The sequence below is a fragment of the Allokutzneria multivorans genome (assembly GCF_039537405.1).
GTDB classification, from domain to species: Bacteria; Actinomycetota; Actinomycetes; order Mycobacteriales; family Pseudonocardiaceae; genus Allokutzneria; species Allokutzneria multivorans.
This window is the reverse complement of record NZ_BAABAL010000005.1, coordinates 57,672-113,688: the sequence shown is the minus strand read 5'-3', so window position 1 is coordinate 113,688 and position 56,017 is coordinate 57,672. Positions and strand designations below refer to the sequence as shown.

Sequence of the window (56,017 nt, the reverse complement as noted above, 5' to 3'; positions counted from 1 at the left end):
GCCTCCTCCGGGGCGCGCGCGGCCTTCCGCGCCGCCGACGAGCTGGGCATCCGCAGCGACGACTCGGAGGTCGGCGTCGAACTGCCGGTCGTCAACGGCCGGGTGCGGGGCCTGGCGCTGGCGCAGTCCGCGGACGTGCGGGCGCGGTTGCAGCGCGAGGGCGTGCGCATCCTCTCCGGCCGGGCCCGCTTCTGCGACGACGCTCCCGGGCTCGCGCAGCACCGGATCGCGGTGGAGATGCTCAACGGCAACTCCGAGGTGCTGCTCGCCGACGTGGTGCTGATCGCCACCGGTGCCAGCCCGCGCGTGCTGCCGGGGGCGAAGCCCGACGGTGAGCGGATCCTGACCTGGCGCCAGATCTACGACCTGCCGGAGCTGCCCGAGCACCTGATCGTGATCGGCTCGGGTGTCACCGGCGCGGAGTTCGCCTCGGCCTACACCGAGATGGGCGTGAAGGTCACCGTGGTCTCCAGCCGGGACCGGGTGCTGCCGCACGAGGATGCCGACGCGGCCGCCGTGCTGGAGGACGTGTTCACCGAGCGCGGCACCGCGATGATCAAGTACGCCCGCGCCGACCGGGTCGAGCGGACCAAGGACGGCGTGCAGGTCTACCTGGCCGACGGGCGGATGGTCGAGGGCAGCCATGCGCTGATGACGGTCGGCTCGGTGCCCAACACCGGCGACATCGGCCTGGAGAGCGTCGGCGTCGAGCTGGGCAAGGGCGGGTTCATCCCGGTCGACCGCGTCTCGCGGACCAACGTCTCCGGTGTCTACGCGGCCGGTGACTGCACCGGACTGATGATGCTCGCCTCGGTCGCGGCGATGCAGGGCCGCATCGCGATGTGGCACGCGCTGGGCGAGGGCGTGCAGCCGATCAAGCTGAAGACCGTGGCCGCCAACGTGTTCACCCACCCCGAGATCGCCACGGTGGGCATCAGCCAGGAGGCGATCGACTCCGGCAAGGTGCCCGCGCGCACGATCATGCTGCCGCTCGCCACCAACGCCAGGGCGAAGATGGAGGGGCTGCGCCGCGGTTTCGTGAAGCTGTTCTGCCGCCCGCAGACCGGTGTGGTGATCGGCGGCGTCGTGGTGGGACCGACGGCCAGCGAGCTGATCCTGCCGATCGCGCTCGCGGTGCAGAACCAGCTGACCGTGGAGCACCTGGCGTTCACGTTCTCGGTGTACCCGTCGCTGTCCGGGACGATCACCGAGGCCGGACGCCGCCTGATGCGGCACGACGACCTGGACTAGGCGCCCGGCCGGAGGCCGTCCTGCCAGTGGTCGAGCCCACGATCCCGGTCACGGTGCCGCCGAGGGTTGGGATGTCCTCACGACCGGCAAACCCTGCGGCCTTGCGGGGTTTGGGGTCGTTGGAGACCGGTGGGGTCGGGGTGTGCGGGTCTTGAAGACCGGTGAACCCTGAGGCTTGCCGGGCATTGCCGGGGATGACCACCTTGCACGTCGTGGCGGCCGATTCGGTTGCCGTGCTTGGTGATGGGTCACAGTCGGCAACGACCGGCGGAGTGTTCGCGTCTTGTGAGTGCACGGGTTCGGCAGGGGGCCGGATTCGTCATCACATTTCCGGGAGTACTTCGTGCGCGTTCGTACCGCGCTCGCGGGCCTTGTCGTGGCCGCGATCGCCGTCTTCCTCCTCGTCCCCTCGGCCTCGGTCGCGGGGGAGTTGATCACCGCCGTGCTGTTCGGCGTGCTCGCGCTCGGGCTCTGCGGTGGGGTCGTCGTGGTCACCTACCGCAGCCGCTCGCAGGGCGACAACTGAAGCAGGGCAAGGAAAAGGGGGCGCCCCGACTTCGGGACGCCCCCTTCGCTGTTTCGGCCGAGTCGGCTCAGTCGCCGTCGGAGGTCCAGTCGAAGGTCTTGGTGACGGCCTTCTTCCAGTTGCGGTACTCCCGGTCGCGGACCTTGTCGTCCATGGCGGGGTCCCACTGCTTGTCCTGGGCCCAGTTCGCCCGGATGTCGTCCTCGGACTCCCAGAACCCGACCGCGAGGCCCGCCGCGTAGGCAGCGCCGAGCGCGGTGGTCTCGTTGACCACCGGGCGGATCACGGGCACACCGAGGATGTCGGCCTGGAACTGCATGAGCGTCTCGTTGACCACCATGCCGCCGTCGACCTTGAGCGAGGTCAGCGGGACACCGGAGTCGGCGTTCATCGCCTCGATCACCTCGCGCGACTGGAAGGCCGTGGCCTCCAGGACCGCGCGGGCGATGTGGCCCTTGTTCACGTAGCGAGTCAGGCCGACGAGCGCACCGCGGGCGTCAGAGCGCCAGTACGGCGCGAACAGCCCGGAGAACGCGGGCACGATGTAGGCGCCGCCGTTGTCCTCGACGGTCTTGGCGAACTCCTCCACCTCGGCGGCGGTGCTGATCAGGCCGAGGTTGTCGCGCAGCCACTGCACCAGCGAACCGGTGACGGCGATCGAGCCCTCCAGCGCGTACACCGGCGCCTTGTCACCGATCTTGTAGCAGACGGTGGTGAGCAGGCCGTTCTCGCTGAGCACCTTCTCCGTGCCGGTGTTGAGCAGCACGAAGTTGCCGGTGCCGTAGGTGTTCTTGGCCTCGCCGGGGGACAGGCACGCCTGGCCGAAGGTGGCGGCCTGCTGGTCGCCGAGGATGCCGGAGATCGGGATGCCGGCCAGCGCGCCGCGCTCGCGGACCTTGCCGTACTCCTCGGAGGAGGAGCGGATCTCCGGGAGCATGGACAGCGGGATGTCCATGTCCTTGGCGATCTCGGCGTCCCAGGACAGCGTGTCCAGGTCCATCAGCAGGGTGCGTGAGGCGTTGGTCGGGTCGGTGGCGTGCACACCGCCGTCGACCCCGCCGGTCATGTTCCACAGCACCCAGGTGTCCATGTTGCCGAAGAGCAGATCGCCCGCCTCGGCCTTGGCCCGCGCGCCCTCGACGTTCTCCAGGATCCAGGCGATCTTCGGGCCGGAGAAGTAGGTGGCCAGCGGCAGGCCGGTCTTGTCGCGGTAGCGCTCCTGGCCGCCGCCGAGCCCGGCAAGGCGGTCGCAGATCTTGTCGGTCCTGGTGTCCTGCCAGACGATCGCGTTGTAGACCGGCTTGCCGGTGGTGCGGTCCCACACCACGGCGGTCTCGCGCTGGTTGGTGATGCCGACCGCGACGACGTCGGCCGTCGTCAGATCGGCCTTGGCGAGCGCGCCCGCGGCGACCCGGCGGGTGTTCTCCCAGATCTCCTCGGCGTTGTGCTCGACCCAGCCGGCCTTCGGGAAGATCTGCTCGTGCTCGACCTGGTCGGAGGACACGACCCGGCCGGAGTGGTTGAAGATCATGCAGCGGGTGGAGGTTGTGCCCTGGTCGATCGCTGCCACGTACTGCGTCATTGCGCTGTCGCCTCTCTGCGTTGACTCCGGGGGACGGTCGGTCGGGTCAGACCAGTGCCATGGCGAGCAGGCCGGCCAGCGCGCCGCCGATGAGCGGGCCGACGACCGGAACCCAGGAGTAGCCCCAGTTCGCCGCGCCCTTGCCCTTGATCGGCAGCACCGCGTACGCGAGGCGCGGGCCGAGGTCGCGGGCCGGGTTGATCGCGTAGCCGGTGGGCCCGCCGAGGGAGTTGCCGATACCGATCACCAGGAAGGCCACGGCGGCGTAGCCGAGCGCGGAGTTGCCGAACTGCGGGACGCCCGCCTCGGAGACCTTCGCGGTCGGGCTGGCCAGCACCCAGAACACCAGCACGAAGGTGCCGATGACCTCGGTGACCACGTTCCACGGCTTGTTGTCGATCGTCGGGCCGGTGGAGAAGATGCCGAGGGTGCTCTCCGGCGCGTCGTGGGCGTCGAACTGGAGCTTGTAGGCCAGCCAGCACAGCGTGGCGCCGAGGAACGCGCCGACCATCTGCGCCGCGAAGTAGATCGGGACCTGCGCCCACTCCACCTTGTCGGCGACGGCGAGGCCGAGCGTCACCGCCGGGTTGAGGTGCGCGCCGCTGGGGGCCGCGATGCTCGCGCCCGCGAAGACGGCGAAGCCCCAGCCGAAGTTGATCAGCAGCCAGCCGCCGTTGTTGCCGAGGGAGTCCTTCAGGGTGACGTTGGCCACCACCCCGGCACCCATGAGGATCAGGATCGCGGTCCCGATCAGTTCCCAGACGAAGATCTCTCCGCCAGTCATCGCAGCCCCTCCGCTGTCGTGCTTGGGTCCACATGCGACAGCGCGACCCACGTCAGGGTGCGGCGGCGCATCCTCGAACTCGGCGGACCGTACTTCCGGAGGAGAGTTCGTGTCCACGCCTTCTTCCTGAACCGAGTGATTCCGTTACCCCGATGACATGGGTGTTCGTCCGATCGGACTGCCGAGTAGCGTGATTGCTGGTCCAATACGCCAGCCGGGCTCAGGGAGGCGATGCCGCGTGGCGAAGCGGGAAGCACGAGGTTCGACCGGCAGGACGACACCTTCGGTGGGTGCGGCCGAGCTCGGCCCCGCCGACCGGGAGCGGAGCTGGCAGCAGCTCGGTTCCGAGCAGTTCGACGTCGTGGTGATCGGCGGCGGCGTGACCGGCGCCGGAGCGGCGCTGGACGCGGCGACCCGGGGTCTGCGGGTCGCCCTCGTCGAGGCGCGCGACCTCGCCTCGGGGACCTCCAGCCGCTCCAGCAAGCTTTTCCATGGCGGATTGCGCTATCTGGAGCAACTGGAGTTCGGCCTCGTCCGTGAGGCGCTGCGGGAGCGCGAGCTGATGCTCACCCGCTTGGCGCCGCACCTGGTGAAGCCGGTCAGTTTCCTCTACCCGTTGACGCACCGGATCTGGGAGCGGCCGTACACCGCCGCCGGTCTGATGCTCTACGACACGATGGGCGGCGCGCGTTCCGTGCCCGGCCAGAAGCACCTCACGCGGGCTGGTGCGCTGCGCATGGTGCCCGCGCTGAAGCGGGACGCGCTGATCGGCGGCATCCGCTACTTCGACGCGCAGGCCGACGACGCGCGCCACACCATGACGGTGGCCCGCACCGCAGCGCACTACGGCGCGGTCGTGCGGACTTCCACGCAGGTGATCGGGATGCTGCGCGAGTCCGACCGGGTCTGCGGCGTGCGCGTGCGCGACGTGGAGACCGGTGAGGAGACCGAGGTCCAGGCGCACGCGGTCATCAACTGCACCGGCGTGTGGACGGACGCGATCCAGAAGCTCTCCGGCAGCCGTGGGCGCTTCCGCGTGCGGGCGAGCAAGGGCGTGCACATCGTGGTCCCGCGCGACCGGATCGTCTCCGAGAGCGGGATGATCCTGCGCACCACCAAGTCCGTGCTGTTCGTGATCCCGTGGCGCAACCACTGGATCGTCGGCACCACCGACACCGACTGGAACCTTGACCTGGCGCACCCGTCGGCGACCAAGCAGGACATCGACTACATCCTGGACCAGGTCAACACGGTGCTCGCGACGCCGCTGACCAAGGACGACATCGAGGGCGTCTACGCGGGTCTGCGACCCCTGCTCTCCGGCGAGAGCGACGACACCTCCAAGCTCTCCCGTGAACACGCGGTCGCGCGCGTGTCCCCGGGTCTGGTGGCCATCGCGGGCGGCAAGTACACGACCTACCGCGTGATGGCCGCCGACGCGATCAACGCCGCGGCGGTGGACCTGCCCGGCCGGATCGCGCCGTCGATCACCGACAAGGTGCCGCTGGTCGGAGCGGACGGCTACCACGCGCTGGTGAACCAGGCCGACCAGCTCGCGACGAAGCACGGCCTGCACCCGTACCGCGTGCGGCACCTGCTGGACCGCTACGGCTCGCTGGTGCACGAGGTGCTGGCCGAGGCGGACGGCAAGCCGGAGCTGCTGCGGCCCGTGCCGGGCGCCCCGGACTACCTCCAGATCGAGGTGGTCTACGCGGCCAGCCACGAGGGCGCGCTGCACCTGGAGGACGTGCTCACCAGGCGCACCAGGATCTCCATCGAGTACCCGCACCGCGGTGTGGAGTGCGCGGAGAAGGTGGCCGAGCTGATGGCGGGCGTGCTCGGCTGGAACGACAAGACGATCAAGCGCGAGGTGGAGGTCTACACCGCGCGCGTCGAGGCTGAGCGGGATTCCCAGACGCAGCCAGACGATCAGGCCGCCGACGCCAAGCGCACGGCGGCACCGGAGGCGCGCCAGCAGATGCTGGAACCGACCTCGAAGTAGGCGAGAAGAAGGGGTGCCTCCGCTCGGAGGCACCCCTTTTCTTCGTTGCTACAGATCGGGATCTGTCAGTTCGGCGAGCAGTTCGTCCAGGTGCTGGGTGAGCCTGCGGACGTCGGCGGGCGAGATGGTGCTCCACGGAACACCGCTCGGCGAGGTGCTGCGCGTCTGGAGGTAGCGCCCGGCCGGGGTGTCGAAGAAGGCGATCACGCGGTCCGCGCGGAGCCGCTTGCCGCGCGACTCCCTTGCCGCTACACCGAACTGGCCGCGATGACCGACTTCACTGACCACAGTGGACAGTGCGTTGGCGTCCTCCGCGCGCACTCCGTACTGGCGCAGTGCGGCTTCGAGCGCCTCGACGGAATTGCCCGCCTGCGCCGCCGCCGCGTCCAGGTCGGAGCTGGGCAGCGTGATCGACCGCCCGGTCCCTGCGGGCAGCGTCGGCAGTACGGACAACGCCGTGCGGGGGAGCCCGAAATCCGCGGTCTGGCGCAGCCGCAACTGAGAACCTTCAAGCACCGCAAGCACTCCGTCGCCGTCCCGGGCCGCGGCGAGCACGCGAACGCTGTGCCCGAGCCAGACCCGGCCGTCGACCTCGCGGTCGGGCAGCGCGAGCACCTCCAGCATCCGCTCCAGTTCGGCGTCCAACCGGATCGGCCTGCCCAGGCCCCGCGCGCCGATGCCGTCCCACACGGCGTGCTCCAGCTCCGCGCGCTCCTGGTGCGTCTTGCCCGGCGAGGGAACCCTGATCACCAGCGGCATCTCCGGCAGGCCCAGGTGGTTCCAGAGGACGTCGAACTCCACCGGGGAGAGCACGACCTCCCTGGAAGGGGCCTCGCCGAAGAGGGTCACGACTCGCCGATCACCGGTGGGGCGACGAGGAAGGAGTCACCGAAGACGTCCTCGGTCTCGACCAGGTAGTCGGCGCGGCGGTGCTCGCGGTCCTCCTCGCGCCGAGCGGAGACCCCGGCCAGCGCGCTGCCGGACTGCACCTGCTCGACGCCGATCACGCTGTGGGTGCTGGGCGGCGGAGCCTGCGGTGTGGGCAGCGAGACCGCGGAGGCCTGCGTGACCACGCCCAACGGCGCCGAAGGCGGAGCGGCGGAAGGCGAAGGGACACCGGGCAGCACGGCGGCGGGCCGCACACCCGGCGGCGGACCGGTGTGCGTGACGGTCGGCGCCACCACGCGCGGGCCGGGCGTGATCTGCTTCGCGGCCTGCGAGCCGGTGACCGGGCGCGCGGGCTGGGCGGCGCCACCACGGCTGCCCGGAGTGCGCTGCGTGGGCAGCGAGCCGCCCTTCGGCTGCGTGACCGGTCGGCCGTGCCCGTGCACGGGGGCGCCTTCGACGCGCGGGTTCATCGGCTCGACGGTGAGCTGCGGCGGCTGGGTGAACTGCCCGAGCGTGCTGACGTTGCTGGTCGTCTTGGTCTGGTAGGCCGACATGACCTCGACGGCTTGGTGGTGCGCCTCCGAGCGCGCGGCCTCCTGGACCTCGTAGTCGGTCTGCCCGCCGAAGAGGTGCACCAGCCCGGTCACGATCGCGCCAGGCTCCTCGGCGCTCACCTTGACCGGCTGCGGCATGTCGGCGCGCGCCTTGCCGATGTGCTCGGCCTGCCGCTCGGCGGACAGGCGCATGACCTCGGCGCCCGCTTTGGCCTCGCGCGCCCACTGCACGAGCGGGTTGAGCTTGCCCTGCGCGGTGTCGGCGGCCCTGCCCTCCCAGGACGAGCCGCCCCTGGCGAGCGCGGTCTTGATGTCGGAGTCGATGTCGTCGAGCGCCTTGGACATCTCCGACCAGCGCCGGATCGAGGCCGCGGACGCGGCGGGGCCGGGCCCGCTGTGCAGCTGCCGGTACAGCTCCTCGTGCGAGTAGCCCAGCCAGCGGTGGTCGGCGTTCATCTCTTCGCCTCCTGCGAGCGCGGAAGTCGGCCTCAGCAGCCGGACTGCTTGCCGTCCATCAGGTCCCGGTTGCCGCTCTCCATGCGCCGGTAGCCGCGTTCGATCTGCTCCAGCGCGCTCACGGCGTTGTTCAGCTGCTGCTGGTAGCCCTCCAGGGCGCCCAGCGCGGCCTCGCCGCTGTCCACGGAGCGGTCGTTGAAGCGCTCGGCGGCCTCGGCGCTGACGGGGTCACCGGCCCACGGGCGGATGCGCAGGTCGGAGCGGGCCTGGCCGACCTCGGGGGTGAGCCGGTCCAGCGCGCGCTGGAAGGCCTTGCGCATGGTCGGGATCGCGGCCTTCTCGACCTTCATCCGCTGCCCGGAACCACCGGAGACCGCCTCGGAGTCGGCCAGCTGGCGGGACAGGTCGCCCTTCGGGGCGTTGGAGAACGGCACGGTGCACTCCCGGTCCCTGCGCGCGGACGTACTTGCCGGGGTCACTGTAGCGACTGTCCGTGATCACGTGGAACGGTTCCCGTGACGAACCCCGGACCGGGCTAGTCGCTCACCGCACCCGGTCACTCACTTTGCGCTGATCAGGGTGCGCACGGCGGCTTGGGCAACCTCCTGAGCGCGGGAGCACATTTGCTCCAGCGACGGTGGGTGAGCACTGCCCGCGTTGCCGAACTGGACGTCCAGGAACTGCCCGGCCGCGACGTCCACGTCGACGTTGCAGAAGCCGGTCTGCGCGGCGGTGCGCACCACGACCGCCGGGAACTCGCCGATCTGGGTCTGGGTCACGTCGGCCTGCGCGGTCTCGTCGAGCCACACCTCCACGCCCTGGATGAGCACAAGGCCGATGCGCACGGAGAGCGCGCGGGTGCTGTCGCGGAAGTCGCAGACCTTGGCCTCGCCCATGTTCGGGTTGGTGCCCGGCTGGGGCGGGCGGTCCATGCCGAGGTCCTTGCGCTGTGCGGCGGTCAGCAGCTTGCACGGGTCGGCGCGGTCGAGCTTGACCTCGCGCGGGCGCGGCGGCAGCGAGATCGGCGCCGTCGTCGGCAGCGGCTCGTCCACCCGGGTCCGCTTCGGCTTCGCGTTGTCCGCAGGAGCCGCCGTGCACCCCGCGACGAGCAGGATCGCGATGAGGACTCCGAGTGCGCGCATGCGGCGTACGGTAGCGACGCCCTACAGGCGCAGCCGCCAGACCACCAGCGGCGCGGGCCGGCCGTCGACCTCGGTCTGCCCGGGGAGCTGGCCGAGCAGGGTGAAGCCGCACTTGAGCGCGACCCGGGCGGAGGCCGTGTTGCCCTCGGCGTGGGCGTAGCGAACCTCCTTGAGGTCCAGCGCCCCGAAACCGAAGCGCAGCGCGGCGCCGATCGCCTCGGTCACGATGCCCCTGCCCCTGACCAGCGGGTGCGTCCAGCACGCCACCTCGGCGGTACCCGCGTCCAGGTCGAGGTTCTTCAGCCCGACCTCGCCGAGCAGTTCGCCCGTCGTGGGTTCCGCGACCGCCCACGAGCATCGCTCGTCATCGGCCCACTCTCGGGTGCGCAGTGCGACGTAGCGCCCGGCGGCCTCCAGGTCGGGCACGCTGTAGTGGTAGATCCAGCGGCGCATCGCCTCGTCGGCGAACGCGCTCACCAGCGCGGGCCGATCGTCCAGGCGGTCGTCGGCGCGCAGTGCTCGCAGGTAGTGGTTGCCCGCGTTGATCTCGATCGGCTCCACGCGCTCAGCCCTCGTCGTTGGAGCGCCGCCGCTCACGGTGCAGGTCGCGGACTTCACGGTGGTGGTTCTGGATCTCGCGCCGCATGTCCTCGTGCATCTCGCGGTGCTTGAGCTGCCTCTTGAGGTGCTTGCGCCGCTGCTTCGCGCGCTCCTCCGGGTTGTTCCAGTGCGGCCCCCAGACGGCGCCGAGGAACAGCGACAGCGCGAGCGGGGCCAGGAAGACCATCCACGTGCCGAGCAGGAAGAACAGCGGGACGACCGCGACCCACGACACCGCCATGACACCTGCGGTGATCCGCTGCGCCTTCGACTGGTTCGGCACTTCCAGTTCGTCACCGGAGTCCTCGACGACGGCGGGAACCGCGGCACGGGGAACGAGGCCGCTGAGGTCGGGGTGCGGCTCCGGCAGGTCGGCGAAGACGGCCAGCAGCTCGCCCTGGGTGCGGGCGGTGGTGACCTTCGCCGTGCGCTCGCCGTACTCGTCGACGTCCAGTCGCCCGGCGGTGAAGTGCTTTCCGAGGGCTTGGACGGCGGCTTCCCGTTCCGTGTCACCGACGCGGAGCAGGGAGGGATCGAGTTCGCTCACAAGAATGAATGGTAGGCGCGTCCACGGGCGCCGGTCAGCCTCCGCCGAACAACAACAGCAACACGACGCCGACCACGACGAGGCCGATCACGAACGAGCTGGAGCCGAAGGTGCCGAGGATGGTGACCACGACGCCGAGCACGATGATCGGCACCGTGACCGCGGCGATCATCCACGTGCTGGGGCCGCGTTTGGCCGGAGGTGGGTGCTCGATCCTCGGCGCGTAGGACACCGGCGGGGGCGGCGGGGTGTGCACGTCCACCGCCCTCGGCACCCCGAACGCGGGGTGCGGAGCGGGCAGATCGGTGAAGAGCCGGATCAGGTCGCCCTGGGTGCGGGCGCCCGCCGCCTGGGTCGCGCGGTCCCCGTACTCCTCCGGGGTCAGCCTGCCCGCGGTCAGGTGCTCGTTGAGCAACCGCTGCGCGTCCGCGCGCTCGACGTCGCCGATCCGGATGTCCGGGGAGGAAGAGTCACCCACCCTGCTGATCGTAAGGGCGGGAGGGACCCGGCCGCAGCATGCGCACCAGTCCGAGCGCGACGAAGAGCATCGAGGACAGCACCCCGACGAGCGCGACGAGCTGGAACAGCCCGCGCGCCGACAGCCCGGTGAGCACCGTCAGCCCGAACGCGCCGACGCAGCCCGTCATGAACACGGCGGCGGAGATCACCAGTGCCTGGATCGGCGGGCTCAGCTGAGCGCTCGCCATGCGCTGCGGCGGCTGCTGGGGGGCGAAGGAGATCGGTGCTGGGCTGCGGTGGTGCCCGGGGAGGTCGGCGAACAGCGGCAGCAGGTCGGCGGCGAACCTCGCGGTACCGGCGAGCGCGGCGCGCTCCCCGTACTCCTCCGAGCTCAGGCGGCCCGCCTCCAGGTGCTCGCCGAGCATCCGTTGCGCTTCCGCCCGCTCGGTGTCGCCGATGCGGGTCTGCGGGTCCAGCGGCTGCGTCATGCGCACGACGCTAGCCAGCGCCGGACCCGGCGCCCCTCGGCCGATCGGCCAGTACCCCTCGTCCGGGTGGTCAGCCCGCGTCGGTGACGAAGCCGTCGCGCAGCTCGGCCAGCTCGTCCAGCTCGTCCTTCGAGCAGACCGCGGGCAGGCCCTCCGGAGTGGTCTCGACCAGGATCACCCAATCCGCGTCCTCGGCGTCGTCCTCGCCGGCCAGCAGCTGCTTGTGCACGGTGCAGGGCGCCCAGCCCTCGCGGAGCAGCTGGTCGGCGACGTCCTCCGCGTCCTCCCTGTCGTTCAGCACGACGAGCAAAGGAGACTCTTCGTCCACAGTGGACTCCCCTGGGTGTGGTCCGGTGTCGAGCAGGCCGCGTGAGTTCAGCGCCTCCCGCAGCGAGGTCGTCGTCGGCACGTGCACGGCGTCGATGCCGAGCGCGGTGGCCGCCTTGACGTTCTCGGCCGCGTCGTCGCAGAACAGCGTCGCAGACGGGGAGTGCTGGAGCACGCGAAGCGCGCGGCGGTAGGACTCGGGGTCCGGCTTCGCCCTGCCGATGCGCGCCGACGAGACCACCGCGTCCACTTCGCGGTCCAGGCCGAGCGAGCGGAGATCGGCTTCCAGACGGCTCGTCGCGTTGGTCAGCAGCGCCACCCTGCACCCGCCCGCGCGGACCCGGCGGACCAGCTCCAGCGCCTCGGGGACGACCTCGCCGGGCCGCATGAACGCGCGCATCGCGGCTCCGGCCCGCGCACTGTCCACAGTGGAGTGATCGGCGGCGAGCCGGTCGCGTGCCGCCGCCCACCACTGCTCGGCGTCGATGCGGCCCACGATCGCGGGGCCCAGCACGTCGGCGGCGAAAGCCGCTGCGGCCAGGCTGTCCCTCGGCAGGCCGTGGGCGTCCTCGATGGGTGCTGTGGGACCGAAATCCCGCAGCACCCCGTCCAGGTCGAGCAGCAGCAGGCTGGGGCGCCCGCTCAGTCCTTCACCTCGCACAGCACGACACCCTGCCCGACGGCGTCGCCGGGAGCGGCGGTGAGTCCGGTGACGGTGCCCGCCTTGTGCGCGGTGACCGGGTTCTCCATCTTCATGGCCTCCAGCACCACGAGCAGTTCGCCCGCCTCCACGTGCTGACCGTCCTCGACGGCGACCTTCACGATGGTGCCCTGCATGGGCGCGGTGACCGCGTCGCCGGAAGCGGCTGCCGTCGCCTTGCCGCCAGAACGCTTGCGGGGCTTGGACTTCACGGCAGCGCCACCGCCGTTGCCGCCGCCGATCGCCAGGTCTCCCGGCAGGGTGACCTCCAGGCGCCGGCCACCGACCTCGACCACGACGCTCTGCCGGGGGATGTCGATGTCCTCGGCCGGAGCCGCGCCGCCGAACGGCTCGATCCTGTTGTCGAACTCCGTCTCGATCCACCGGGTGTGCACGGTGAAGTTCTCGGTGAACGCCGCGTCGCGCAGGATCGCGCGGTGGAACGGCAGCACGGTCGCCATGCCCTCCACGACCATCTCGTCCAACGCGCGGCGCGCCCGCTCGATGGCCTGCTCGCGGGTCTCGCCGGTGACGATCAGCTTGGCCAGCAACGAGTCGAACTGCCCGCCGATCACGCTGCCGGACTCCACGCCCGCGTCGACGCGGACGCCGGGGCCGGAGGGCGCGACGAAGGTGGTGACGGTGCCGGGCGCGGGCAGGAAGTTGCGGCCCGCGTCCTCGCCGTTGATCCGGAACTCGATGGAGTGCCCGCGCGGCGCCGGGTCCTCGGTGAAGCGCAGCTTCTCTCCGGCGGCGATGCGGAACTGCTCGCGCACGAGGTCGATGCCGGTGGTCTCCTCGCTGACCGGGTGCTCCACCTGGAGGCGGGTGTTGACCTCCAGGAAGGAGATCGTGCCGTCGAGGCCGACGAGGAACTCCACCGTGCCCGCGCCGTGGTAGCCCGCCTCAGCGCAGATCGCGCGGGCGGCCTCGTGGATGTCGCGGTGCTGCTCCTCGCTGAGGAACGGCGCAGGGGCCTCCTCGACCAGCTTCTGGTGCCTGCGCTGCAACGAGCAGTCGCGCGTGCCGACCACGATCACGGTGCCGTGCTGGTCGGCGAGCACCTGCGCCTCGACGTGGCGCGGCTTGTCCAGGTAGCGCTCGACGAAGCACTCGCCCCTGCCGAAGGCGGCGACGGCCTCGCGGACCGCGCTGTCGAACAGCTCCGGGATCTCCTCCATGGTGCGGGCGACCTTCAGGCCGCGTCCGCCGCCGCCGAACGCGGCCTTGATCGCGATCGGCAGGCCGTGCTCGGAGGCGAAGGCGGTGATCTCGTCGGGGCCGCTGACCGGCTCCTTGGTCCCGGGCACCAGCGGGGCGCCCGCGCGCATCGCGATGTGCCGCGCGGTGACCTTGTCGCCGAGGTCGCGGATCGCCTGCGGGGTCGGCCCGATCCAGGTCAGGTCCGCGTCGATCACGGCCTGGGCGAAGTCGGCGTTCTCGGAGAGGAAGCCGTAGCCGGGGTGCACGGCGTCGGCGCCCGCGCGCTTGGCGACGTCGAGCAGCTTGTCCACGCTGAGGTAGGACTCGGCGGCGGTGCTCCCGCCCAGCGCGAACGCCTCGTCGGCGAGCCGGGCGAAGGGCGCGTCGCGGTCGGGGTCGGCGTAGACGGCCACGCTGGCCAGTCCCGCGTCCCGGCAGGCCCTGATCACCCGTACCGCGATCTCACCGCGGTTGGCGACGAGCACCTTCGTGATGGCCCTGCCCTGCGTGTCGCTGCGCACTGGCACCGCACCTCCTCGTGACGACGCGTCGGTCAACAGACTCGCGCGTCGGCGAGTCTAGGGTCCAGGTGAGGGGGGCTACTGGAGAGCAACCTCACGTGTCGCGCAGACGTCGTTGCAGTTGCCGTTCCCGGGCGGTAACCATTCAGGCGAAGGGTGGTGTGCGAGAGGTGTCGTCCGCGCCGAAGTCGGTCGTCGTGACCATGTGGGCCAGCGCGGTGGTCACCGTCGCCGCCCTCATCGCCGTCGCCTCCCTCCGAGGAACCCCCGAAGGCGGCACTCCGCCGGGTGCCGGGCCCGCCACCTCCACCACCGCGCCCGCGCCCCAGGGCCAGCTCTACTGCAACACCGGCCCGTGCAAGGTGCTGGCCTCGCAGCGCGTCGAGGGCGACCAGGTGGAGCTGCTGACCGACAAGAACGGCGGCAACGGGCGCATCCGCGTCGGCAGGGACAACGCGCACAGCATCTTCGAGGTCACCATCGGCCAGTACTCGGCGCGGCTGACCCCTCAGTCGCTCAGCTGCGTGCAGGGCCGCCTCGCGGTCTGCCTGGTCTCCGGTGAGGCGGGGGACACCGTCACCGGCGAGCTGTTCGTGCGCGGTCCGGAGTCGTGGGAGCGGGCGCAGTCGGCCTACGTGGCCACGGCGGGCCTGATGAACCTGCACGACGTGGACGGCAACGGGGTCGCCGAGCTGGTCACCGCGCAGAGCTCCTGCGGCAGCGGGGCCACCTACTGCGAGTCGTACTTCCTCGAGGTCTGGTCGACCGAGACGGAGCAGATGGGCTGCACCGCCCCGGTCAGCAGGCTCGACCGGCTTCCCGGCTACCCCTCAGCACTCGCGCCCGCGAAGTCCGCGCTGCGCAAGTGCTGAGGGAGTTCGGACAGGATCACCGCTGCCCTGACCGGCCTGGGTTCCGGCAAGGGTTTCCACGACCTGCACTGGGAGCCCTCGTTCGTCATGAGCATGGACTGCTTCATCTGCGAGCGCGTGGGTGCGGCTGAACCTCGGCTACCCCTGCCCGCGGCGCTCGCCGCGAGCACCGAGGCCCCCGCGATCCGGCTGCTCGCCTGAGCTTCCGGTCAGGCCGGGACGAGCGCGCTGTCGGAGCGCTTGGCGTTGTAGACCTCGTCGTCCAGGGTGCCCTCGCTGCGCGCCACCAGGACCGGGACGACCATCTGGCCCGCCACGTTCGTCGCGGTGCGCATCATGTCCAGGATCGGGTCGATCGCCAGCAGCAGACCGACTCCGGCCAGCGGCAGACCCACGGTGGACAGGGTGAGCGTGAGCATCACCGTGGCGCCGGTGAGCCCGGCGGTCGCGGCCGAGCCGACCACGGACACGAACGCGATCAGCACGTAGTCCCACAGCGACAGCGGGACGCCGAACACCTGGGAGACGAAGATCGCCGCGATGGCCGGGTAGACCGCGGCGCAGCCGTCCATCTTCGTGCTCGCGCCGAAGGGCACCGCGAAGCTCGCGTACTCCTTGGGAACGCCGAGGTTGTCGATGGTGGTGCGCTGCGTCAGCGGGAGCGTGCCGATCGAGGAGCGCGACACGAACGCCAGCTGGATCGCGGGCCAGGCGTTGGCGAAGAACTTCGCCGGGCTGACCTTGCCGACCGTGCGCAGCAGCACCGGGTAGACCACGAACAGCACCACGGCGCACGCAACGTAGACGGCGATGGTGAACGTCGCGAGCGGGCGGAGCACGTCGAAGCCGTACTGCGACGCGGCCTTGCCGATCAGGCCGAGCGTGCCGAGCGGGGCGAGCCGGATGACCCACCACAGCGCCTTCTGCACGACCTCCAGCAGCGAGCGGTTGAACGCGACGAACGGCTCCGCCTTCTCGCCGACCTTGTACGCGGCGATGCCGATCACCACGGCCAGGAAGACGATCTGCAGGACCTTGCCGTTGGAGGTGAACGCGTCCACCGGGTTGCTGGGGATGATCCCCTTGAGGAAGTCCAGCCAGCTGCCCTGCGACTTGGGCTTGTAGTTGGGGTCCGGCGTCAGGCCGACGCCCTGGCCGGGGTTGGTGATCAGCCCGGTCGCGATGCCGACGAGCACCGCGATCAGCGAGGTGATGCCGAACCACAGCAGGGTCTTGCCGGTGAGCCTGGCGACCGTGCCGGGGCCGCCGCTGATGGAGCGGAGGTTGGCGATGCTCACCACGATCGCGGTGAACACCAGCGGCACCACGGCGAGCATGAGCAGCTGCACGAAGGTGCCGCCGATCGTGCTCAGCGCGGTGCCGAGCCAGGGCAGCTCGCCGACCCTGGCGAGCACGCCCAGCGCGATGCCGAGCACGAGGCCTGCGACGATCTGGACCCAGAAGGGGATCTTCTTGAGCACGGGAGGGTTCCTCGGCTTCTTCGAGGGGGAGTGGGTTCGGGGTCGGGGCGGGTCAGCCCGGACAGAGCGAACTCGCCTGCCGTCGCAGATCGACGTGCAGGCGCCTGGTGAGAAGAAGCCGAGGAGTCTTCATTTCGCCCTCAACTAACCATCGGTGGGGCCAGGCGCTTCCCTAGTCCCGCCAAAGTGTGACCACACCCACTCCGACCTGCGCAAGGAGCTTCCGGGTGAGGGGAAGGCTGATGCCGATGACGCTCGACGGGTCGCCGTCCACGCCCTCCACGAACCAACCGCCGAGCCCGTCCAGCGTGAAGCCGCCCGCGACCGCCAGCGGCTCCTGCGTCGCCAGGTAGGCCTCCAGCTCGTCGTCGGTGATGTCGGCGAAGCGGACCGTCGTGGACGCCGAGCCCTTGGCGCGCGCGACCAGCTCGCCGTCGCGGAACAGCGCCACCGCGTGCCCGGTCAGCAGGTCGCCGGAGCCGCCCGCCATGTGCTTCCAGCGCTCGCGCGCCACTTCGGCGGTGCCCGGTTTGCCCACCACCTCCGGCCCGTCGCCGAAGTCCATCAGCAGCATCGAGTCGCAGGCGACGACCACGCTGTCCGGGAACTCGGCCGCGACGGCGCCGAGCACCGCCTCCGCCTTGGCTTCGGCGAGCGCCACCACCAGGTCGGTCGGGGAGGCGTCGCCGAGTGCCGCGGTGACGGCGTCCTCGTCGACTCCGGAGACGCGGACGATCGGGTCGATCCCGGCGGCGCCGAGCACGGCGCGGCGGGCGGGAGAGGCTGAGGCAAGCACGAATCGCACGACCCGCGAGGGTAGCCGCACCGCCCGGCGGGTGCGTCAGGACGTGAAGTGGCGGGTGATGACCAGTTCGGCGATCCGCTCGACCGCCTTGAGCCGCTCGGCGTCCTTCGGCTGCTCTGCGGAGATGCCGCGCGGTGCGTCGAGAGTTCCGTAGACGCCCACGGTGCCCTTGGCCTCGGCAGAGCCCCGCACGCCCGCGGTGAGCATCAGGCTCGACTCGGACGGCCCGCACGACACGGACGGCTTGCCGGAGAGGGAGACCGTCTGCCGGGCCAGGCCCATCGTGCAGGCCTCGTTCAGCGACGAGTCCGCGTCGACGACCAGCTGCACGTCGAGCGTGAAGTCCTTCGGGCGGCCGACGCACGACTTGCCCTTGCTCGCCAGCACGGGCTCCTGCCCCGTCACCTCGCGCAGCGCCGGCCCGAGCAACGCGCACGCGACGTCGGAGGACTCCGCACCGCGCGCGGCGGTCATGTTCGCCTCGATGCCCTTCGGCGCGGCGATTCCCTTGGCGGCACGGCAATCCCCGGGCTCGACGTAGGTCAGCACCTGGCACGCGCGGTCCGACGACTCGTCCGGCGTGCCCTCGGGGAAGCCCAGCTTCGCGGGGCGCGCGGGTGGCGCCGGTGCCTTCCCCGCGAGCTTCAGGCGGATCTTGTTGGCGGCCTCCACCGAGCGCGGGCACTGCTCGGCCGCGAGCCGCATCCGCTGCACCTCGTAGCCCGGTCGCTCCACGGGAGAACGCTCCTGCGTCCACTCGAGCACGCACGTTAGGCCCGAGATCAGTTGTGTCGCTTCGGTTCCCTGGAGCTGGACGAAGGTGGCGCCCTGAGGGTTGGCGCGCGCGTCGCTCACCGGGTCCGTGCCGGTGGTGGCTTCCAGGGACACCTGGCTCGACGAGATTCCCTCGGTCTTGCAGCTGTCGCGGTTGAGCGCCGGCTCCTCCCGCGACGCCTGCTCGCCGAGCGCGCTCGTCAGCAGATCGCAGAGATCCCAGTGCCCCAACGTGTTCTGCATGACCCGGGTCAAGCCCTCGGGCTTCGCCAGCAACCCGGCCGCCGAGGTCGCGGCGGCCCTCGCGCTCGCGCACCCGCTCTCAACGGCCGCATCGCTCGCGCGTGCTTCCAGTTGCACGGAAACCGTTGCGGAGAGCGGGATGTCGACCTTGCACGAGGTGTCGTCGAAGGTGCTCTTCGACGCGTCGATCCGCTGGTAGGCCGTGAGCCCGCCGACCGTGACCGGTGCGGAGCGCTTGCGCCAGCTGTGGTCGAACGCCGTCCCGACCCTCGCGACGATCCGCGACTTCGCGCCGTCCGCCTCGACGGCGCAGCTGTGCGGCTTCACCGAGAACGCTGTTCCCGGCTGCGCCGCGAGCAGCTTGCACGGGTCTATCTGGGTCGACGCCCACATCGCCGGTGTCTCCGGTATCCCGGCCGAGACTCCTTCCGGCGCCGCGGGTTCACCGGCCACGGTGCTCGTGCACCCGGTCAGCGCGAGTAGGGCCAGGGCGAGAACCGCCGCAGAGGACTTAGCCACGGGGGTGAAGATAGGCCCGCCGTGCACCCTGCGGACGCGGTTCGCGCCGCAGGGCCACGATCGGGTTAACGGTCGGATCAGCGCTCTCCGTTGGGCAGCGCGGTCGGTGCGGGCAGCCCGGATCGGGCTTCGGGTGCCGAGTTCCCGTTCGCCGCGGGCAGTCCGCCGACGAGTGGGAGGTTGAAGGCGGTGCGGCTGAGGTCGACAGTGATCTTGGGCAGCTGCGCCGGGGCGGTGATGTACGAGCTGTCGGTGCCGCCGATGATCACCGCGAGCTGGTGGCCCGCCGGGATCACGTGGTCCAGCGCGGAGAGCCGGAACGTCATCGTGTAGCGCTGTCCCGGCCGCAACGGCGCGCTGCTGCTGAGCGAGGAGTGGTTGCTGAGGTCTGCCCAGCCCCGCGCGAGGACTTCGTGATCGACCTGCTTCGTGGTGGTCGCGGTGTCCTTGTAGCAAGCGTTGTCGCCGTCGCGGTTCTCGCCCCAGCACGACTCGGTGTCGAGCGTCCTGATGCCCTCTTCGCTGCTCCGGTAGTCGCGGATCGTGTTGGGGCCGTAGTGGACCAGCGCGGCGGTCAGGTGTGCGGTCGGCGTCGAGGAGGTGGCTGTGACGGTGACCGAACCGGTGCCGGAGAGCCGCAGCTCCTTGCTCAGCGAGCCGGTGGTGAACAGCACGCGCGAAGGCGAGGAAGCGTTGGGCTGCAACGCCCACGAGTACTCGTCGGTCCGGCCGTTGTCGGTCAGCTGCTCGGTCTTCCCTTCAGCGGCAGGCGCTGTGGCGAGCTTGCCGAGCCCCGCCGTGGTTCCCGGCTGCGGGCGCACCGCGGTGAGCTTGCTCGTCGGCGGCCAGACCTTGTCGGTGGTCCACGTGTCAGGAGCGCGCTCCACGTCCGCCATCGGCTCGGTGTCGATCCCGTTGGCAGCGCCCAGGAGCGTGTGGTCGAACCAGCGGTGCAGCGTGCGCACCCACTCCGCCCTGCGGAAGTCGAAGGGGTCGACGTGCCCGGTCTGGCTGAGCCAGATCTTGCGCTTCACCCCGGCCTTCGCCAGCGCGTCCCACCACTGTCCGAAGTGGAGGGTCATGACGTTCATGTCGCCGAGCCCGTGCACGACGAAGACGCTCGCCTTCACCTTGCTCGCGTCCTTGACGTGGTCGCGCTCGGCCCACATCGAGGTGTAGTCACCGTTGGCGTTGGTTCCCTGGTCCAGTGCGGTCTTCGCGTGGGCGCAGTCGGCACGCCCGCCTTCCTCCACGGTCTTCGCGAGCCCGGAAGGACCGCCGCGCCGCAGCGGCACACCGTCGCCGCGGTAGTAGTCGTACCAGGAGCTGATCGCGCCGATCGGCACGATGGTGCGCAGGCCGTCGACTCCCGTCGCCGCGACGCCGTTGGCGATCGTTCCGTCGTAGGACTTGCCGATCATGCCGACCGCGCCCGTCGACCACGTCGCCGAGACTGCCTTGCCGCCGGTCTTGCTGTCGTAGCCCGTTCCCCGGCCGTTGAGCCAGTCCACGACCGCCTTGGCCGACGTCACGTCCGACCGGCCGCCGACGTCGACGCAGCCCTCGGACCTGTTGGTACCGGCCAGGTCCACGAGCACGACGGAGTACCCGCGCGGCACGAAGTAGTTGTCGTAGAACAGCGGGAAACCGACCGGACGACCGCTGGGGTCGTAGGTCTTGAGCTCGGACTCGTTGCCGCGCCCGCAGCACGAGTAGTACGGGCTCGCGTCCATGATCACCGGGACCTTGGTGGCGGTCTTCGGCCGCACGATGTCCGCGGCCACGCGGTCGCGAACGCCGTCCCGGTCTCCGTCCAGGCCGATGTCCACCCACACCGTCTCGCGCACCGCTTCCGCGAGCGAGTGCACGGGTTGGCTGAGCGTCGCGTCACCGACGACAGGGCGCGCCGTCGCGGGCAACGCCAACGTCGACGCTATGAGCGCCAGAAGTCCGACAACAACGCCGATACGGTTGAGCACAGCCACCTCCGCGTGATGAACGGGCACGACGCTATTCACACGCCACGAGACGCGGCAAGCCCGTTCAACATCAGAAATTCACAGCTGATCGTCGGTTCTTCGTCGGCTCAGAAGCGGTGTCCTGAGGCCCGCCACGCGCTAGGGCCGGGGTGGTGCGGGCGCCGCAGCAGCGACCCCCGTTCCGCCCACAACGAGCGCGGTTCCGGCGCGGGCTCAGGCGCTGACTGGCTCGCCAGCGCGGTGATGACAGCCGCGAGGGCCGCCAGCTCCTCGTCGGTCGGCTCGCCCCGGACCACGCGCAGCAGTGGTTCTCCTGTGCTCATGCTCGACCCCGCGAGCGGATCTTCGGTGCTCACAGCGGGATGTTCCCGTGCTTCTTCGGCGGAAGCGTCTCGCGCTTCTCCTTCAACAGGTTCAGCGCGCGAGCGACGTAGCCGCGGGTGTAGGACGGCGGGATCACCGAGTCCACGTAACCGCGCTCGGCGGCCACGTACGGGTTGCACAGGGTGTCCTCGTACTCCTGCTGGAGCTTGGCGCGCAAGGCATCCACGTCCTCGCCGCGCTCCGCCGCCTGCGCGAGCGTCTTGCGGTGCACGATGTTCGCCGCACCGGAGGCACCCATCACCGCGATCTGCGCGGTCGGCCACGCGAGGTTCACGTCCGCACCGAGGTGCTTGGAGCCCATCACGTCGTAGGCGCCGCCGTAGGCCTTGCGGGTGATCACCGTGACCAGCGGGACGGTGGCCTCGGCGTAGGCGTAGATCAGCTTCGCGCCGCGCCGGATGATGCCGTTCCACTCCTGGTCGGTGCCGGGGAGGAAGCCCGGGACGTCCACGAAGGTCAGCACCGGGATGTTGAAGGCGTCGCAGGTGCGCACGAAGCGCGCGGCCTTCTCGCTGGCGTCGATGTCCAGGCAGCCCGCGAACTGGGTCGGCTGGTTGGCCACGACGCCGACGCTCTGCCCGTCCACCCGGCCGAAGCCGATCAGGATGTTCGGCGCGAACAACGGTTGCACCTCAAGGAACTCGCCGTCATCCAGCACGCGGGTGATGACCTCGTGCATGTCGTAGGGCTGGTTCGCCGAGTCCGGGATGAGCGTGTCCAGCTCGCGGTCCTCATCGGTCAGCGCTTCCGCGATCGAGGTCTCCGTCAGGCCGGGCGCGTCGTAGACCGGCGGCTCGGCGAGGTTGTTCGACGGCAGGTAGCTCAGCAGCGCCTTGACGTAGCCGATCGCGTCGTCCTCGTCGGCGCCCATGTAGTGCGCGTTGCCCGACTTGGTGTTGTGCGTCCGCGCCCCGCCGAGGTCCTCGAAGCCGACGTCCTCACCGGTGACGGTCTTGATCACGTCGGGGCCGGTGATGAACATGTGCGAGGTCTTGTCGACCATCACGGTGAAGTCGGTCAGCGCGGGGGAGTACACGTGCCCGCCCGCGCACGGCCCCATGATCAGCGAGATCTGCGGGATCACGCCGGAGGCCTGGGTGTTGCGGCGGAAGATCTCGCCGTAGAGGCCGAGCGAGACAACGCCCTCCTGGATGCGCGCGCCGCCGCCCTCGTTGATGCCCACGATCGGCCTGCCGGTCTTGAGCGCCAGGTCCATCACCTTGACGATCTTCTCGCCGTACACCTCGCCGAGCGAGCCGCCGAAGATCGTCACGTCCTGGCTGAACACGCACACCGGGCGCCCGTCGACCGTGCCGTAGCCGGTGACCACGCCGTCGCCGTAGGGCCGGTTGCGCTCCTGGCCGAAGTTGATCGAGCGGTGCCGCGCCAGCTCGTCCAGCTCGACGAAGGACCCCGGGTCGAGCAGCTTCTCGATCCGCTCGCGGGCCGTCATCTTGCCTTTGGCGTGCTGCTTCTCCACCGCGCGGGCGGACCCGGCGTGCACGGCCTCGTCGTTGCGGCGGTACAGATCGGCGAGCTTGCCCGCGGTGGTGTGCGTGTCCGGCTCCGCGCTCGGTGCCACGCCGATCGGTTCGGTGGCGCTGCTCATGACCGGTGAGCGTATCCACCGATGCCAGAGGTGGTTACCGATGCGTATCCCACGTCACTCCATCAGCTTTCGATCACCCGCGTCTGGAGCGATTCAGGGCCCGCGTGCGTGACCGATCAGCCCTGAGTCCGCTCGTCGAGGATCGCCTGGATCTGCGCCCGCACGCGCGGAAGCTCCTCGCTGGGGACCTTCCACAGGACGTCAAGATCAACTTCGAAGTAGGCGTGCACCGTGCGATTGCGCATGCCGACGATGCTGCGCCACGGCACCCTTGGGTAGGCGGTGTGAACGTCGGGCGACACGTGGTTCGCGGCTTCTCCGATGACGCCGATCCACCTGAGCAGCGCGGCTTGTCGCACCTCGTCGCGGTCCAGGGCCGCGCGCGAGCCAGGGAGGTTCCGCGTGATCGCGTCAGCCGCATCCAGAATGTCGCGCAGACGCTCGTCGGAGTCGCGCTTCACACCGCCACCGCCTCGTTGAGGATGCGCTCGCGCATGCGTTCCTTGATCCCATTGGGCGTGGCGACCTGTGTGAACACGCCGAGCAGCTCTTCGACTCCCAGCGCGAATCCGGTGAGCGCGAAGTAACCGCCGTCGATGTCGACGAGCAGGTCCAGATCGCTGTCGTCGTCCGCCTCGTCTCTGGCGACAGAGCCGAACACCCGGATGTTGCTCACGCCGAACTGGTCGGCGATCTCGTAGATCTCGTCGCGGTGGGCGCGGACTTCGTCCAGGGTGACTCGGCGGCGCGGGGCGTCGGTGACGTCGCTGTCGGGGTCCATGGCTCCTCCTTCCCGCCGTGCACCGCCGATCATCCCAGAAGCGCGGTCAGGCGGGCACGATCCGCATGACGCTCATGGAGATGGGGAAGGCGCAGCGGCTGACGGAGTCGATGCGGAGCCCGGCCTCGGCGAGCAGGGCGGCGAACTCCTCGTGGGTGCGCTCCTTGCCGGTGGTGCACACCATCATGTTGAGGTCGCTCATCACCACGAACGGCTCGTCGGCGAAGTCGGTGGTGCCGGAGGGCATCACCTGCTCGATGATCAACAGCTCGCTGTCGGGGCGCATGGCCCGAGAGCAGCTGCGCAGGATGCGCGCGGCGCTGGCGTCGTCCCAGTCGTGCAGGACGCTCTTGAGCACGTAGGTGTCGTGGCCGGCCGGGACGGACTCGAAGAAGTCGCCCGGCAGGGCCCGGCAGCGGTCGGCGACGGGGGCGAGCACGGGCGCGGACTCGGCCAGGCCCATGGGCAGGTCGTACAGGGTGCCGCTGACGTGCGGGTTCGCGGCGAGCAGGCTCGCGATGAGGGTGCCGTTGCCGCCGCCGACGTCGACGAGGGTCCGGGTGGCGCCCAGGTCGCACGCGGCGACGATCGCGGGGTTCTGCGTCGAGGTGGTCTCGGCCATGGCGCCGTTGAAGTGGGCCTCGGCCTCGGGGTTCTCGGCGAGCCACTCGAACGCCGTGCGCCCGTGCTCCAGCTCGATGCCGGAGCGCCCGGTCCGCACGCTGTCGGCCATGCGGCCCCAGGACTTCCACGTCGGTTCCCCGCCGAAGGTGAGCGCGAGGTTGCGCACGGAGCCGGGCACGCCCTCGCGCAGCACCTCGCCCGCGCCGGTCAGCTCGTAGACGTCCGGTTCCGCCTCCTTGACGAGGCCGACCTGCGTGGCTCCGCGCAGCAGCCGCTTCAGGGACGGCTCGTGCAGGTCGAGGTCGGTGGCGAGCTGCGAGGTGGTGCGAGCGCCGTCGGCGAGGGCGTCGGCGACGCCGAGCCTGGCGACGGTGTGCACGACCTGGGCGGGGCAGAAGGCGAACAGCATGCCCACGACGTACGCGCGGTCGGCGTCCACGCCCAAGCCCGCGATCTGGTCGACGCTCATTCGGGATTCCTCTCCTCGGCGAGGGCCTCGGCGAAAATGTCTCCCACGGCGGTTAAACCCGCTCGCCGAAGGTTGACCCGAACGGGTGTCCACAGTGGACCTTTCGGCCCCCGCGCGGGCGCTCTACCCCGGCGACTACCCTGACCAGGCGTGATAGCCGATCTCGCTGCCCTTCCCTCGGACGCGTTGCGCTCCGAGCTGCTGGCGCCGAACGGGCCGTACACCTCGCTGGAGGTGCTGGAGCGGACCGGATCGACCAACACCGACCTCGCCGCGGCGGCGCGCGCGGGCGCGCCGGACCGCACCGTGCTCATCGCCGAGGAGCAGACGGCAGGCCGCGGCCGCAACACCCGGACGTGGCTCTCACCGGCACGTGCGGGCATCCACGTGTCCGTGCTGCTGCGCCCGGCCGAGGTGCCTGTGGCCCGGTTCGGCTGGCTGATGGTGCTCGGCGGCGTTGTCGTGCGGCGCGTGGTCAGCGGCCTCTGCGGAGTCGACGCGGTGCTGAAGTGGCCGAACGACCTCCTGGTCGGGCCCGGCCGGGCCAAGTGCTGCGGGGTGCTGGCGGAGGCGGTCACCGGCGCGAACGGGCCTGCGGTCGTGCTCGGCATCGGGGTGAACGTGCACCAACGCGCGGATGAACTTCCCGTCGGCCCCGGCGGGCTCCCGCCGACCTCGCTCGCCCTCCAGGGCGCGGAGTGCCTCGAACGCGACCGCATCCTGGTGGAGTTGTTGCGGGAGCTGGACATCGCGGAGCGGCGCTGGCGCGAGCACGGCGGCGACCCGGTGCGCAGCGGGCTGCTCGAGGAGTACCGGCAGGTCTGCGGCACGCTGGGCCAGCGCGTCCGCGTCGAGCTGCCGGGCGGCGGTGGCGGCACCCGCTTCCTGCACGGCGTCGCCGAGGACGTCGACGACGACGGCAGACTGGTCGTGCGCGCCGCCGACGGCTCGACGCAACCGATCTCCGCCGGTGACGTCATCCATTTGCGCCCGGCCACCCATCCCGAGTGAGCCACCGGGGCCGGTACCGTGTGGCCGTCGCACACCCCAGGAGGAGCCCGTGGCTTACCCGGACGATCTGCTTTCCGAGGACGAGCAGGTCGTGGTGCACAAGCACCCGCACTGGAAGATGCTGATCTTCCCCGTGTTCGTCCTGCTCGTCGTCGTCGGCGGGGGCATCTACCTCGCCACGCTGGTGCAGCAGACCGAGTGGGCGATGATCGGCCAGATCGCGATCGCGGTCGTCGGCGGCATCCTGCTCATCTGGTTGGTGCTAGCCCCCTTCGTCCGCTGGCGCACCACGCACTTCGTCGTGACCACGCACCGGCTGATGGTCCAGGAGGGCGTGCTGAAGCGGACCGGGATCGACATCCCGATGTCGCGCATCAACAGCGTGCGCTCGGTGCGCGGGCTGACCGACCGGCTGCTGGGCTGCGGCACGCTGATCGTCGAGTCCGCCTCCGACGAGCCGCTGGAGTTCGACGACATCCCCAGGGTCGAGTACGTCCGCACGATGCTCTACCGCGAGACCAACGACGATCCGAACGACGACTACGTGCGCAAGCAGGGCCGCTGAGTGGGGGCGCGTGAGGTCGGTCTGCCGACCCGGTCCGTCCCGCTGGAGTCCTACTACCCGCAGCGGGTGACGATCTGGGAGGTCGGCGCGCGCGACGGCCTGCAGAACGAGAAGTCGATCGTGCCGGTCGCGACCAAGCTGGAGTTCCTCGGCCGCCTGGCCGACGCGGGGCTGACCACCTTGGAGGCGACCAGTTTCGTGCACCCGAAGTGGGTGCCGCAGCTGGCCGACGCCGAGGAGCTGCTCGCGGGCCTCGACCGCCGTCCCGGCGTCGACTACCCGGTGCTGGTGCCCAACGAGCGCGGCCTGGAGCGCGCGCTCGACTCGGGCGTCGGCCACATCGCGATCTTCGCCAGCGCCACCGAGAGCTTCGCCAAGCGCAACCTCAACCGCACCCTCGACGAGCAGTTCGAGATGTTCGAGCCGGTCGTCACCAGGGCGCTGGCCGAGGGCGTGCGCGTGCGCGGCTACATCTCGATGTGCTTCGGCGACCAGTGGGAGGGCGACGTCGAGCCGGAGCAGGTGCACCGGGTCGGCGAGCGGCTGCTGAACATGGGCTGCTGGCAGATCTCCCTCGGGGACACCATCGGCGTCGCCACGCCGGGGCTGGTCGAGGACGTCATCGCGGGCTTCGACGAGATCGACCGGCTCGCCGTGCACTTCCACGACACCTACGGCCAGGCGCTGGCCAACACGCTGACCGCGCTGCGCTGTGGAGTGTCCACAGTGGACTCCTCGGCCGGTGGTCTCGGCGGCTGCCCCTACGCGGAGTCGGCGACCGGCAACCTCGCCACCGAGGACCTGGTGTGGGCGCTGGACGGGATGGGCGTCGAACACGGCGTCGACCTCGACGCGCTCGCGAAGACCAGCGCGTGGATGGCGGAGCAGCTCGGCCGCCCGAGCCCGTCGCGGGTGGTCCAGGCGCTCACGGGATGAGCGAGTGGGTCGCGCCGCCCCCGGTGCTGCACTGGGCGGAGTCCTACCCCGTGCTGACGTGGCAGGCCGACCGCCCGTGGCTGGCGATCTCCTCCGGGGTGCACGGCGGCGGCATCGGTGAGCGCTCGTGGGTCGTCAACGCGACCGTCGGCACGAACTACGACCGCGACGACCCCGGCGTGCACGTCGCCGAACTCGCTGCGGCGTCAGGGCTTTCCGGTGCCGGCACGGGTTTGCTGACCGCCGTCGACGTCCGCTTGGCCGTCACCAACTCCGACAACGGCGTCGTGGCTTCCGCGACCACCGGCGTCGGCCTGCACCCCACGTGGGCCGCCGCCAGAACGTCCACTGTGGATGTTTCTCCTGGCACCATCAACGTCGTGTGCTGGCTCCCGGTCCGGATGTCCGAGGCGGCTTTGGTGAACGCGGTCGCCACGGTCGCGGAGGCCAAGGCACAGGCGCTGCGCGAAGCTCAGATCCCCGGAACCGGGACCGTGACCGACGCGGTCGTGCTGCTGTGCCCCACGACCGGGCAGGCCGAGGAGTACGGCGGCCCGCGCTCGCGGATCGGTTCGGCCATGGCCCGCGCCGTGCATGCGTCGATCGAGGAGGGCCTGCGCGTGAAGTTCCCGCGCTACGAGCCCTGGACCGCTCCCTGACCCCACTCGGGGAAGTCCTCCGGCGCGGTGAACCACGCGATGTCGCCAATGTTGAGCCGGTGGTTTCGCGCAGCCATGTCGGCGGCTTCGGCCTCGATGCGCGCGGCCGAGTCCTCCGCGTTGGTCAGCCAAGGCTTGAAACCGCCGTCGATGTCGCCGGGAATCATCACGCCGTCGCGGACAAGCTGTGCGGCGGCAGCGGCGGCCCGCACGAACAGGGCGTTCACGTCGATGCCGTCTTCAGCGTCCTCGCGGAAGTAGCCGACGATGTCGAGCAGCGTCATCCAGTCGTATTCGAACGACGCGGCCACGTACTCCTTGAGGTCGTCGTAACTCACGATCCGCCGTCCTGTTCCTCCTGGTCCAGATGGACCTTGAGCAGTGTCCTCTTGGCCTTGTACGGAACGCGATCGTGGTGCCGTCCGGGAACTTGGAGAACTCGCCTCCGTACTGCGTGGCGGGCCTCGACTCCGCCCCGGCCTTGAGCGCGGTGAACATCTCGCGTAGCTCCTCGAAGGTATCCAGGAGCCGGATCGGCATCCGCTTTCTTCCTTTCGGCGCGCGGCCGATGTCCACACCGCCAGAGAGCACGTGCTCCTTCGCGGTCTTGCCCTTCCACCGTCCCGGCAGGACGACCGCCGCTGCGACTGCTGGCACGGCCGCAGGTGAGAAGGACCGAGTGCCCGGTAGCCAGCTCGTGCGCGGCGATCACGCGCGAGCGAGCGGTGCGCACGACGTCGGCCGCCGCTCGGACGCGGTCGCCGACCTCACCCTGAGACACGGTGACAGTCAACGTCGGGCGGAAAGGCCGTGGGTGCGACGGCGGGGTGCACCGCACAGGTGAGAGCTGGTGTTACACCTTCTCGCATCAGATGGTGAGGGGTGTCATACGCCGTGGTCTGAGCCTGGCCGTTAATCTGCGGGTGTGAGCCAGACCTCCGAAGACCCGCGTGCGGGGTCGAGCATTGACACCGCCGAAGCTGGGGCCGATCTTCCCGTCGACCACCTCGCCGAGGTGCACGACCGCGTCGCGGCGGGCGGGGCGGAGAAGTACCACAAGGCCAACGCCGCCAAGGGCAAGCTCTTCGCGCGCGAGCGGGTCGATCGCCTGGTCGACCCCGGCAGTTTCGTCGAGGACGGGCTGTTCGCGAACGCGCTGGCCGACGGGCTCCCGGCGGACGGCGTGATCACGGGGACGGCGACCATCGACGGGCGGCCGGTCTGCCTGATGGCCAACGACTCCACGGTCAAGGCGGGGTCGTGGGGCGCGCGCACCGTCGAGAAGATCATCCGGATCATCGAGGTGGCGTACTCGACGAGCGTGCCGATGGTCTACCTGGTCGACTCGGCCGGAGCGCGGATCACCGACCAGGTCGACTTGTTCCCGGGCAGGCGCGGCGCAGGCAAGATCTTCCACAACCAGGTCCGCGCCTCGGGCTCGATCCCGCAGGTCTGCGCGCTGTTCGGGCCGAGCGCGGCGGGCGGGGCCTACATCCCCGCGTTCTGCGACGTGGTGATCATGGTCGAGGGCAACGCCTCGATGTACCTGGGCTCCGACCGCATGGTCGAGATGGTCACCGGGGAGAAGACCACCCTGGAGGAGATGGGCGGCGCCGCCGTGCACTGCACCACCTCCGGCGTCGGGCACTTCCTGGCCAAGACCGAGGACGACGCGCTGGAGACGGTCCGCTCCTACCTGTCCTACCTGCCGTCGAACTGGCAGGGTGAGCCGCCGCTCGCCGCGCCCGCCGAGCCCGGCAAGGGCGACCTGCGCAAGCTCGTCCCGGAGAGCGAGCGGCAGGCCTTCGACATGCGCCGCTACATCAAGGCGTTGCTGGACGACGGCTCGTTCTTCGAGATCCACGCGCTGTGGGCGAAGGAGCTGACGGTCGGCTTCGGCAGGCTCGACGGCCGCGTGGTCGGGGTCGTGGCGAACAACTCGATGTTCAAGGGCGGCGTGCTCTTCGTCGACTCCGCCGACAAGGCCAGCCGGTTCATCCAGCTCTGCGACGCCTTCAACGTGCCGCTGCTGTTCCTCTCCGACGTGCCGGGCTTCATGGTCGGCACCGCCGTGGAGAAGCAGGGCATCATCCGGCACGGCGCGAAGATGATCACGGCCGTCTCCGAGGCCACCGTGCCGAAGATGTGCGTGGTGGTGCGCAAGGCCTACGGCGCGGGCCTCTACGCGATGGCCGGGCCGGGCTTCGAGCCGGACGCCACGATCGCGCTGCCCACCGCCAAGATCGCGGTGATGGGCGCGGAGGCCGCCGTGAACGCGGTCTACGCCAACAAGATCGCGGCCATCGGGGACGAGGCGGAGCGCGCGGCGTTCGTCCAGGCCAAGCGCGCGGAGTACGAGCAGGACATCGACATCCTGCGCCTGGCCAGCGAGCTGGTGATCGACACCATCACCCAGCCCGAGGACCTGCGCGCGGAGCTGATCCGGCGCTATCGGGCCGCGTCGACCAAGGACCGCCACTTCTCCCGTCGCCGCCACGGGGTCACCCCCGTCTGAGCCGCATCACCGCGCCCGCCGCTACCCGGTAGCGGCGGGCGCGGTGACTTTCAGCGGGGCTTCGCGCAGCTCTGCCCGATGTACACGGCCCCCGTGGTCCACGGTTCGGCTCCGAGGTGCGTCGTGCCGGGGCCGACGCAGAGGATGTAGTTCGAGGCGATCAGTTTCTTGACCTCGATCTTGACCCAGCCGGAACCGCAGTGCCCGTAGTACGACCAATCGGCCCAGTTGGTGTAGTAACCGCAAGGGAATTTGGCGCCCTGAGCCTCGCCTGCGGCTGCCGAGGCGGTGTTGGCCAGGCCGAGCGCCGCAATGGCCGCGACGGCCGCGAGCGCAGCCGAAAAGCGCCTTCTCATGTTCATCCTCGTTTCACTGTTGGTGGCGGGATGCCCGAGAACGTAGGCGCGAGGAGTGCGGTGATCCGCCCGTGTGGCGCTAATTGGTGACAGGGGACAGCAGTTCCAGCGCGCGGTCGTGCAGGCGCGCGTTCGAGGTCAGCACGCTTCCCCTGGTGTAGTCCGCGGAGCCGTCCAGTGCGCTGAACCGCCCGCCCGCCTCCTCGACCAGGACCTGGACCGAAGCGACGTCCCACGGGTTCACGATCGCTTCGGCGGCGAGGTCCAGCGCGCCCTCCGCGACCAGGCAGTGCTGCCAGAAGTCGCCGAACGCGCGGGTCTCCCAGCACGCGTCGGCCAGGCGCAGGTAGGCCTCGCGCGAGTGGAACTCCACCCAGGAACCGAGGTGCGTGGTCGACAGGTAGGCGTCGGCGATGTCCTCCACCCCGGACACCGAGATCTGGCGCTGCGAGCCGTCCGGGTCGGAGGTCCACGCGCCCGTGCCCCGCGCCGCCCACCACCGGCGGCCCAGCGCGGGGGCGCTCACCACGCCCAGCTCCGGGGTGCCGTCGACGACCAGTGCGATCAGCGTCGCCCAGGCGGGTACTCCGCGGAGGAAGTTCTTCGTGCCGTCGATGGGGTCGAGCACCCACGCGCGGCCCGCTTCCGCCGTGCCGCCGCGCTCCTCGCCCGCGACGGCGTCGCCGGGCCGGGCCTCGGCGAGCAGCTCGCGGACCGCGTCCTCGACGGCCAGGTCGGCGTCGGTGACGGGGGTGCGGTCTGGTTTGCGGTCGACCTTGAGGTCCCTGGCGAGGAAGCGCCGCGAGGTGATGGCGTCGGCGGCGTCGGCGAGGCGGAGCGCAAGATCGAGATCAGCCGTGAGGTCCACGCGGATGAGCCTAGGCTGGCACCGTGAGCGTCGTGCTGCTGGCCGAGGACGATCCGGCCATCGCTGAACCCCTCTCCCGCGCGCTCAGCCGGGAGGGCTACTCGGTGCAGGTCGTCTCCGAGGGCCCGGCCGCCCTGGCTGCCGCGGTCAACGGAGGGGTGGACCTGCTGGTGCTCGACCTGGGCCTGCCAGGGCTGGACGGTCTGGAGGTCTGCCGCCGCCTGCGCGCGGCCGGGCGGGGCATACCCGTGCTGATGCTCACCGCGCGCGTGGACGAGGTGGACTTCGTGGTCGGCCTCGACGCGGGCGCCGACGACTACGTCGCCAAACCGTTCCGGCTGGCCGAGCTGATGGCCCGCATCCGCGCGTTGCTGCGCCGCCGCGCGCACAGCAGCCTGGAGGCCAACGGCGTGCGCATCGACTTCGCGGCGCGCCGCGTGCAGGTCGACGGCCGCGAGGTGCAGCTGGCCAACAAGGAGTTCGAGCTGCTGCGGGTGCTGATGGAGCGCGCGGGCCAGGTGGTCAGCCGTGACGACATCCTCGAAGAGGTGTGGAACGACCCGGAGCTGCGCGGCAGCAAGACGCTGGACATGCACATCTCGTGGCTGCGCAGGAAGATCGGCGACGCCCACGCGGGCACGGCCGAGCGCCGCATCGCGACCGTGCGCGGGGTCGGCTTCCGCTTCAACGCCGACTGATTCCCCTTACCTGCGAGGTAATTGCCGCGCGGCGGGCGGTGAACGACGCTTCCGGCATGGCTGCTGAGAAGAAGAACTTCACCGTCGATTTCTGGGCCGACTTCTGGAAGGACCCGTTCGCCGCGCCGAGCGGGGACAGCGTGCTCTCCGACGACATCGTCGGGTACTGGCCGGGCGACCCCGAGCCGGTGCGCGGGCTGCCCGCCTACCTCGCGCGGATCGCCCGGCTGCTCACCGAGGTCCCGACGCTGCGCCTGGAGCTGCTGTCGCACGCGAGCACGGGCGACGCGATCTTCCTGCACTACCTCGCGCGCGGCACCGGCGTGGACGGGCCGTTCGAGTTCCAGGGCATGGACCGGGTGGTCGTGCGCGACGGGCTCGTGGTCGAGAACCTGGTCCGCTACGACGAGACGGCTCTGCGGCGGGCCGCCGGCCTGGCCTGATAAACAGGCGCATGCGTCGCCGAATCCTCCGTGCCATCCTGCTCGCCGTCCTGGTCACGGGGTTCGCGCTGGGCATCCCGCTCGGCTACAGCGCGCTCCAGGTCGTGGAGGACGTCACCCGCAAGGACCTCTCCACCAGGGCGAGGCAGATCGCCACGATCCTGGACGACCAGCTGGCCAGGGGCGCCAAGATCGACCTCAACGAGGTCCAGCTGGTGCCGCCGGGCGGAGAGCTGGTCGTGCGGATGCCGGGGGAGGCCGATCGGCGGCTCGGCCCGGCCCTCGTCGCCGAGGACACGCTCACCGAGCGGCAGCCGATCGTGCGCCAGGGCGAGGTCCTGCTGACCATCCCGGACGCGAACCTGCGCCGCGACCAGCTGGAGATGGCCGGGCTGGTGATGCTGCTGGTGGTGCTCTCCATGGGCATCGGAACGGCGGTCGCCACGGTCACCGCGCGCCGCCTCGCCGACCCGCTGCGGCACGTCGCCAACCGCGCGGCCCGGCTCGGCGCGGGCGACTTCCGGCCCGACCGCCGTCGCTACGAGGTGCCCGAGCTGGACCGCCTCGCCGAGGCGCTGGACACCTCGGCCTCCGCGCTCGCCGAGCTGATGCAGCGCGAGCGCGAGCTGATCGGCGACGTCTCGCACCAGCTGCGCAGCCGCCTCACCGCGATGCGGCTGCGCCTGGAAGCCCTTGCCATGCACCCGGAAGAGGCCACCTCCAGCGAGGCCACCGCCGCGCTGGAGCAGGTCGACCACCTGGTCACCGTGCTGGAGGAGCTGCTCGCCGCCGCGCACCGGGCCCGCTCCGTCGGCGCCGAGCCGGTCGACCTCGCCGTGGAGCTGCCCGCGATCGCGGCGGAGTGGCGGGAACCGCTGCGCAAGGACGGCAGGGCGCTGCGGATCAGGGTCACCTCCGGGCTGCTCGCCAGGGCCACGCCGTCACGGCTGCGCGAAGCCGTCGGAGTGCTCCTGGACAACGCGCGGATGCACGGCGACGGCACGGTGACGATCTCCGCGAAGCACGGGGACGGCATGGTGACCGTGGAGATCACCGACGGTGGAGCGGGCGTGCCCGACGAGCTGGTCGCCCACGTCTTCGACCGCGGGGTCTCCGGTTCCGGCTCGACCGGGGTCGGGCTCGCACTGGCCCGCGCGCTGGTGGAGGCCGACGGCGGGCGGCTGGACCTGTCCTCCACGCGCCGCGCCACCTTCGTGATCTTCCTGCCGGTTCCGCGCGCGGACGACGTGCTCGGCCTGCCGTGGCCCGCGGAGACGCCGCGCTAGAACCCGCTCAGGAGTGGCCGAACTCCTCGTCGGCGTCGTTCTCGCCGTTGCGGCCGACCGAACCCGCCCTGGAGCGAGGGCGCGCGTTCTCCTCGGGGAAGACGAACTTCCGGAACGCCCACCAGCGGAACACCATGCCGACCAGCACTCCGCCGATCTGGCCGATGAAGAAGTCACCCAGCTCCTGCTGCGTCAGTGAGACGTCGGGGACCCGCAGGTCCAGCACGTAGCGGGAGAAGAACAGCGGGAACGCGTAGATACCGACGCCGATGCCGCTGACCAGGAAGTACAGGGCGGCCTCGTGCCGCTTCTCCCGGCCACCGCGCTGGCGGAAGGACCACTCGCGGTTGAGCACGTAGGACACGATCGTCGCGACCAGCACCGCGATCACCTTCGAGGTGACCGGGCGGTCGTGCAGGATCGTCAGCTTCAGGCCGTAGAAGATGGCCGTGTCGATGATGAACGTGGTTCCGCCGACGAAGCCGAACTTGAGCAGCTCGCGGTGCTTGAGCATCAGCTCGCGCACGGGCTTGGGGAACTTGCCGACGACCGTGTGGATCAGGGACACCCGCGCGAGTCTACGTACGCGGAACTCACTCGGATGCCGAGCGCGCCCGAGCGTCCGCTTTGAGCAGTTTCTCCGCGTCGCGCACGACCCTGGCGCCCTCGTCCGGGAAGACGTACTTCCGGAACGCCCACCACCGGAAGACCATGGCGAGCACGGTGCCCAGCAGCATGCCGCTGGCGAAGTCGGCCAGCTCCTGGGTGAGGGCGCTGACGTGCGGCTCCTCCAGCATCAGCCAGTAGCGGGAGGCGTAGAGCGGGGCCGAGTTGATCAGCACGCCGACGCCGCTGATCAGGAAGTACAGCGCGGCCTCGTGGTGGCGCTCGCGGCCGCCCCTGGTGCGGAAGGACCACTCGCGGTTGAGCACGTAGCCGACGATGGTGGCCACGATCACCGCGACCGCCAGGGCGCTGACCGGCTTGGGCTCCAGGATCGTCCACTTCAGCCCGTAGAAGACGACGGTGTTCACCACGAAGGTGATGGAGCCGACGACCGCGAACCTCAACAGCTCCTGGTGCTTGATCACCAGATCGCGGTAGGGCTGGGGCAGGCGGAGCGAGAAAGCGTCCAGTGCGGCCACCGGCGCAGTCTACGAAGCGGCGTTCACCCATCCGGACGCGCCCCCTCGGCGAAGGGGGACCTGGCGCCGGAGCGGCGCGGATGTGACACTTGTGCCAACTATTCAGCAAGGGGTGTCACATGCCTGACTACCGGCTCGATGCCGAGCAGGAAGATTTCCGCAAGACCGTCGCGGATTTCGCCAGCACCGTGGTGGCGCCACAAGCGCACGCCAGCGACGCCGCTGGGACCTTCCCCTACGACGTCGTCCGCCAGATGGGGGAGATGGGCCTGTTCGGCCTGCCCTTCCCCGAGGAGTACGGGGGCATGGACGGCGACTACTTCGCGCTCTGCCTGGCACTGGAGGAGCTGGCCCGCGCCGACTCCTCGGTGGCCATCACGCTGGAGGCCGGGGTGTCGCTGGGCGCGATGCCGGTCTACCGCTACGGCACCGACGAGCAGAAGCAGCGCTGGCTGCCCGACCTGGTCGCCGGGCGCAAGCTCGCCGCGTTCGGCCTCACCGAGCCCGGCAGCGGCTCCGACGCCGCCGCGCTGCGCAGCACCGCGCGGCTGGACGGCGGCGAGTGGGTGCTCAACGGCACGAAGTGCTTCATCACCAACTCCGGCACCGACATCACCTCGATGATCACCGTTGCCGCGCGCACCGGGGAGAAGGAGATCTCCTCGATCATCGTGCCCGCGGGGACTCCGGGGCTGACCGTGGCACCGAAGTACCAGAAGGTCGGCTGGCGCGCCTCCGACACCCGCGAGCTGTCCTTCGACGACCTGCGCGTGCCCGAGGAGAACCTGCTCGGCCAGCGCGGACGGGGTTTCGCCCAGTTCCTGTCCACTTTGGACGAAGGACGGGTGGCGATCGCCGCGCTCAGCGTCGGCCTGGCCCAGGGCTGCCTCGACGAGTGCGTGCGCTACGCCGCCGAGCGCACCGCCTTCGGCCACAACATCGGCCACTACCAGGCGATCCAGTTCAAGATCGCCGACATGGAGATGCGCACTCACGTGGCGCGCCTGGCCTGGTACGACGCCGCGGCCCGGCTGGTGGCGGGTCAGCCGTTCAAGAAGCAGGCCGCCATCGCCAAGCTCTACGCCTCCACCATCGCGGTGGACAACGCCCGCGACGCCACGCAGATCTTCGGCGGCTACGGGTTCATGGACGAGTACCCGGTGGCGCGGCACTGGCGCGACGCCAAGATCCTGGAGATCGGCGAGGGCACCAGCGAGGTGCAGCGCATGGTCATCGCCCGCGAGCTCGGCGTCCGCTGACGCGAGGGGAGGGAGCCGTTCGGGGCGGCTCCCTCCACCGTGACGTCAGACGTCGATCGTCCCGCTGCACCGGGGATCGGAACCCCAGTCGTCGAAGACGAAGCTGAACCTGTACTCGATGGCGGCGCCGCCGGGCGGGCGCTTGATGTCGCCCAGACTGCGCCAGGCACCGTCCTGGAAGCCCTTGGCCGTGGACACCTTGTGCTTGCCGTGCCACACGGTGACGTTGGCCTTGTTCCGCTTGCCCACGCTCGATTTTTCGATGGAGTACGAGAAGACGGTGTAGCCGTTGTTCTCGTACCCCTCCAGCTTCCCGGTGAACTGGGCGGCTGAGCACTCGGCGGGCACGTACCTCGCGGCGTGCGCGGTGCCGCCCGCGACGACGAGGCTCGTCGCCACGAGCGCGGCGGTCACGCCATGCGCGATCTTCACAGCGGTCCTCCTGGTGCTGCTGGGTGATGGTCCGATCACGCAGCGTAGGAAGCCCCGCTGGCATTCCGCTGACACCCGAAGCCGCGCGTTCCCGGGTGAATCTCCAGGTCAGCGCCCCGCGCCAGGGCGACTACTGCTTTCGCCTCCCCTTCACACCCCGCTAGGCGGTCGTGGTGGTGGGCTTGGGCGTGGTGGTCGTGGGGCGGGGCGGCGTGGTCGTCGTGGGTGCCGGTGCGGTGGTGGGGGTGCGCTCCGGGGTGGGGGCTCCGGGGACGCGGAGGCCGCCCGGCACGGGGGGAACGCTGTTGATGTCGGGGCTGAGGCCGGGGACGCCGACCTTGTGCTCCGGCAGGTCGACCGGGACCGACAGCGCCTTCGACGCGGAGCCGAGGCTGGCGCGCAGCTGCACGGTGCCCTTGTCGGCGCCGAGGGAGAGCAGCCACAGCTGCACCGTGTACTGGCTGCCCGGGTTCACGGTCTTCTCGCAGTGCAGCGTGGTGCCCTGACCGGTGCACGGGGCCGGCCACCCGATGCCGACGAAGCCCGGGGGGATCACGATGTCGACGTTCATCTTGCCGCGCTGCGAGCCGCGGTTGGTGGCCACGACGTCGAGTCGCGCGGGCCAGCGGCCGATGTAGCGCACCCGCGCGGACAGGTCGATGGCGTCGTTCGGCTTCACCTCGACGGGCACGGTCGGGATGTTCACGTTGGGCAGCGCGCCCGCGTTGATGGTGCCGGTGATCGAGCCGGGCTTGGCATCGGGCGAGGCGTAGAGCTTGAACCGGAACGTCGCGGTGTCACCGGGCGCGATGCCGCCGGGGCTGGTGCACGTCGCGCTGGCGCACTCGATCACCGAGCGCGAGCCTGTCTGGGTCGGCGCGAAGCGCGGCGCGGGTTTGCCGACGGTGACACCGGGCGGCAGGTTCAGCTTCACGGTGACGGGGTCGGAGGGCTTCTCGCCGTTGTTGGCGACGGTGATGCCCATCTCCTGCGGCGGCCCACCCGGGACCAGTGGCCCCTGCGGCGCGGCCACGGACGGCACGAGCCTGGCGGGCTGCGGCTCCGGTGGTGGCGGCGGGGTCGGAGCGGGCGTCGGTGACGGCGAGGGTGGCGGCGTCGGAGCCGGTGACTGCGCGGGCGGGACCGGCGGCGGCGGTGGAACCGGCGGTGCGGGCGGCGGGGGCTTCGGCGGTGGGGCCTGCGTCGTGGCCTGCGCGGTGATCTTCGGCGGCTCCTGGCCCTGGTCGGCGGTCATGCCGACCGCGATGGCCGCGCCGAGCGCGACGGCGGAGACCGCGCTGCCGACGACCTGCCTCGGCAGAGCGCTGGCCGCGCCGCCGACGCCGCCCCCAGCGCCGCTTCCGGCTCCTGCGGCGGCTCCGGCCATGGCCAGCCCGGCAGCGGCTGCCTTCGCCGAACCGGCTCCCGCGGCGGCGAGGTACGCGGTGACCGCGCCCCCGAGCACGAGCGGGGCGATGACCAGGCGCAGCGCGCCGTTGACCTCGCCGAGCTCGGCGGCGAGGACGCGGCAGCGGTCGCAGTTGTCGAGGTGCTGCTCGACCTGCGCGGTCTCCCTGCGCGAGAGGCCGTCGCGGGTCCACGCGCCGAGCCGGTCGATCGTGGCGCGGCAGTGCTCCTCGGTCCCGGCGCCGACGTGCACCTGGAGGTAGGCCTGGCGCAGGCCCTCGCGCGCCCGGTAGGCGAGCGCGGACACCCCGTTCGGGGTCAGCCCCAGGATGGGTGCGACCTCGGCGGGGGACTGTCCCTCGATCTCGGTATGCCAGAGCACGGCCTGCCACCGCTCGGGGAGCTTGGCAAATGCCTTGGCCGCGAGCGAGCGGTCCAGCCCGGCGACGGCGGTGTCGGTGAAGGGCACCACGACGGCCGCGGCGTCGGCGACGCCGGAGATGTCGTCGGAGAACTCGACCTTCCGGTCCCTGCGGGTCTTGTCGTAGGCGGTGTGCCTGAGCGCGGTGAGCAAGTAAGCGCGGAACGCCGCGTCGGGTCCGCGACCGCCCCTGAGCGTGTCGAGGACCTTGGCAAAAGCCTCTGACACCAAGTCATCCGCTTCGGCCGTCGAGCGCGCGAGTTGCCGCGCGAGGTTGTAAGCGGCCGCGACGTGCCGTTCGTAGAGCTGCCCGTACGCCTCGGTCGACCCGTTGCGGACGTCGATGATCAGCTCGGCGTCACCCCGGCCCGGTGTGTCCCCCTGCACGCTCGCCACACTTGCCCTCTCGTTGGGGCGACCGGTCTGATGACCCCCGGTCGTCCGTTGTGCTCGCTCAGTGTGACGGAGCGAGCCCGGAAACGTCACGCCGAACGGCGTCACGAGTTCTCCAGAGCTGCGTCGTAGTTGTCGACAGCGATCGAGGTCGGGAAGGGACGCCACGGTGGGTGCGCGCGAATTCACGCCACGGGTGGACCGTGAGCGTGACGACGGCGCGATCCACACGCTCCGTACACGGTGGCGAGAGGCGAGCCTCGCCGCCGGATGGCCGTTCCCGAGCGACTGGGCGTTGGCCGAGGTCGAGGAGGTCTGCCGGGCGTTCGTGATGCACGGCGAGACCGCGCCCGCGCTCAACCGCCTCGCCAGGTCCCGCGCGCAGACCGGGGCCGGGCTGGCCGAGAGCCTCCAGGACCTCGCCGCGCTGCACGCCGTGCTGACCACCCCGCCCGGCCAGGACGGGGTTCCCACCGCCGTCGACCCGGACGCCCTGCCCGTGGACATGCTCCGCGACTTCGCGCTGGCCTGGGCCGACGTGCTCTCGCACCAGGTCGGCGAGCGCGAGGCGGAGGACGGGCTCACCGGGCTCGCCACCACGGCCTACCTGCGGACACGGCTGCGCGAGGTCTACCGCGAGGCGCGCTCGCGGGAGCAGCGCTGCGGGGACGAGTTCTGCCTGGTGCTCATCGCCCCGGACCTGTCGAAGGCGACCGGCTGGTCGCGGCTGGTGGTGATGGTGCTCATCGCCGAGGTGATCCGCCTGGTCTTCGACTCGGGGGAGACCCTGGCCGCCGTCGGCCCCTCGGTGGCGGCGGTGCTGGTCCGCCGCGACGACAGGCTGCGCAGGCGCATCGCCGCGACCGCGTGGCTGGTCAGGCGCCGCCTGGCCGTGGACCCGGACCTCGACGACACCGGACCCGTGCGGGTGTGGCAGGAGCGGCTGCCCGCGACCCCGGAGGCGGCAGGCGATCTCATCACCCACCTCGCGCGCACGTGATCCTGCCTGCGTGATGCGGGCTGACCAGTGGCTATCCAGTAATGTCCACGCACCGTGGACTCCCGCACCGGCACCCCCGTCGTCGGCATGGTTGGCGGCGGCCAACTGGCCAGAATGACCCACCAGGCCGCCATCGCCCTCGGCCAGTCACTGCACGTGCTCGCCGTCTCACCGGAGGACCCCGCCGCGCTGGTCGCGCCGTCGGTCACGCTCGGCCAGCACACCGACCTGGACGCGCTGCGCGCCTTCGCCAAGTCCTGCGACGTGCTCACCTTCGACCACGAGCACGTTCCCGGCGAGCACCTGCGCGTGCTGGTCGAGGAGGGCGTGAAGGTGCACCCCGGGCCGGCCGCGCTGCTGCACGCGCAGGACAAGCTCGTGATGCGCACCAGGCTCGCGGAGCTCGGTCTGCCGGTGCCGCCGTTCGCCCCCGTCGCGGAGGTCGCGGACGTGCTGAGCTTCGGCGGCGAGCACGGGTGGCCGTGCGTGCTGAAGGCTGTCCGCGGCGGCTACGACGGCAAGGGCGTGTGGATGTTGAACACGCCCAGCAGCGCCGAAAGGGTGATTCCTGAGCTGCTCGCCGCCGGAACGCCGCTCATGGTCGAGCAGTGCGTGCCGATGCGGCGCGAGTTGGCCGCGCTCGTCGCCCGCTCACCGTTCGGACAGGGCGGCGCGTGGCCGGTCGTGGAGACCGTGCAGCGCGACGGCATCTGCGTCGAAGTCCTCGCGCCCGCGCCCGACCTCCCCGAGGAGTCCGCGCTCGCCGCGCAGGAGCTGGCGCTGCGCGTGGCCGACGAACTCGGCGTCGTCGGCCTGCTCGCGGTGGAGCTGTTCGAGACCGCTGACGGTGTCGTGGTCAACGAGCTGGCGATGCGCCCGCACAACTCCGGCCACTGGACCATCGAGGGCTCGCGCACCTCGCAGTTCGAGCAGCACGTCCGCGCTGTCCTGGACTACCCGCTCGGCGTCACCGACACTGCCGCTCCGGCCGTGGTCATGGCGAATGTCCTTGGTGCGCCTGAACTTCCGGGCATGACCGTGGACGAGCGACTGCACCACCTGTACGCCAGGTTCCCCGACGCGCACGTGCACCTCTACGGCAAGGCGGAGCGCCCTGGGCGCAAGGTCGGGCACGTGACCGTGCTCGGCACCGACATGGCGGAGGTCCGGCGCAGGGCCGGGCTCTCCGCGCACTGGCTCTCGCACGCCGAGTGGCCGGACGGTTACGACATTCACGGCGCAGGCATCCACGGCGCAGACATTCACGGAGGCAGCTAGATGGCAGGCACACCGCTCGTCGGCGTGATCATGGGCAGTGACTCGGACTGGCCGGTGATGCAGGCCGCGGCCGAGGCGCTGACCGAGTTCGACGTGCCGCACGAGGTGAGCGTCATCTCCGCGCACCGCACGCCGCAGCGGATGCTCGACTACGCCGCGACCGCCGTCGACCGGGGCCTGCGCGTGATCATCGCGGGCGCCGGTGGGGCCGCGCACCTGCCGGGCATGGTCGCGTCGGCGACGGTGCTGCCGGTCATCGGCGTGCCGGTGCCGCTGAAGTACCTGGACGGCATGGACTCGCTGCTGTCGATCGTGCAGATGCCCGCGGGTGTCCCGGTCGCCACCGTCTCGGTCGGCGGCGCGCGCAACGCCGGACTGCTCGCGGTGCGCACGCTCGCGGCTGGCTCCGACGACCTCGCCGACGACCTGCGCGCCCGGATGGCGCAGTTCCAGGCGGATCTGGAGCGGCTCGTCCTGGACAAGGACAAGGCGTTGCGCGAGCGGATCGGCCACTGAGAGCACTCCGCGTCCAAGGACCTGAAGTGTGAGAGTGACTCACTTCTCGGTGAGTCCTGCTTTCTCTTCCTGGGTGCACAAATTTCCGCAGGTGGAGCAGGGTGGCGCCGGACCGTCACCCTGCTCTCCGTCGGAGTTCTGAGCCTCGGCGCGGTTCCGGCGACGCGAACCTGAAGCCGGAGACGGCCAAGCGGCAGCTGGTGTTCACGGGCTCGCAGAACCCGCTTAACGCCTGTTGAGGCGGGCAGGGACTGATGCTGGTCCGTAGGTGACGAAGTTCGACCTGTACGGGATGTCTTTGGCCCCCACGGTGAGGTCCAGGTCCGGGAACCGGCCGAACAACCCCGACAGCGCGATGCGTCCTTCAAGGCGCGCGAGTGGCGCTCCGGCGCAGAAGTGCGGTCCGTAGGCGAACGAGAGGTGCGGGCTGGGCTGTCTCGTGATGTCGAACTCACCCGCCGTTGGGCCGTACTGGTTCGGATCCGTTCCCGCGCCGCCGAGGCACACCAGCAGCGCTTCGCCTCTCGGGATGTCCACGCCGCAAACTGTGGTTTCCCGCAAGGAAAAACGGAACGGGTTCGCTTGCACGGGCGAACTCACCCGAAGGCTCTCTTCGACAACCTTGGACCACAGTCCGTCCCGCGCCGCGAGCGCCAACTGGTCGCGGTGTGTGCACAGGCTGACGATCGAGTTCGCCAGCGCGTGCGCGGTGGTTTCGTGCCCTGCCAACAACGTCAGGCACAACAGGTCGACCAGCTCCGTGTGACTGAGCCTGTCCTCGCCGCGGCGCGCGTGCACGAGTGCGCTTGTCAGGTCGTCGCCGGGCTCCGCGCGCTTCTGGTCGACCAGATCGCCGAGGTACTCGTGCAGTCGACTGCGCGCGATGTGCACTGCCTCCGGAGTGCTGGTGTGGCTGAGCACCGTTGTCGCGCGCTGTCGCAGGAGTGCGTGCGCGGACTCCGGGACGCCGTACAGCTCGCAGATCACGCGCATCGGCACCTGTTCGGTGAACGCGGGCACCAGGTCGATCTCGTCGCCACCCGCCTCGGCGGAGTCCAGCAGTGTCGTGACGATCTCTCTGACTCGCTCCGCCAGCGCGGCGACCATGCGCGGGGAGAACGCGTCACCGAAGTAGTCGCGCAGCCTGCGGTGATCGGTGCCGTCTGTGGTGTTGATGTGGTTGCCGTGGAGGAACGTGCGCAGCGGCCAGTCCTCGGCGATCGTCCCGTCGTGCAAGGCGGGCCAATGTTTCTTGTCCTTGCCGAAGACCCTGTTGTCGTTGCCCAGTACCTCCTTGACCGCTTCGTGGCTCAGCACAGCCCAGACCACCACGCTGCCCGGAAGCTCCACCGGCACGACTGGAGCGATTCCACGCAACCGTGCCAATGCTTCAGGCACTGTCTCGTCAGTGGCGAGGAAGGGGACCGGATATGGCCTCGGCCTCACGGTGGCCTCCCAGAGGAGCTAGCAGAACGGCAGGAAAGCAGCGTTCTGCGTGAGCCGCGCTGATGCCAGCTCGCGCGCGCGCTCGCGCCGCAACCCGTAACTAAGGGGGACAAAACCGAAACTCGCGGCTGCGTGGTGCAGTCTGGACCCATGCGGTTCCACGACTGGATCGTCGAAGACGCGGAGGGTTGGACGGAGCTGAGCAACAGCATCGCTCCGATGGACCACCGCTTCCGCGCGCGTGAAAACTGGTACGCGGGTCTGACCGCGCAGGAGTCCGACACCTACAGCCTCTTGCGCTGGGACCAGTGCAGCGAGCGCATGGCCTACCGCACTCCGGCCCACGTGCGTCGTGTCCCTGACGCCGACCACTACTGGATCGTCGTGCCGCAGCGCGGCGTCTACTCGATGTGGCACGACGGCAACCCCACGCGCGTCGCTCCCGGCTCCGTGTCCATCAACGGGCTCGACGAGCCGTTCCACATGCACGTGCCCGTGTCGCAGGCCTACGCACTGCGTGTGCCGAAGAACGAGATCGACCACCGCGTGAAGACGTCAGCGCGGATGCGAATGCTGCTCGACGCGCGCACCGGCATCGGCCGCGTCACCCAAGACATGATTCGCAGCCTGCACGCGGAGCGCGACCGGCTTACCGCGCAGGAGTTCAACGCCGTCTGCGACCGCATCTGCGAGCTGCTGTGCATGATGGCCACCGGCGACACCTCCACCCAGCCCAGCCACCTCGCCGAAACCGCCGAGGTCGTCCGCCGCTACGTCCGTTCGTACATCGGTGACGCGGACCTGCCCTCCGCCGCGCGGGCCCTCGGCTGGTCACCGCGGCAGGTGCGCTCCATCCTCCACCGCAGCGGGACCACGTTCCGCGAGCTGCGCCAGGAGGAGGCTTTCCGCGCCGCGCGCGACATGCTCGCCGACCCCGCTCGCAGAGCCCTCACCATCGGCGAGATCGCGCGGTGCACCGGGCTGACTCCGACGTGGTTCTCCACCGCCTTCAAAGCGCGCTACGGCGAAACCCCGCGCGACTTCCGCCACCGTCGCCTCTCCGGCGGTTAGACGAGCATCTGCGAGCGCAACTTCGGTGCCACAGCAGCGATGCGTTCGTAGTCGGCGTCCTTGTGCATCAGGACCACGTCGTGCCGGAGCGCGACGGACGCGATGAGGCAGTCGACCATGGACCGCACGGTGTGACCGCTTCGGCGAACTGCGCGGTACAGGTCAGAAGCTTGGTGGAAGTCGATGGCCGGATCAATGTCCAGTTGCACCAAGGAGTTCATGATCTGCTCGACCCTGGCCAGCGCGGCAGGTGCGGCGCCGCCGCGCAGTTCCATCACGACCGGCTGTGTCGTAGCGATGACGTCGGGTTGCTGGATCAGTCGCTCCATCGTGGCGGAGGCCGACGAGTCCCGGCCCCTGAACCAGTCGATCCAGGCGGAGCTGTCGATCAGACAGAGTGCCACTTGTGCTCCGGGTCGTCGTCGCGCATCTCGTCGAGGTCGCCGTCCCAGCCGATACCGCGCAGGGACAGCAAGTCCTCGGTGGTGACCTTCGTGCCGACGAGCCGGCGCAGCGCGAGATCCACGGCCTCCCGCTTGGTGCCCAGCCCGTACCGCCGCATCACCTCGGCGACGAGGTCGTCATCGATGTCGATGTTTGTGCGCGCCATACACCAACGATACACCTCACGGGTGGTAGGTGTTGAACGCGACGAGGAGTTCTTCCTGACGCCGCAACGCTTCCGGGGCCTGGTCGGCGCGGCGCGCGGCCACTCCGGCGGCCATCGCCTGAGCGAGTCCCACGAGCGCGGTCACCGAGCGGAGCAGACCGGCGCCCGCGGTGTCGGCGAAGAAGACGGAGTCGGCCATGTCGGCCAAGGGCGACGCGGCGGTGTCGGTGAGCGCGATCGTGGTGGCACCGGCGGTCTTCGCCTGGCGCACAGCGCGCACGGTGTCTGCGGCGTAGCGGTGCAGCGACACGGCGACGAGAACGTCGGTGGACTCCAAGCGGCGCAACCGGTCCGTGAGGGTGCCGGGGCCGGGGATCACCAGGGAGACGTCGTCGAGGACCAGGTCCAGCAGGTAGGCCAAGAGGTAGGCCACGGAGTGCGACTTGCGCAGCCCCATCACGTGCACCCGTCGCGCTCCGGCCAGGGCACCGACGGCCCGGCGCCACGCGTCCGGGTCGACCCTGGCCAGGGTGCGGGTGAGGTTCTGCTTGTCCAGCTCGACGGCCTTGCTGAGCAGCTCGTCCGGCGCGTCGGCGAGCGAGCCGAGCCTGCGCACCAGCTGCGCCTGGCCGGAGAGGTGCTCGCGGCAGAGCTTCACCAGCGCGGGGTAACCGGACAGGCCGCACCGCTGGGCGAAGCGGACCACGGTCGCCTCGTTCACGCCGACGTCGCGGGCCAACTCGCTGACGGTCTTGAAGGCGATGCCCTCGGGATCGGTCAGCACGCGCTCGGCCAGCGTCCGCTGGGAGGGCGTGAACCCGGAGGACTCGCTCCGCAGCAGCTCGCTCAGCTCGGCGAAGGACGCGGGCGCGTCGCTCATCGGGCTCGCCGCCTCAAGCTGAAGATCACCCAGTGCTCCCTCCGGTGAGGTCGTCGACGGCTTCGGCGAGCCGGTTGAGCGCGTCGGCGATCCACGGCAGCGCCACCGGGTCGGCGCTGTGCAGGGCTTCCCAGCGCTGCACGTCGTTGGCCCCGTAGAGCAGGCTCGTCGCCATCCGGAAGCGCAGTGCCCTCGGATCATCGCCGAACGCCTCGCCGCAGAGCACACCGACCCGGTACTTCGTCAGCAGCACCTCGGCCAAGTCCATCCCCGAACGCAGGGCGAACCGCTCCCTGGCGGGCTCCAGGTCAGGGTAGAGGTAGAAACCGCCACCCGGCGCCCGGCACGAGGCCCCCGCCGCGACGAGCAGCCGGTGCGCCTCGGTGACGACCTCGCGGTGCAGCTCGCGGCCCGCGCGGACGTACTCGCGCACCTCCGCGGGCTCGTCGAGCAGGTACCCGGCCGCGGTCTGCACGGGCATCGCCGGGTTCGACCACACCTCGCTGGCCACGCCGACCAGGCGCTCGCGCAGCTGCGCGCCCTCCCGGGTCGCCGGGATGCGGCAGAAGCCCAGCCGCCAGCCGCCCAGCGCGGTCGCCTTGCTCAGTCCGGTGGTGATGATCGTGCGCTCCGGGAACACCGTCGCCGGGCTCAGCACGGAGTCCGGGTCGTGCGCCAGGTCGCGGTAGATCTCGTCGGAGATCACCACCAGCCCGTAGCGCTCGGCGACCGCGCAGACCTGGCGCACCAGCTCGGCGCCGGGGGTGGTGCCGGTCGGGTTGTCCGGCGAGGTCAGCACCAGGACGCCGGGCCGCTGGCCCTTCCACCGCGCCTCCAGCAGCGAGTTCTCCAGCGCTTCCGGATCGGGCACGCCGCCTGTGTGACCGGGCACGTCGACCCAGATCACCTCCTTCCCCGCGAGCGCGGCCTGCGCGGCGTAGCTCACCCAGCTCGGGCGCGGCAGCACGATGTCGCCGGGCAGCACGGTGAGCAGCGCGTACAGCAGCGGCTTGCTACCGGGTCCCGCGACGATCTGATCCGGCTCGGTCGGCACACCCCTGCGGCTGAGGTAGCCCGCCGCCGCGGCGCGCACGGCCTCGGTGCCCGCGGTGGGGCCGTAGGAGTTCTCGGTGGCCGCGGCCGACAGCGCGGCGGCGACCTCGGGGAGCACCGGCAACCCGGCCTCCCCGAACGCGAGGTGGACCACCGACTCGCCGGTGGCCTGGATGGCGCGGATGCGTTCGTTCGCGGCGAGCGTCGCCGACTGCGGGAGGCCCGTGCGGGGCGGCGCGCCCTGGTAGCTGAGCATGCGGACGAGGCTACAAGCAGAAATGCAAGAAGCAAGGACTTTGCAAATCTGTTTGCAGGATGTCGTCGCTTCGGAGGACTGGCGGCGGGCGGCTAGCATCCACGACAGGACCTGCTACTCGGAGGTAACAACGTGGACGCGAGCTTCGGCACCTACCAACTGGCCGAGGAGCACGACGCCCTGCGCGACGCGGTGCGCGCGTTGGCGGAGAAGGAGATCGCCCCGCACGCGGCCGAGGTCGACGAGCAGGAGCGGTTCCCGAGCGAGGCCCGCGACGCGCTGGTCAAGGCCGGTTTCGCCGCGGTGCACGTGCCGGAGGCCTACGGCGGCGAGGGCGCCGACTCCGTCGCGACCTGCATCGTCATCGAGGAGGTCGCCCGCGTCTGCGGCTCCTCCTCGCTGATCCCGGCCGTCAACAAGCTCGGCACCATGCCGATCCTGCTCTCCGGCTCCGAGGAGCTGAAGCGGCAGGTCATGCCGTCCATCGCCAGCGGCGAGTCCATGGCCTCCTACGCGCTGTCCGAGCGCGAGGCGGGCTCCGACACCGCGTCGATGCGCACCCGCGCGCGGCTGGAGGGCGACACCTGGGTGCTCAACGGCACCAAGTGCTGGATCACCAACGCGGGCATCTCCGACTGGTACACCGTCATGGCGGTCACCGACCCGAACGCGGAGAAGAAGTCCAACGGCATCTCCGCCTTCGTCGTGCACAAGGACGACCCCGGCTTCGAGGTCGGCCCGAAGGAGAAGAAGCTCGGCATCAAGGGCTCGCCCACGCGCGAGATCTACTTCTCCGACTGCGCGATCCCCGCCGATCGCATCATCGGCGAGCCCGGCACCGGCCTCAAGACCGCGCTGCGCACGCTCGACCACACCCGCCCCACCATCGGCGCGCAGGCCGTCGGCATCGCGCAGGGCGCGCTCGACGCGGCCATCGCCTACGTCAAGGACCGCAAGCAGTTCGGCAAGGCCATCGCGGAGTTCCAGGGCGTGCAGTTCATGCTCGCCGACATGGCCATGAAGATCGAGGCCGCACGGCACATGGTCTACGTCGCCGCCGCCAAGGCCGAGCGCGGCGAGCCCAACCTGGGCTTCATCACCGCCGCCGCCAAGTGCTACGCCTCCGACGTGGCCATGGAGGTCACCACCGACGCCGTCCAGCTCTTCGGCGGCGCCGGCTACACCCGCGACTTCCCGGTCGAGCGCATGATGCGCGACGCCAAGATCACCCAGATCTACGAGGGCACCAACCAGGTCCAGCGGGTTGTCATGTCCCGCGCGCTGCTGAAGTGAGGTAGCGCTTCGGCGAGGCCCCGGTTCCCGCGACCGGGGCCTTCGTCGTCCTGGGCTGGGCACATTCAGGATGTGATTGAACGCTTGATCATCTTCACGTCGGCTTTAGTTCAAATTTGTACGGTCTCGGGGAGGATCTAGGGAAGGAACCACTGTGGGAAAGCTCGTGCACGCCCTGCGGGACGTGGTGCTGCTGCTGGCCAGGCTCGGCATCGGCATCGTGTTCATCGCGCACGGAGTCTCCAAGTTCAGCGCCATCGACGGCACTGCCGCCGGCTTCGGCAAGATGGGCATCCCCATGCCGACCCTGTCGGCCTACTTCGCCGCCACCGTGGAGACCTTCGGCGGCGCCGCCCTGGTCGTCGGCGCGCTGCTGCCGGTCGCGGGCGTGCTGCTCGCCGTGGTGATGGTCGGCGCGGGCATCTTCGTCCACTTCAAGAACGGCTTCTTCGCGCCCGGCGGCTACGAGTTCGTGATGACGCTCGCGCTCGCGGCGCTGGCCCTCGGCTTCAGCGGCGGCGGGAAGTTCTCCGTCGACGCGGTGCTCGGCGCGCGCAAGGGACACCCCGTCGCCGTGTGACCCTCGCCGCTGTCCGTTGTGCCGGGCGGTCACTCTCCGCCCGGCACAAGGCTTTCCGCCGCTAGGCGCCCACGCATCGCACGCGCGCTCGCGCTTACGCGAACGGCTCCTTTGACGCGTTGAGCGCACTGAACGGGTCGTTCAGTGCGCTCAACTCCCTGAACGGGTCGTTCAGTGCGTTTGAAGGACCTGAATGAGTCATTGGGGGAGTTGAGGTACCTCAATGAGTCATTCAGCGCGTTCGGTGGGGCTAGGGGGTGGTGAGGTCGACGGTGATGCGTTCGGTGCGGCGGCGGTCGGCGAGCTTGGTGGGGTCGGGGTTGGTGCACTGCACGAGCGCTCCGCCCGCCGCGATCACCGCGACCAGTCCGTCCACAATGGACTCGGGTGAGTGCCAGTCGAGGTCGGAGAGCACGCGGTCGCCCGCGGAGATGCCCTGCTCCGAAGCGCGGGCGCGGGCCAGCGCCACCAGGGCGTCCACGCTCAGCTCGTTCAGCGCGGGCTGCTCGCCGGGAACCACGGCGTAGGAGCGGAAGAAGTCCCCGTGCACGCGGATCTCGCCGATGTAGTCGACGGTGCCGGGCTCTGGCGAGCGGATACCGCGGCCGAGTGGGTCGAGCGCCACCGCGGCGACGGTCTCGGCCTCCACCTCGAACCCTTGCGGCACAAAGGCGACCTCGAAGTCACCGGCGGCGGGATCGGTCACCACCGACGCGCCCGCCCACCACGAGCCGAGCAGCACGCCGACGGTCTGCCAGTGCGCGGGCAGGGCGACGAGCACCCGGGCCCCGGGCTCCAGGAACACCTCGTCGCGCAGCCAGTTCGCCGTCTTCGCCGCCCAGTTCGCCACCGTCGCCCGCGACAGCTCGATGCGCGTGCCGTCGGCGTCGTCGTAGTGGCTGACCAGGGGCTTGGCCGAGTCGGCCATCAACGGGGCGAACAGGGCTTCGGTGACGTTCATCAGCTCGTCGTCTCCACTCGTCGCGAGGTCAGTACACGCAGGGGATGCCGTCCGCGGTGATCGGCTCCTCGCTGGTGTTCGGCTGCTGGGCCGGCGCGCGGGAGGCACCGCCGTCAAGTCTGAGCGGACCGCGCCCGGCCATCTTCGGCGGGGTACCACCGACGAGGCCGCTCACCCACGCCCGGACCGCGGACTTGTCGACGGCCACGATGCTCTGGCCGCGATCGTTGCGCGCGTTGATGTTCACCACCGGGATGGTGCGGAACTCGAAGCTGCCACCGGCCAGCCCCTGGAACTGCCGCACCAGGGTCAGCGGCTCCCAGCCCTCGTCGAAGACCAGCGACTTGCGCGCGGCCTCGAACAGCGCGGACAGCTTCGCCGGGTCGGTGAGCGTGCCGCTGGAGAGCATCTTCTTCACCACGGCGGCCATGAACACCTGCTGCCGCACGACCCGGTCGATGTCCCCGCGCGGCAGGCCGGAGCGCTGCCGGACGAACGCCAGCGCGTCCCCGCCGGAGATCGACTGCCTTCCCCTGCGGAAGTCCGCGCCGGAGTCCGGGTCGCTGGTGGACTGCCGCAGGCACACCTCCACCCCGCCGAGCGCCTCGGTCAGCAGGTAGAAGCCATACAGGTTGATCTCCGCGTAGTGGTCGATGCGCAGGCCGGTCAGCTCCTGCACCGCGCGGCCGAGCGAGAGCCTGCCCGCCTGGTCGGACTCGCGCTCGCGGCGGCCCCGGTCGGTGACGCCCTGGGCGGCGAGCTCGGTGAGCCGCCGGTTCTTGCCGAGCACGTACGCGGCGTTGATCTTGGCGTCCTCGAAGCCCGGCACCGCGACGTAGGTGTCCCTGGGGATGGAGATCGCCGTGGCTTTGCCGCCGTTGTCCGGGATGCGCAGCACGATGATCGTGTCGGTGTTGAGGCTGGCGTTGGCCTCGGTGCGCAGCTTCCGCAGCACGCTCGGCGGCAGCTCGTTGCCCTGCGCGTCGGTGCGGCTGTCGCTGCCGACCAGCAGGATGTCCGTCGCGCCGTCGCGGGCGGGCGGCGCGCCCGGCTGGCTGCCGAGCTGGTTGACCACGTCGGTCGTGCTGACGTTGTTCTGGAAGCGCTCCAGTGTCGCCCAGCTCACCCCGCTGACCGTGAGCGCGGCGACGGACAACAGGGCGGTGAGGACCCGGACCGCGTTGACCGCGATCCGTTTCCCCTTGCCCCGCTTGGGTTCTGCGGGTGAGGCGGGAGCGCTCGACGGCTGGTCGACGTCCGAGGGGTCCAGCGGCACGAACTTCTCGGGCTGCTCGGAGGCCTCATCGTCCTCGTTCGGGCGCGGCCGGTCCGGCACGTGCTCCTCCTAGCGGAAGTGGCGGGGCGACAAGGAAAAGCGGCTGCTCCGCCGGGACCGAACGCCCGCGGGAGCCGCTACCCCAAGGCTAGCCAGCTCCACGCAGGTCACCGTACTTCGTAGTCCACTCGTTCGTGCCCTTTAGTTGATGCAGGGGATGCCGTCGGGCGTGGTTTCGGTCTGCTGGCCCTGGTTCGGCGCCGCCGGACGGAGCCCGTTCAGCTCCAGCAGCGGCTGCCCGGCCACGTTGTTCTTCTTGCCGGGCCCCGAGTAGTCCTTGCCGATGAACAACCGCACGGTCCCCGCGGGGATCATCCGGTCCTTGTCCTCCTCCAGGACCGCGCCGCCGCCGAGCGCCTCGACGACCTTCTTGCCGAAGTCCTGCTGGCCCCTGGAGTAGCGCACGACGGTCTTCGCCCTCGAAACGGCGTTGTCGACGTTGCCCTTGGTGAAACCCTTGGCCACCAAGGCGTCCAGCACGTCGTTGGCCAGCCCGGAGGCACCCGTGGCGTTGCGCACCTCGACGGTGATCGACTTGTTGTCGGTCGCGGCGCCACCGCCCGCGGGCGGCGTCGTCGAGGGAGCGGGCGGCTGCTCCTTGGTCTGGTTGGCCACGAAGTCCTTGACCTGCTTCGGATCGACCTTGAGCGCGTCGCCGTCGCCGGTCTTGATGTCGCCCTCGATCGGGATGGTCTTGAACTCCACCCCGCCCGCCATCACGGTCTGCATCTGCTGGGCGAACTGGAGCAGGTCCATGTTCTTGTCCACCACCACGGACTTCTTCACCGCGGTGACCAGCCCGGTCAGCTTGCCCGGATCGGTCAGCGTGCCCGCCGAGGTGACCTTCTTCGCCATCGACTTGAGGAAGGTCTGCTGGCGCACGATCCGGTCGAGGTCGCTGGGCAGGCCGTGCCGCTGCCGGACGAAGGCCAGCGCCTGCGCGCCCTCGATGGTCTGCACGCCCTTGGGGAAGTTCGCCCCGGACATGTTGTCCTTGGTCGCGGCCTTGAGGCAGACCTCGACTCCACCGATCGCCTTGGTGATCTCGTAGAAGCTGGCCAGGTTCACCTCGGCGTAGTGCTCGATGGTGACCCCGGTGAGCGTGCCGACCGTGTCCAGCATGCCCTTGCGCCCCGCCGAGGTGGACTCCTGCTCGACCTGCTGCTTGTTCTTGCCCGCGGCGCGCAGCTTCTTCGCGGCGGCGTTCTTGTTGAACGAGTACGCGGCGTTGATCTTGTGTTTGCCGAAGCCGCCCGCGATCTCCACGTAGGAGTCGCGCGGCAGCGAGATGCCGACCGGCTTCCCGTCAACCGGGATGTGCACCAGGATCATCGAGTCCGTCGTGCCACCACCGGCGTCGCTGTCCCCGGCGTGCAGCTCGCGCAGCACCTCGGCGGGCAGTTCGTTGCCCTGCGCGTCGGTGCGGCTGTCCAACCCGACCATCAGGATGTCGAGCGCGCCGTCCAGCGGCTTCGGACCCTTCTGGGCCTCGGTGACGTCGTCGGTGGTGAAGTCGTTGAGCGTGCCCCACGCGTAGCCGGTGACGCACAACACGATGACGGAGACCATCGCGGCGACAGTCTTGCCCGGGTGCAGCCTGCGCTTGGAAGCGGAGGACGCGCTCGCCGGAGCTGCCGCGGCCGTGCGCTTGGTGGTCCGTTCGCCGGGCTCCCTCGGGGACTCCGAGCGCACACGCGCGGTCTTGCGCGCGGGCGGTGGACCCTGCGGCACGACACGGGCGTCGCGCGGACGCCCGCCGGGCTGACCGCCCTGGCGGGGGTTCTCCCGCTGGTTCTGGCGAGGAGGCTGGCGACGCGGCGGCTCACCGGGCGGGGTCCGGTCACCGGGAGGGGGAACGGCTCGTCCACGGCCACCACCAGAGCCAGGGGACTGCGATCGTCCCTGCTGGCCGGGTGTGGGCCTGCCGGGCTGGTTCCTCGGAACCCCGCGCCTCGGATTGCCCCCGGGTCGCATCGGCCGGTCGTCCACTCTCACTCCTCCCCGTCACTCGAACAGCTCGCGTCACGCCACTGTGACCTCCCAGGCTAACGGCGTGCTGTCGCCTGGCCGGGCGACTCCCCGGTCTTGGGAGGACGTACCGCCCTTCCATCGGGTTGCTTCGAGAAGTCCGTACCCCTGTTCAGGCCCGTGGCAGACTTCGCGGCAGCGGGTACACCCAATGGGGGACTGGAGAGTGGAGACGATGCGCGTACTGGTCACCGGGGGCGCCGGGTTCATCGGGTCGAACTACGTGCGCAAGGTGCTGACCGGCGCGTACCCGGCCTTCGCCGAGGCCGAGGTCGTGGTGCTGGACAAGCTCACCTACGCCGGGAACGAGGCCAACCTCGACCCCGTCGCGAGCCACCCGCGCTACCGCTTCGTCAAGGGCGACATCAGCGACGCCGGGCTCGTGAGCGAGGTCATGTCCGGTGTGTCGACCGTGGTGCACTTCGCCGCCGAGTCGCACGTCGACCGCTCGATCCACGGTGCGTCCGACTTCGTGCTGACCAACGTGCTCGGCACGCAGACGCTGCTCCAGGCCGCTCTTGAGTCGGGCGTGTCGAAGTTCGTGCACGTGTCCACCGACGAGGTCTACGGCTCCATCGAGACCGGTTCGTGGACCGAGGACCACATCTTGGAGCCGAACTCGCCGTACTCCGCGGCGAAGGCGTCCTCCGACCTGCTGGCCCGCTCGTACTTCCGCACGCACGAGCTGCCGGTGTGCATCACGCGCTGCTCGAACAACTACGGGCCGTACCACTTCCCGGAGAAGGTCATCCCGCTGTTCGTGACCAACCTGCTCGACGGGCTCAAGGTGCCGCTGTACGGCGACGGCCTCAACGTGCGCGACTGGCTGCACGTCGACGACCACTGCCGGGGCATCCAGCTCGTCGCCGAGGGCGGCAGGGCCGGGGAGATCTACAACATCGGCGGCGGCACCGAGCTGACCAACCGCGCGCTGACCGAGATGCTGGTGGCCGCGACCGGCAGGGACTGGTCGATGGTGGAGCCGGTCGCGGACCGCCTCGGCCACGACCGCCGCTACTCGGTGGACTGCACCAAGATCACCAACGAGCTGGGCTACGCGCCGCAGGTGCCGTTCGAGCAGGGCCTCGCCGACGTCGTCGCCTGGTACCGCGACAACCGGTCCTGGTGGGAGCCCTTGAAGGCGCGCGCTGCCCTCTAGGGTGGCGGCGTGACCGACTTCGCTCTCCTCGTCCCCGGCGGTCGCGGCCAGCTCGGCGCGGACATCTCCGCACTGGCTGAGGCCGCGGGTGCCGGGTTCGTGCACGCGCCTGGCTCCGCCGAACTGGACATCACCGACGGTGAGGCGGTCGCCGACGCGGTCAGCTCGCTCGCCACCACGGCGCGCGACGCGGGTCTGCGGCCCGTGGTGATCAACGCGGCTGCTTACACCGCCGTGGACGCCGCGGAGACCGATGAGGCCCGTGCGCTCGAAGTGAACGGGGACGGCCCGCGCAACCTTGCAGCCGCGTGCGCCGAACATCGCGTGCGGCTGCTTCACGTGTCCACGGACTACGTGTTCCCCGGCGACGCCACGAGCCCCTACGAGCCCAGCGACACGACCGACCCGCGCACCGCCTACGGCCGCACGAAGCTCGCGGGGGAGCGCGCGGTGCTCGACTCGGGCGCTGAGGCGTGGGTCGTGCGCACGGCATGGGTCTACGGCGCGGTTGGCGGCAACTTCGTGAAGACGATGGCGAAGTTGGAGGCCCAGCGCGACAAGCTCACCGTTGTCGGTGACCAGGTGGGTTGTCCGACGTGGTCGGCCGATCTCGCCCGTGGCCTGTTGGAGCTGGCCGCGCGCACGGAGGGCCCGAAGCAGCGCGTCTTGCACGCGGCGGGCGGTGGCGAGACCAGTTGGTACGGCTTCGCGCGCGCTGTCTTTGAAGAGCTGGGCGCGGACCCCACGCGCATTTCTCCGTGCACTACAGCGGACTTCCCGCGCCCCGCGCCCAGGCCCGCGTACTCGGTGCTGTCGCAGCGCGCGTGGCAGGAGGCTGGACTGAGCCCGCTGCGCCCGTGGCGTGAAGCACTGGCCGCTGCGTTCGCGCAGCACGGGGAAGCGCTGCGATCCTGATCACGTACTGACAGCGACACCGGGGAGCGCGCGCATGGCGAAGTGGGGCAAGCAGCCCGAGGCGGAGTCCACGTCGAAGCCCAAGCGGCGCAAAGCGGGCTGGACCAAGCTGACCGGCACACTGCTGATGGTCGTGGTGGTAGGCGCGTTGGGGTACCTGCTGGCCAACACCGCCCTTACCGCGAACCGTCTGCCCAACCCGGGCGCGAGCGACCTGCGCGGCACCGCCGTCACGCAGTCCTGCGCGGATGTAGGACCGGTCAGCTCCAACGGCTTCGGGAAGTACGCACGGTGCACCGCGGAGGTGTCGTGGGAGAACGGCACCCGCGAGACCCGTGAGTTCGACGGTGGCGAACTGACCGCGAAGGACATCGGGCAGTCCGTGCGCGTTGTTCGCGTGACCACACCGCCGTACTCGTGGTTGCCCGCGCCGGAGTCTTATCAGCGCGACGGCGGCGACCGTGCGGGCGAGTGGACCGCGACGCTGATCTACGTGATCGTCGGTGGCGTGATCCTGGTGAGCGGCGCCGCGGTGCTCGGCGGACTGCTCTCCCTCATCCGAGGCCTCTTCGCCCGCTCCACCTGACCCGCCGAAGTTCCACAGTCTTCAAGTACGACAAACCCCCCAAACGATCATCGTTAACCACGGCAAACCCCGCGAGGGTTGGGGG

59 protein-coding genes (1 of these 59 running past the window's edge) are annotated in these 56,017 nt (G+C 70.4%); 22 read left to right on the top strand and 37 right to left on the bottom strand.

What is annotated here, in order from left to right; all coding sequences use genetic code 11:
- Nucleotides 1-1,251, top strand: partial view of an NAD(P)H-quinone dehydrogenase gene (locus ABD798_RS04380; RefSeq protein ID WP_086821140.1) — the 3' portion only. 153 nt of this gene lie to the left of the window's left edge; 1,251 of the gene's 1,404 nt are visible here — the last part of the coding sequence; its start codon lies beyond the left edge, outside the window; the stop codon is at nt 1,249-1,251.
- A 343-nt stretch (nt 1,252-1,594) separates the two neighbouring features.
- Nucleotides 1,595-1,777 (top strand): hypothetical protein, encoded by a 183-nt coding sequence (locus ABD798_RS04375; protein ID WP_344871204.1) that lies wholly within the window; start codon nt 1,595-1,597, stop codon nt 1,775-1,777.
- Between the two features lie 67 nt (nt 1,778-1,844).
- Here the strand turns inward: ABD798_RS04375 and glpK are convergent, their stop codons facing one another.
- A complete protein-coding gene (gene glpK / locus ABD798_RS04370) occupies nt 1,845-3,359 on the bottom strand; it encodes a glycerol kinase GlpK (RefSeq protein WP_344871202.1) in 1,515 nt (504 codons plus the stop codon).
- Nucleotides 3,360-3,405: 46 nt separating this feature from the next.
- Nucleotides 3,406-4,143, bottom strand: coding sequence for an MIP/aquaporin family protein (locus ABD798_RS04365; protein ID WP_344871200.1), 738 nt, complete (start codon nt 4,141-4,143; stop codon nt 3,406-3,408).
- 286 nt (nt 4,144-4,429) lie between these two features.
- On the opposite strand from ABD798_RS04365, the gene glpD reads away from it, so the two are divergent.
- Complete coding sequence (gene glpD / locus ABD798_RS04360) at nt 4,430-6,145, top strand: glycerol-3-phosphate dehydrogenase (RefSeq protein WP_344872844.1); 1,716 nt, start codon at nt 4,430-4,432, stop codon at nt 6,143-6,145.
- Between the two features lie 48 nt (nt 6,146-6,193).
- Here glpD and ABD798_RS04355 read toward each other — a convergent pair whose 3' ends face one another.
- The 10 genes from ABD798_RS04355 to ABD798_RS04310 form a co-directional block, all read right to left on the bottom strand.
- Complete coding sequence (locus tag ABD798_RS04355; protein ID WP_344871199.1) at nt 6,194-6,994, bottom strand: ESX secretion-associated protein EspG; 801 nt, start codon at nt 6,992-6,994, stop codon at nt 6,194-6,196.
- A complete protein-coding gene (locus tag ABD798_RS04350; protein WP_344871197.1) occupies nt 6,991-8,043 on the bottom strand; it encodes a PPE domain-containing protein in 1,053 nt (350 codons plus the stop codon). Before ABD798_RS04350 ends, ABD798_RS04355 begins: the two co-directional genes overlap by 4 nt.
- Nucleotides 8,044-8,075: 32 nt before the next feature.
- A complete protein-coding gene (locus ABD798_RS04345) occupies nt 8,076-8,522 on the bottom strand; it encodes a transcriptional regulator (protein WP_344871196.1) in 447 nt (148 codons plus the stop codon).
- A gap of 81 nt (nt 8,523-8,603) precedes the next feature.
- A complete protein-coding gene (locus ABD798_RS04340) occupies nt 8,604-9,185 on the bottom strand; it encodes a DUF3558 domain-containing protein (RefSeq protein ID WP_344871195.1) in 582 nt (193 codons plus the stop codon).
- Between the two features lie 21 nt (nt 9,186-9,206).
- On the bottom strand, nt 9,207-9,746 hold the full coding sequence (locus tag ABD798_RS04335) for a GNAT family N-acetyltransferase (RefSeq protein ID WP_344871194.1): 540 nt from the start codon (nt 9,744-9,746) through the stop codon (nt 9,207-9,209).
- 4 nt (nt 9,747-9,750) lie between these two features.
- Nucleotides 9,751-10,332: a DUF1707 SHOCT-like domain-containing protein gene (locus tag ABD798_RS04330; protein WP_344871192.1), complete on the bottom strand. Its 582-nt coding sequence runs from the start codon at nt 10,330-10,332 to the stop codon at nt 9,751-9,753.
- 34 nt (nt 10,333-10,366) lie between these two features.
- The gene (locus ABD798_RS04325) at nt 10,367-10,810 is read right to left on the bottom strand and encodes a DUF1707 SHOCT-like domain-containing protein (protein ID WP_344871189.1); all 444 of its coding nucleotides are present in this window, start codon (nt 10,808-10,810) and stop codon (nt 10,367-10,369) included.
- Nucleotides 10,803-11,279, bottom strand: coding sequence for a DUF1707 SHOCT-like domain-containing protein (locus ABD798_RS04320; RefSeq protein WP_344871187.1), 477 nt, complete (start codon nt 11,277-11,279; stop codon nt 10,803-10,805). The genes ABD798_RS04325 and ABD798_RS04320 overlap by 8 nt, the downstream gene beginning before the upstream one ends.
- A gap of 70 nt (nt 11,280-11,349) precedes the next feature.
- Nucleotides 11,350-12,267 carry an HAD-IA family hydrolase gene (locus ABD798_RS04315; RefSeq protein ID WP_344871185.1) on the bottom strand — a complete coding sequence of 306 codons (918 nt, stop codon included), beginning with the start codon at nt 12,265-12,267 and terminating at the stop codon, nt 11,350-11,352.
- Nucleotides 12,249-14,036, bottom strand: a complete 1,788-nt coding sequence (locus tag ABD798_RS04310; RefSeq protein ID WP_344871183.1) for an acetyl/propionyl/methylcrotonyl-CoA carboxylase subunit alpha — start codon at nt 14,034-14,036, stop codon at nt 12,249-12,251. The genes ABD798_RS04315 and ABD798_RS04310 overlap by 19 nt, the downstream gene beginning before the upstream one ends.
- 155 nt (nt 14,037-14,191) lie before the next feature.
- Here ABD798_RS04310 and ABD798_RS04305 point away from each other — a divergent pair, with 155 nt between their 5' ends.
- The gene (locus ABD798_RS04305) at nt 14,192-14,902 is read left to right on the top strand and encodes a hypothetical protein (RefSeq protein ID WP_344871181.1); all 711 of its coding nucleotides are present in this window, start codon (nt 14,192-14,194) and stop codon (nt 14,900-14,902) included.
- 209 nt (nt 14,903-15,111) lie between these two features.
- Here ABD798_RS04305 and ABD798_RS04300 read toward each other — a convergent pair whose 3' ends face one another.
- The 10 genes from ABD798_RS04300 to ABD798_RS04260 all read right to left on the bottom strand — a co-directional run bounded on the left by ABD798_RS04300 (nt 15,112) and on the right by ABD798_RS04260 (nt 24,570).
- A complete protein-coding gene (locus ABD798_RS04300; protein ID WP_344871179.1) occupies nt 15,112-16,383 on the bottom strand; it encodes a dicarboxylate/amino acid:cation symporter in 1,272 nt (423 codons plus the stop codon).
- A gap of 52 nt (nt 16,384-16,435) precedes the next feature.
- Nucleotides 16,436-16,516: a putative leader peptide gene (locus tag ABD798_RS37180; RefSeq protein WP_425549184.1), complete on the bottom strand. Its 81-nt coding sequence runs from the start codon at nt 16,514-16,516 to the stop codon at nt 16,436-16,438.
- A gap of 39 nt (nt 16,517-16,555) precedes the next feature.
- The gene (locus ABD798_RS04295) at nt 16,556-17,188 is read right to left on the bottom strand and encodes a Maf family protein (RefSeq protein ID WP_344871177.1); all 633 of its coding nucleotides are present in this window, start codon (nt 17,186-17,188) and stop codon (nt 16,556-16,558) included.
- Nucleotides 17,189-17,224: 36 nt separating this feature from the next.
- Nucleotides 17,225-18,724, bottom strand: coding sequence for a hypothetical protein (locus ABD798_RS04290; RefSeq protein ID WP_344871176.1), 1,500 nt, complete (start codon nt 18,722-18,724; stop codon nt 17,225-17,227).
- Between the two features lie 77 nt (nt 18,725-18,801).
- Nucleotides 18,802-20,703, bottom strand: coding sequence for a Xaa-Pro dipeptidyl-peptidase (locus tag ABD798_RS04285; RefSeq protein ID WP_425549158.1), 1,902 nt, complete (start codon nt 20,701-20,703; stop codon nt 18,802-18,804).
- Between the two features lie 107 nt (nt 20,704-20,810).
- The gene (locus ABD798_RS04280; RefSeq protein WP_425549157.1) at nt 20,811-21,059 is read right to left on the bottom strand and encodes an acyl-CoA carboxylase subunit epsilon; all 249 of its coding nucleotides are present in this window, start codon (nt 21,057-21,059) and stop codon (nt 20,811-20,813) included.
- Nucleotides 21,056-22,696, bottom strand: coding sequence for an acyl-CoA carboxylase subunit beta (locus ABD798_RS04275; protein WP_344871175.1), 1,641 nt, complete (start codon nt 22,694-22,696; stop codon nt 21,056-21,058). Before ABD798_RS04275 ends, ABD798_RS04280 begins: the two co-directional genes overlap by 4 nt.
- A 116-nt stretch (nt 22,697-22,812) precedes the next feature.
- The gene (locus tag ABD798_RS04270; RefSeq protein ID WP_344871174.1) at nt 22,813-23,157 is read right to left on the bottom strand and encodes a HepT-like ribonuclease domain-containing protein; all 345 of its coding nucleotides are present in this window, start codon (nt 23,155-23,157) and stop codon (nt 22,813-22,815) included.
- A complete protein-coding gene (locus ABD798_RS04265; RefSeq protein WP_344871173.1) occupies nt 23,154-23,477 on the bottom strand; it encodes a nucleotidyltransferase domain-containing protein in 324 nt (107 codons plus the stop codon). Before ABD798_RS04265 ends, ABD798_RS04270 begins: the two co-directional genes overlap by 4 nt.
- 46 nt (nt 23,478-23,523) lie before the next feature.
- Entirely contained in the window at nt 23,524-24,570 is a 1,047-nt protein-coding gene (locus tag ABD798_RS04260) for a methyltransferase (protein WP_344871171.1), read from the bottom strand.
- A gap of 150 nt (nt 24,571-24,720) precedes the next feature.
- Here ABD798_RS04260 and ABD798_RS04255 point away from each other — a divergent pair, with 150 nt between their 5' ends.
- The 4 genes from ABD798_RS04255 to ABD798_RS04240 are packed head-to-tail and all read left to right on the top strand — an operon-like array spanning nt 24,721 to nt 27,741.
- Nucleotides 24,721-25,581 (top strand): biotin--[acetyl-CoA-carboxylase] ligase, encoded by an 861-nt coding sequence (locus ABD798_RS04255; protein WP_344871170.1) that lies wholly within the window; start codon nt 24,721-24,723, stop codon nt 25,579-25,581.
- Nucleotides 25,582-25,630: 49 nt separating this feature from the next.
- Entirely contained in the window at nt 25,631-26,146 is a 516-nt protein-coding gene (locus ABD798_RS04250; RefSeq protein WP_344871169.1) for a PH domain-containing protein, read from the top strand.
- Complete coding sequence (locus tag ABD798_RS04245) at nt 26,147-27,082, top strand: hydroxymethylglutaryl-CoA lyase (protein WP_344871168.1); 936 nt, start codon at nt 26,147-26,149, stop codon at nt 27,080-27,082.
- On the top strand, nt 27,079-27,741 hold the full coding sequence (locus tag ABD798_RS04240; RefSeq protein ID WP_344871166.1) for an adenosylcobinamide amidohydrolase: 663 nt from the start codon (nt 27,079-27,081) through the stop codon (nt 27,739-27,741). Before ABD798_RS04245 ends, ABD798_RS04240 begins: the two co-directional genes overlap by 4 nt.
- On the opposite strand, the gene ABD798_RS04235 is transcribed toward ABD798_RS04240, so the two are convergent.
- A complete protein-coding gene (locus ABD798_RS04235) occupies nt 27,717-28,079 on the bottom strand; it encodes a hypothetical protein (protein ID WP_344871165.1) in 363 nt (120 codons plus the stop codon). The genes ABD798_RS04240 and ABD798_RS04235 overlap by 25 nt on opposite strands.
- Nucleotides 28,080-28,666: 587 nt before the next feature.
- Here ABD798_RS04235 and ABD798_RS04230 point away from each other — a divergent pair.
- Nucleotides 28,667-30,256, top strand: coding sequence for an acyl-CoA carboxylase subunit beta (locus tag ABD798_RS04230; protein ID WP_344871164.1), 1,590 nt, complete (start codon nt 28,667-28,669; stop codon nt 30,254-30,256).
- A 50-nt stretch (nt 30,257-30,306) separates the two neighbouring features.
- Here the strand turns inward: ABD798_RS04230 and ABD798_RS04225 are convergent, their stop codons facing one another.
- Entirely contained in the window at nt 30,307-30,612 is a 306-nt protein-coding gene (locus ABD798_RS04225; protein WP_344871163.1) for a DUF6355 family natural product biosynthesis protein, read from the bottom strand.
- A gap of 79 nt (nt 30,613-30,691) precedes the next feature.
- Nucleotides 30,692-31,480, bottom strand: a complete 789-nt coding sequence (gene hisN / locus ABD798_RS04220; RefSeq protein ID WP_344871162.1) for a histidinol-phosphatase — start codon at nt 31,478-31,480, stop codon at nt 30,692-30,694.
- Between the two features lie 23 nt (nt 31,481-31,503).
- Between hisN and ABD798_RS04215 the strand changes: the two genes are divergently transcribed.
- From ABD798_RS04215 to ABD798_RS04205, 3 genes are read left to right on the top strand one after another with little or no spacing between them, the layout of a single operon-like run.
- On the top strand, nt 31,504-32,178 hold the full coding sequence (locus ABD798_RS04215; RefSeq protein ID WP_344871161.1) for a response regulator transcription factor: 675 nt from the start codon (nt 31,504-31,506) through the stop codon (nt 32,176-32,178).
- A gap of 56 nt (nt 32,179-32,234) precedes the next feature.
- Nucleotides 32,235-32,621, top strand: coding sequence for a nuclear transport factor 2 family protein (locus ABD798_RS04210; RefSeq protein ID WP_344871160.1), 387 nt, complete (start codon nt 32,235-32,237; stop codon nt 32,619-32,621).
- An 11-nt stretch (nt 32,622-32,632) separates the two neighbouring features.
- Nucleotides 32,633-33,907 carry an ATP-binding protein gene (locus tag ABD798_RS04205; RefSeq protein ID WP_344871159.1) on the top strand — a complete coding sequence of 425 codons (1,275 nt, stop codon included), beginning with the start codon at nt 32,633-32,635 and terminating at the stop codon, nt 33,905-33,907.
- 7 nt (nt 33,908-33,914) lie between these two features.
- On the opposite strand, the gene ABD798_RS04200 is transcribed toward ABD798_RS04205, so the two are convergent.
- Together ABD798_RS04200 and ABD798_RS04195 are read right to left on the bottom strand one after the other, a co-directional pair.
- Nucleotides 33,915-34,475: a GtrA family protein gene (locus ABD798_RS04200; protein ID WP_344871158.1), complete on the bottom strand. Its 561-nt coding sequence runs from the start codon at nt 34,473-34,475 to the stop codon at nt 33,915-33,917.
- A gap of 25 nt (nt 34,476-34,500) precedes the next feature.
- Entirely contained in the window at nt 34,501-35,052 is a 552-nt protein-coding gene (locus ABD798_RS04195; protein WP_344871157.1) for a GtrA family protein, read from the bottom strand.
- 119 nt (nt 35,053-35,171) lie between these two features.
- On the opposite strand from ABD798_RS04195, the gene ABD798_RS04190 reads away from it, so the two are divergent.
- The gene (locus tag ABD798_RS04190) at nt 35,172-36,311 is read left to right on the top strand and encodes an acyl-CoA dehydrogenase family protein (protein WP_344871156.1); all 1,140 of its coding nucleotides are present in this window, start codon (nt 35,172-35,174) and stop codon (nt 36,309-36,311) included.
- Nucleotides 36,312-36,356: 45 nt separating this feature from the next.
- On the opposite strand, the gene ABD798_RS04185 is transcribed toward ABD798_RS04190, so the two are convergent.
- Together ABD798_RS04185 and ABD798_RS04180 are read right to left on the bottom strand one after the other, a co-directional pair.
- Nucleotides 36,357-36,743, bottom strand: coding sequence for a hypothetical protein (locus ABD798_RS04185; RefSeq protein ID WP_344871155.1), 387 nt, complete (start codon nt 36,741-36,743; stop codon nt 36,357-36,359).
- Nucleotides 36,744-36,903: 160 nt separating this feature from the next.
- Nucleotides 36,904-38,967 carry a sigma-70 family RNA polymerase sigma factor gene (locus ABD798_RS04180; protein ID WP_344871154.1) on the bottom strand — a complete coding sequence of 688 codons (2,064 nt, stop codon included), beginning with the start codon at nt 38,965-38,967 and terminating at the stop codon, nt 36,904-36,906.
- Nucleotides 38,968-39,133: 166 nt separating this feature from the next.
- Between ABD798_RS04180 and ABD798_RS04175 the strand changes: the two genes are divergently transcribed.
- From ABD798_RS04175 to purE, 3 genes are read left to right on the top strand one after another with little or no spacing between them, the layout of a single operon-like run.
- Nucleotides 39,134-39,964, top strand: coding sequence for a GGDEF domain-containing protein (locus ABD798_RS04175; RefSeq protein ID WP_344871153.1), 831 nt, complete (start codon nt 39,134-39,136; stop codon nt 39,962-39,964).
- A 54-nt stretch (nt 39,965-40,018) separates the two neighbouring features.
- Complete coding sequence (locus tag ABD798_RS04170; RefSeq protein ID WP_344871152.1) at nt 40,019-41,242, top strand: 5-(carboxyamino)imidazole ribonucleotide synthase; 1,224 nt, start codon at nt 40,019-40,021, stop codon at nt 41,240-41,242.
- On the top strand, nt 41,243-41,758 hold the full coding sequence (purE, locus tag ABD798_RS04165; RefSeq protein ID WP_344871151.1) for a 5-(carboxyamino)imidazole ribonucleotide mutase: 516 nt from the start codon (nt 41,243-41,245) through the stop codon (nt 41,756-41,758).
- A gap of 225 nt (nt 41,759-41,983) precedes the next feature.
- On the opposite strand, the gene ABD798_RS04160 is transcribed toward purE, so the two are convergent.
- Nucleotides 41,984-43,108 carry a cytochrome P450 family protein gene (locus ABD798_RS04160; protein ID WP_344871150.1) on the bottom strand — a complete coding sequence of 375 codons (1,125 nt, stop codon included), beginning with the start codon at nt 43,106-43,108 and terminating at the stop codon, nt 41,984-41,986.
- A gap of 246 nt (nt 43,109-43,354) precedes the next feature.
- On the opposite strand from ABD798_RS04160, the gene ABD798_RS04155 reads away from it, so the two are divergent.
- Nucleotides 43,355-44,275 (top strand): helix-turn-helix transcriptional regulator, encoded by a 921-nt coding sequence (locus ABD798_RS04155; RefSeq protein WP_344871149.1) that lies wholly within the window; start codon nt 43,355-43,357, stop codon nt 44,273-44,275.
- Here the strand turns inward: ABD798_RS04155 and vapC are convergent.
- Genes vapC through ABD798_RS04135 form a run of 4 tightly spaced genes read right to left on the bottom strand, consistent with a single transcriptional unit; the run spans nt 44,272 to nt 47,074 of the window.
- Nucleotides 44,272-44,679 (bottom strand): type II toxin-antitoxin system VapC family toxin, encoded by a 408-nt coding sequence (gene vapC / locus ABD798_RS04150; protein ID WP_344871148.1) that lies wholly within the window; start codon nt 44,677-44,679, stop codon nt 44,272-44,274. The genes ABD798_RS04155 and vapC overlap by 4 nt on opposite strands.
- On the bottom strand, nt 44,664-44,885 hold the full coding sequence (locus ABD798_RS04145; RefSeq protein ID WP_344871146.1) for a type II toxin-antitoxin system VapB family antitoxin: 222 nt from the start codon (nt 44,883-44,885) through the stop codon (nt 44,664-44,666). The genes vapC and ABD798_RS04145 overlap by 16 nt, the downstream gene beginning before the upstream one ends.
- 16 nt (nt 44,886-44,901) lie before the next feature.
- A complete protein-coding gene (locus ABD798_RS04140; RefSeq protein ID WP_344871145.1) occupies nt 44,902-45,765 on the bottom strand; it encodes a MurR/RpiR family transcriptional regulator in 864 nt (287 codons plus the stop codon).
- Nucleotides 45,766-45,790: 25 nt separating this feature from the next.
- Entirely contained in the window at nt 45,791-47,074 is a 1,284-nt protein-coding gene (locus ABD798_RS04135) for a pyridoxal phosphate-dependent aminotransferase (RefSeq protein WP_344871144.1), read from the bottom strand.
- Between the two features lie 132 nt (nt 47,075-47,206).
- Between ABD798_RS04135 and ABD798_RS04130 the strand changes: the two genes are divergently transcribed.
- Together ABD798_RS04130 and ABD798_RS04125 are read left to right on the top strand one after the other, a co-directional pair.
- Complete coding sequence (locus ABD798_RS04130; protein ID WP_344871143.1) at nt 47,207-48,367, top strand: acyl-CoA dehydrogenase; 1,161 nt, start codon at nt 47,207-47,209, stop codon at nt 48,365-48,367.
- Between the two features lie 154 nt (nt 48,368-48,521).
- On the top strand, nt 48,522-48,947 hold the full coding sequence (locus ABD798_RS04125; RefSeq protein ID WP_344871142.1) for a DoxX family protein: 426 nt from the start codon (nt 48,522-48,524) through the stop codon (nt 48,945-48,947).
- Nucleotides 48,948-49,197: 250 nt separating this feature from the next.
- Here the strand turns inward: ABD798_RS04125 and ABD798_RS04120 are convergent, their stop codons facing one another.
- From ABD798_RS04120 to ABD798_RS04110, 3 genes are all read right to left on the bottom strand, one after another.
- Nucleotides 49,198-49,908 carry a TIGR03089 family protein gene (locus tag ABD798_RS04120; RefSeq protein WP_344871141.1) on the bottom strand — a complete coding sequence of 237 codons (711 nt, stop codon included), beginning with the start codon at nt 49,906-49,908 and terminating at the stop codon, nt 49,198-49,200.
- 28 nt (nt 49,909-49,936) lie between these two features.
- Nucleotides 49,937-51,244 (bottom strand): LCP family protein, encoded by a 1,308-nt coding sequence (locus ABD798_RS04115; protein WP_344871140.1) that lies wholly within the window; start codon nt 51,242-51,244, stop codon nt 49,937-49,939.
- Between the two features lie 141 nt (nt 51,245-51,385).
- Nucleotides 51,386-52,975: an LCP family protein gene (locus ABD798_RS04110; protein ID WP_344871139.1), complete on the bottom strand. Its 1,590-nt coding sequence runs from the start codon at nt 52,973-52,975 to the stop codon at nt 51,386-51,388.
- A 472-nt stretch (nt 52,976-53,447) separates the two neighbouring features.
- On the opposite strand from ABD798_RS04110, the gene rfbB reads away from it, so the two are divergent.
- From rfbB to ABD798_RS04095, 3 genes are read left to right on the top strand one after another with little or no spacing between them, the layout of a single operon-like run.
- Nucleotides 53,448-54,431: a dTDP-glucose 4,6-dehydratase gene (gene rfbB, locus ABD798_RS04105; protein ID WP_344871138.1), complete on the top strand. Its 984-nt coding sequence runs from the start codon at nt 53,448-53,450 to the stop codon at nt 54,429-54,431.
- A gap of 9 nt (nt 54,432-54,440) precedes the next feature.
- Nucleotides 54,441-55,346 carry a dTDP-4-dehydrorhamnose reductase gene (gene rfbD / locus ABD798_RS04100; RefSeq protein ID WP_344871137.1) on the top strand — a complete coding sequence of 302 codons (906 nt, stop codon included), beginning with the start codon at nt 54,441-54,443 and terminating at the stop codon, nt 55,344-55,346.
- A gap of 34 nt (nt 55,347-55,380) precedes the next feature.
- Complete coding sequence (locus ABD798_RS04095; protein ID WP_344871136.1) at nt 55,381-55,932, top strand: DUF6346 domain-containing protein; 552 nt, start codon at nt 55,381-55,383, stop codon at nt 55,930-55,932.
- The last annotated feature ends 85 nt before the right edge of the window (nt 55,933-56,017 follow it).

Coding starts and splice junctions, on each gene's coding strand:
- ABD798_RS04350 (WP_344871197.1), bottom strand. CDS start 8,043: ATGAACGCCGACCACCGCTGGCTGGGCTACTCGCACGAGGAGCTGTAC.
- ABD798_RS04140 (WP_344871145.1), bottom strand. CDS start 45,765: ATGAGCGACGCGCCCGCGTCCTTCGCCGAGCTGAGCGAGCTGCTGCGG.
- ABD798_RS04225 (WP_344871163.1), bottom strand. CDS start 30,612: ATGAGAAGGCGCTTTTCGGCTGCGCTCGCGGCCGTCGCGGCCATTGCG.
- ABD798_RS04095 (WP_344871136.1), top strand. CDS start 55,381: ATGGCGAAGTGGGGCAAGCAGCCCGAGGCGGAGTCCACGTCGAAGCCC.
- ABD798_RS04275 (WP_344871175.1), bottom strand. CDS start 22,696: ATGAGCAGCGCCACCGAACCGATCGGCGTGGCACCGAGCGCGGAGCCG.
- ABD798_RS04210 (WP_344871160.1), top strand. CDS start 32,235: ATGGCTGCTGAGAAGAAGAACTTCACCGTCGATTTCTGGGCCGACTTC.
- purE (WP_344871151.1), top strand. CDS start 41,243: ATGGCAGGCACACCGCTCGTCGGCGTGATCATGGGCAGTGACTCGGAC.
- ABD798_RS04320 (WP_344871187.1), bottom strand. CDS start 11,279: ATGACGCAGCCGCTGGACCCGCAGACCCGCATCGGCGACACCGAGCGG.
- ABD798_RS04260 (WP_344871171.1), bottom strand. CDS start 24,570: ATGAGCGTCGACCAGATCGCGGGCTTGGGCGTGGACGCCGACCGCGCG.
- ABD798_RS04120 (WP_344871141.1), bottom strand. CDS start 49,908: ATGAACGTCACCGAAGCCCTGTTCGCCCCGTTGATGGCCGACTCGGCC.
- ABD798_RS04265 (WP_344871173.1), bottom strand. CDS start 23,477: ATGGACCCCGACAGCGACGTCACCGACGCCCCGCGCCGCCGAGTCACC.
- ABD798_RS04155 (WP_344871149.1), top strand. CDS start 43,355: ATGCGGTTCCACGACTGGATCGTCGAAGACGCGGAGGGTTGGACGGAG.
- ABD798_RS04365 (WP_344871200.1), bottom strand. CDS start 4,143: ATGACTGGCGGAGAGATCTTCGTCTGGGAACTGATCGGGACCGCGATC.
- ABD798_RS04135 (WP_344871144.1), bottom strand. CDS start 47,074: ATGCTCAGCTACCAGGGCGCGCCGCCCCGCACGGGCCTCCCGCAGTCG.
- rfbB (WP_344871138.1), top strand. CDS start 53,448: ATGCGCGTACTGGTCACCGGGGGCGCCGGGTTCATCGGGTCGAACTAC.
- glpK (WP_344871202.1), bottom strand. CDS start 3,359: ATGACGCAGTACGTGGCAGCGATCGACCAGGGCACAACCTCCACCCGC.
- ABD798_RS04240 (WP_344871166.1), top strand. CDS start 27,079: ATGAGCGAGTGGGTCGCGCCGCCCCCGGTGCTGCACTGGGCGGAGTCC.
- ABD798_RS04145 (WP_344871146.1), bottom strand. CDS start 44,885: ATGGCGCGCACAAACATCGACATCGATGACGACCTCGTCGCCGAGGTG.
- ABD798_RS04190 (WP_344871156.1), top strand. CDS start 35,172: ATGCCTGACTACCGGCTCGATGCCGAGCAGGAAGATTTCCGCAAGACC.
- ABD798_RS04205 (WP_344871159.1), top strand. CDS start 32,633: ATGCGTCGCCGAATCCTCCGTGCCATCCTGCTCGCCGTCCTGGTCACG.
- ABD798_RS04340 (WP_344871195.1), bottom strand. CDS start 9,185: ATGCGCGCACTCGGAGTCCTCATCGCGATCCTGCTCGTCGCGGGGTGC.
- ABD798_RS37180 (WP_425549184.1), bottom strand. CDS start 16,516: ATGAAGACTCCTCGGCTTCTTCTCACCAGGCGCCTGCACGTCGATCTG.